Source organism: Alloacidobacterium sp., assembly GCF_035631355.1.
Classification (GTDB): Bacteria; Acidobacteriota; Terriglobia; order Terriglobales; family Acidobacteriaceae; genus Alloacidobacterium.
The window spans coordinates 1-53,451 of sequence record NZ_DASQIX010000024.1; the positions used below are offsets into that span (position 1 = coordinate 1).

The following is a 53,451-nucleotide window of genomic DNA, read 5'->3' on the forward strand; positions in this document are numbered from 1 at the left end:
GCCAATTATCGGCTATGGTCCCGGAACGCAGATGGGTCTGCGTCACATCGATCACAGCGCCTGCGGTCGGATTCGAGCTTTGTGCTGACGCGCCAAATACCAACCCGCAACCGGTGAGGACGAGGCTGCACAGCTTGCGTGGCATCATGCGCTTAACGCTGTTCATCGCCTGTGTTGACGGGTATCTCGCCCAGGGTCCCGCGGTCCAGACCGCTGCTGTCAATAAGGTGGATGGCAATTCGCGCAATGGCGGGCGTTGCCGGAATGGTTTGGTGGATCTCGATTGCATCCTGTGGGCTGACCGTTTGAAGCAGTACTTCGTTTTTCTCTGAGCCGTCGGTATCGTACAGATAGGCTCTGAGCTCTCCCGGAAAAAAGACACCAAAGCTGCCTGAGAGTTCGACATTTCCAGCAGCACTGGCAGCGGTCAGCGGTTTTATCACCACGCCTGCCTCCGTGACGGTGGCGATTGAATCGTGGCTTGCACGCGTTGGGAACCACTGCGAGTCCATCGTATACGTCTGGCCGGGAGCCAACACCGCCATGGGACTATTCATCTCGGCCTCCATGTAATAGGGCGTTTCGTCTAGCTTGCTTGATGTTAAGAAAGGCATTCCGTCCTTATTCATCCGAACAGACGGGCCATTTTTGTAAAAAATTACCGTCGCTTTTCCGGGATAGTTCACCCCGGCAAAGTATTTTGTCTTTTCCACCATGGCATAGTGAGTTGCGCCATCGACGAGAGCAACCCAGCCTGCGGTGGAATCCAGCCACACTTCATTTTCCAGATACTTCCAATTCAAGCGGAACAAACCGCCGCTCGGCTTGAAGGACGGATCGGTCGCGAAACCATCATAGACATGGTATCCATTCAGATACGCCGAACTGGGATTAAGAACAGCGAATGCCCAGAAGTCGTGATTGTACCGCTTCGGATCGTTGGGGTCCGAGAGATCATATTGCGAAACAGACTGCACTGCCCACGCGATGGAATGACCTGAGATGTTCTTCGTGATGGCGTGGAAAAAAATCTCAGGAGAATCGCTGCCAAGGGTGATTTCACGCGTGTACTGCAGACCGGTCGGCTTATCAGGTGACCCCTCAAGACGCACAGTGCATTTGGGACTCTGCGAAAGGATGGTGAAGGTGTACATCCCATCATCGAGCGCGGTGGACGCCCCGTTCCAGTGTTGCTCGTCATCATTGCCTTCGGGCAAAGGCCAGATTTTATCGCCGCCATAGTTGATCCAGCGGCCATCTGCCTCGTCCGGTGAAATGTATTTTCCCTTGTAAACCGGATTTACGAATAGATAGTTATGCCCATTGAACGCGACCTGCATGAGCCGTCCACCAAGCTGGGGAACAAACGTCAGACGAACCCAGTTATTCGCGACTTCTTCGCCGTGCCAACCGTCAAACTCCACCGCCCGAATGGTGCATGGAGACGCGGTATGGGAAGCACTTTGCTGGGCGAGCAAAGGCGAGAAGGTCATGACTGTAGCCATCAACCACTTTCCGATGGGTTGTTTCATTTGCAAGGCCTTCATGTGCAGCATGAGATTAAAATCAAGATCTTCATAGGGTCTGCCACCGCCCATTCATCCCGCCTCCGGTTTCGACTTCGCCTTTCCACTAGCCGCAGACAGCAATTGCCGCAGCCGTTTGCCCACGATGATCTCTTCGCCCGGCTTCAGCGTCATGGAAACAATCTCAAGCTTGTTTGGCTGCGATCCTTTGGTGATTTTGCTGGGGATGTTTTTTCGAGATAGCACATCGCTTGGATTATCGTCCGTAAGGACTGCAATGCTTGGCGTTCCATCCAGAAGATCGCGAGCGCAGTCGGCAACGGTATAGTCCCATACAGGCTCGTTCCAGGAAACCGTGAGGGTCGGATATTGATTTGTTTCCGGCGTATAGATTTTAGTTTCAACTCCCGGAACGGTGCCAACCAAAGACGCGATGCGCTGCACTCGAGTGGACCATTCTTTGTTGAGAGCATTTAAATCCATGTGAAACCAGGCTTCCACTGCGGCAAGACAGCCGATGATTTCTTCCTTGCCAACCTTCATGGGACGGCACACGGCACCTTCCCACGGGCTGGTGTTGGCAAGGGCGGCATCGATCAGATCTTTGCGGCCAAGCAGCACTCCGCTGCACTGCGGACCGCAAAGACCCTTGCCGCCGCTCACGGTGTAAAGATCGCACCCCATCTTGGCAAAGAGCCGCAGCTTCTCTATCGGAGGGATACCGTCGGCGGCGTCCATGAGGATGGGTACGTTGTGACTCTTTGCAATCGCGATCTCTTTAGCGAGTTGCTCTGGAGACGAGGTGGTATAGATCATCGCGGTATTCGCGCTGATTGCATTCGGAAGCTGCTCGGCAGAATCGGCAAGGACGAGCTTGCCGCCAGCCAAACGAATCGCGCTGTCGAATGGGCTTCTTCCACCCACCATGACTACTTCGTGCTTGAGGCCTGTCGTGTCGGGAAGTTGCCAGACTTTGTCTGGGTCTGCTCCGGCGATACATCCTGCGGTTGCGGAAGCCATGGCGCCTGCCGCACCCGAGGTGATCATCCCTGATTCAGCGCCCGTGAGCGCCGCCAGGCGGCGTCCTACGGCAACCTGGAGTTCGAAGATATTGACGTAGTGTTGCGCTGCTGCTTCCTGAGCGGCTTTCACCTCGGGCAATTCGAGGGTCGCACTCAGGTAAGTCCAGGTCCCGCGGCCGTTGATGATTGGCTTGACGCCCAGCCGAGTGTAGACATTGTCGGTGGAATTTTTCGCTACCTCAGCCCAGCCTGATCCCATTGCCTGCTGAATACTGACCTGCGCAAGAAGGGGAAATGCCGCGACCCATTTTACAAATGTTCTGCGCTTCAGTTGGATGTCAGCCACGATTTCTCTTCTCTTCTCTCATTATTTTTGCTTTCTTACCGCAATAAACGAAATTTGCTCGGCCGCTTCATCATCCGTCTCACGATTCTGCTGTAGCACCGTTTGCACGGGATATTTCCCTTTGAAAAATTTTCCATACAGCGCGTTCATGCGATCTTCATCCTGCATCTGCCGAAGGTAGACCGTGCTGAAAACAACGTCGGAAAAATCCATGTCGGCTTCTTCGAGGCCATCGAGAAGGTTGCGCATCGACTGGCGAAGCTGCAAATCTAAGTCAGGCGTAACGATGCCCTGGCCCGGGATGAAGCCATCTTTCGCAGAGAGATAAAGCGTATCACCGTACAGCACGCCCGGACTGGCCGTGGGGCTGGGGGGCATATTTCTCGGCCGCACAGCTTTGCGCTTGCTCAGGTCTGCGCCGGCGATGCAACTGAAGACAATGTGGTTCCCTTTCGGAAGACCCATGACCTGGATGGTTCCGCGCCCAGGCGTATTGCCGAATTCAAAGTACGTCGCATAAATCTTGCCCATCGCATCGTACTTGCCTCCAACGCTCATATATGGATTCACCCACACCACATTTTTCGTGGTCATATGAGCAGCCTGCAGAACAGTGTTTACATTGTCGAGTGCCTGTTTCACTTCACCAGAAAAATCAGACGCCAACCTTCCGCTGCGTGGATCCGCTCCGCCTTGCGCTGACAGATACAAAACGTCTCCGGCCTGGATGGCAGGTGGGTCTGAATGCGGTTCTTTCGGCCATCCCTGCGGCCAGACAGCGTGGCGATGCGCTTTGTCCTGAACGGCGATGCAATTGATTTCGATACGGTCTCCGTCGGGAAGGGCGGCAACGGTCAGAACGGTGCGGGCAGGAGGATTGCTGCCAATTTCCTTCCAATAAACATCGTCCATGGCGGCGATGTCCGTTGTGGAAGTCAGATAGATATTCATCCACACGACATTGTCGAAGTCCATCCCCGCACCTTGAAGAATCGCTTGTACATTATGTAAAGCCTGGGCTACCTGCTCCGGAAATTCCTGTGGACGACTTCCATCGGACCTGCGGCTTCCCTGGCCGGATACATAGAGCGTTCCATTTGCCAGGACGCTAGGGCTGGCAGGCGCGCCATCCGACAGTGGCGCAGCTTGAGCCAAAACATGGATAAAAAGTGCGCCAAAGAGTAGGGCGCAGAAAGTCAAAGCAGGAAGCTGCCGGGCATTGATCATTTTCCGCTCCATGAGGAGTTCAGATATTGAGTCAGGCGTCCCTCTATTCGTCATCATCATCGGAGGAATCATCATTGGGTCTAGCGGATTGAGAGCCAATGCGGATCAGATAACTCACCAGATCATTCACTTCTGTGTCGCTCAGTCTTGATCGGTAATTATCCGGCATGAGTGAGCGAGAGCCGACGTCCACGGAAGTGAGCCGTGAGTTGGGAAAGTAATGAAAGGCTCCATCGAGGCTTTGAATCGTGATTGAAAAGTTGTCCTGTGCTCTGAGCGCGCCCGTAAACTTCTGCCCGGTGATGGTTGTGAGCGTGACAGCCCTCTTTTGCGCTGGCAGGGCCTTCTCCGGTTCCAGTATGACCTGACGAAGATGGCTCGCGTTGGTGTTTGCATCAGAATACGAAAGATCGGCGGCAATGAATCCGCCTTTGCCCTGCGCCATGTGGCACTCCGAGCATTGCGCCTTTCCAAAGAAGAGAGCTTCTCCATGCTCCGGATTTCCGGGAAGGGTAACTGTGCTGTTCTTGCCCTGCAATGTCCGAAGGTAGCTGACGAGCGCGAGTATCTGGTTCTGCCCAAGCTCACTGAATCCGGGCATGCCTGTCCCAGTGATTCCATTCTTAACGATGTCGATGAGGTTTTTGTCCGTCAGGCGCTGCACGTCAGACGCCGTTGCGATGTCCGGAGCGTGCTCACCGCCGCGGCCATCAGCCCCGTGACACACGGCGCAGTTTGAAGAGAATAAAGCCGAGCCCTGCGATTCTCCTGGAAGACTGGCGCTTGTCTTGTCTTGTGCCAACAAGGTTCCGGGCGTGCCTAGCGCCAGCAAAATACAGAGAGGGGCAATCACTTCACACCTATGCCACATTGAGACGATTTCTCCCTTATGGGACATGCCCCCTTCGTTTTCCAGCACCTTAGAAGAGGAACTTCAACGCAACTTGCATAATACGAGGATCATTGGCGCCGGTTACATAACCGAAACCGCCCTGGCCGGTATTGTTGACGAGCCCATTTGGATTCGTAAACTGCGCGTGATTGAAAACATTGAATGCTTCTGCACGAAACTGCAGCTTAGTGCCCTCGGTAATGTCAGTGCTCTTTAGCAGGGCCATATCAAAATTGTTGATGCCGGGACCGGAGAAGTATCGCCGCATTGCGTTGCCTACTTGCCCTATTGGTTCCGGGACGAAGTAGTCTGGGTTGAAATAGGGCAGCCCTTTTCGCGGGTTCCGATTTACATAAAGAGAGCTGCCATTGTTCGCGTAGCTCGGCACATCGACGTTTGCATTAAAGGCGCCCAGCAGTGAATTATCGTCATCCTCATTGAGAGTGACCGGCTCTCCCTTGGCAAACGTTGCTACGCCGGAAAGCTCCCAACCGGCGGTGAACCGCTTCACAATATTCCCTCCGCCGAAATGATCGAAGGGCAACTGAACGGTGTAGCTGGCAACCAGGTTATGAGGAACATCAAAGCTCGATAGTGCATAGGTTTGGGACGGATTCAACGGATTGGTCGCGTCAAAGGAGTCTGAACCGTTATCGAGCGACTTCTCAAAGGTATATCCAATGAGGAAGTTTACGTATTTTTCGTTGTGCTCCAGACTGATCTGCAACGAGTTGAAACTGGAACCGACTGCCGTCTTCATGTAAGGATTGCTGTTGAAGTTAATCCCGAAGGTCGGCCTCGTTCCTTCCACGGTCTGGCCGCTCGCCGTGGTATAAACCGTGTCTTCGCCATACGGGCCGCAAGTTGTCGTACCGGGCGCCACATTAGCGGGATTACTTAGTTGTAGACAGAGCGCCTGGTCGCCAGGATTCGATTCCTCAAACGTCAGCAACTGCCTTCCCACAGTGCCGACATAGCTGACGCCGAGCACGGTTGCCGTCCCTAATTGGCGCTGGATAGAGAGTTCCCATTCCTGAACATAGGGAACCTTGTTTTTGTAGTAGTAATAGTCAGACCCGCCGATGGGTGTGGCTGCCGCCCAGTTAAACGTTGTATCAGGATTTTTAGGCGATACATTAGTGGGTGGAAAGACGAAGGGAAACTTCTGTCCCGCCGGAGTTCCCGACGGCCGATCAACAAACGGGGTGGCCAGCTCAGTGGATGACACAGAGTAGTAGTTGCCGTAGGGAGCGTCCCCTACTTCGACAAAGCCAGTAGCGTCTTCAATAGAGCTATAGAAGATGCCGTAACCCGCGCGTACACTGAATTTTCCAGAGCCGCCCAGTACTTTGCTAAGAAGACCGTCGCTCACGTCCGGCGCCCAGGCAAAACCAATCCTAGGACCAAAGTTGGTGTACTTGGTGGGTCCGAGCGTGCGAGGAATTCCCGGATCCAGTGGAACAACCAGACCAAGGGGAGCACCCGGAAACGATAGCGATTGCTCCCCGGGAACGACCGTTTCCAGCTTGTTCTGGGTGTCGTACCAGGGAGTAGCGGCTTCCCAGCGGAGACCGTAGTTGAGGGTGAGATTGCGGGTCGCACGCCAGCTATCCTGACCATAGAATCCGTAATACTTACTCCGCGAATCGAGAAGCTGCTGGCTGGCCTGCACAAAGCTGTCCGGCGCCCCGATCAGGAAATCAGCAAAATCCAGGCCAGTCTCTGAACCATTAAAACCATAACACCCATCGTAGCAGTCGTAGTTACGCTCGTTGATCTGGTTGTAGTGGAGGTTAGTGCCAAACTGCAGCGTGTGCGTCCCAATGATCCTGGTGAAGTTATCGATGATCTGAAAGGTGTTGTTATATTGCCTCAGTGCGTCGGGCGGAACACCAAGGCTGAAGTTGTTGAACATGAGGTTCGCAACACCCTCGTATGCAGGGTTGATAGGGGAGATGCCGCCCGCGGGACCCCACGGGGTAACATACCCCTGCTCGGCAAGGGTGACACCCAAACCCTGGCCTGAAGTGGGTTGGCCGGTCAGGTTTACATCGCGGAGATATACGAGACGAACATCATTAACAGTCGATGAGCTAAACGTGGTCGTCAACCCTAAATTGACCATTTGTGTTTGACCGTGATTGGTTGCAGCAAAGCCCGGGACATTTACCTGGCTGTACGGATTCACGGTCTGGAACCGGTCAATGAAGTAGTAGCCAAACACCGCGCCAATCCGCGTAGGAATGTCTATTCGGCCACTCCCCTTATCGTCGCTCAACGTCCCGTTGTAGGCAGAGGTGGAGAAGTTAGGAGTATTGTTGATAACTCCATTGGCCGCAGGGAGAAACTTCAGCGAGTTCACCGCAACCGGCGACCACGCGTTCTGCGGAATGACTGCATTGGGAAAGACGCAAGTTCCGGGATCTGCGCAGCCTGGAGTGTAATAATTTTCCCCCTGCTGTACGGGATATCCCAATGTCTGCGAAAGAGTGTTGGCCCAGCCGGCGCCGACAACTGTACCAGTGAGCGAGGCCGCCTGGTCCGTCAGATCGCCTGTACGGTCGGAGTCTGAAGGCACGGGATAGCTCTGGGTCTGTCCCAAAATCTGCCGCGTTCCCTGGTAGTCGCCAAACCAGAAAATCTTGTTCCTCCGGATCGGTCCTCCGACCGTTCCGCCGAATTGGTTCTGGATAAAAACACCGCGCGTCGGAGCATAGTAGTTTCGGGCATCCAGAGCTGTGTTGCGAAGGAAGTCGAAGACTGTGCCGTGATACTGATTGGTTCCTGACTTGGTGACTACATTGATCTGGCCACCGCTGTAGTTTCCATACTCCGCATCGAAGTTGTTCGTGATGATACGGAACTGCGCGATGGAGTCGAGATTGGGGATCATGGCGGCACCGTTGTGGACGCCTTCTTCTGCATTTGCCCCATTCACCATGAATGCGTTGGAGGCGGTGCGGCCTCCATTAACGGATTGTTGACCGTTGTCCAGGTCTCCCGAGACCTGCGTCGCTCCCACCCCCGATGTGCTGCTGTCCTGGCTATGGGAATAAGGCGACACGCCTGGTTGCAACTTCAACAGGTCGATGTAAGAACGTCCATTCAACGGCACAGAAGTAATTTTCTGGCCGTCGATGACTACGCCCATCTGCGTGCTCTGTGTTTCCACCTGTAACGCGTCGCTCTTGACACTTACGGTGTTGGTGACAGCTCCAATTTCCATCTGAAGATCAATGCGAATGGCGGAGTTTGCATCGACCTTTACTCCAGTCTGCAAATAATCGCGAAAGCCGGGCTGTTTAACGCTTACGTCATAGATGCCGACATTAAGGATCGGAAAGTTGTAAAACCCTTTGGAGTCGGTCACGGCTGTCGTGGCCACATTTGTCGACTCATTCGTCGCGACGATGGTGAGTCCTGGCATGACCGCGCCGGTCGGATCGGTAACAACTCCAGAAATGGAACCCGTGATTGCGGCCCAAGCCGCCGTTATGCAGAAGAGGGTGATGGCGCATACGCTGAGTACAAATCGAAACCTTTTGCACGAAGTCACAGTACCGCCTCCTTGAGTGGAACGGGGATCGCGCTGATTAGTTTGGCATTGGTAACATCTTGCCTTCGATAGTTGCCGGAGTATGAATCATGGCCAAGCACAAAGTCAAGACAATATTGGCTTTGTGGCTCCAGCAGCGTTCGAGCGCGCGTGCAGTGTACCCGCGCCGGCGCGGTGGGTATGCCACTGTTTTCTTTCAGTTCTCCATCACATGCGGATCAAACAGCAGCGGAAAGAATCGCCCCTCTATCTTTTGTCCTTTCGAAACCACCGGCACGCCGGTCAGTAGCGGCTCGTCGCTTGCTGAACGCACTCCGTCGCGGAACACATTTACCAGCGTCGCCCGCCGCGGACGGTCAGAGCGGTTCTCATACGACCCATGCACCATCAACGGATGGTGGAACGAGCACTGTCCGCGCTTCAACTCGATCGGCACTGGCCGGAACGCCTGCTTCTGCTCCTCATCCAGCACCGTCATGATCTCGTTCATGTCGCCCGCAAGCCCTGTAATTGGCAACAGGTCCCATTTGTGGCTCCCAGGGACGTAGTACAAGCAGCCATTGTCGCGGGTACTGTCGTCGAGCGCCATCCAGCACGTCAAGTGCGCCATGGGCTGCGTCCGCGTCCAGTACGAGTAGTCCTGGTGCCATGCCACCACGCCGCCGTGATGCGCGGGCTTGCAGAAGAGCTGGTCGTGCCAGAACCGGACCGCCCCATCCAGCAGTTGCGACGCTGCTACCAAAAACGCCGGACTCCACAGCACATCGTGAAATGCTGGCCCGGTCCGCCAGGCACCCAGGGCGTGAAATAGGATCGTATCCGGGTCGCTGGACTCGTTCGAGTGATACTCGTGGAACAGCTGATGCGAGGGATGCGATGGCTCCATCAGCTTCGCCAGTTCGATGCAGAGCGCCTCAATCTGGCGGTCGTTGAGCATCTGCACTCCGGCCAGATATCCGTCGCGGTGAAACGCCTCCACTTTGTCCTGGCTGAGGCGATATTGCTGCCAGTCGTGTTTATGCGCGGGTAGCGAACCCAGCGCCCCGGTAGGTGTATGCAACTCCGAGAAATCCCGCATCATGAGACATCATCCATAAAATGTGGATCGGGCTTGAGCAAACCCTCGCTGCCTTTCTACATCACCACGGCCAGGACTGACAAAGCCATTACAGTTATCGGAACAGTTTCGGAGAGTGAGTGTTCGAGGAACCGGCTTTGCTGACAGAGACGTTCGTATGTCGGCGGCAACCCGGAAACAATGGCCATGAATTAATTACACTCAACACAAGCTCGCAGACCCTCTTTCTCAATCTGGAACTGAACATGGCTTATCGCAGATCAAAAACGATAACCAGGTTTAAGTTCGCAACGATAAATCATAGTCTTCTCCTTTTCCGCATCCGTCCGGACGGAGCAAGTGGCCCAGCTCAAGTTGAGGTCCGGACTCAGAGGAAATACGATGGGAAGCCCATCAATTTCGGCCTGCAGGCTGACGCCTTCCTCAGATGGGGGCAGGGTAAAGTTGAGCGTCCGGCCGAAGATGACAGGATACAATTCACGAACATTGGAAATAATTGTGTCGTGAAAGACTTCAGCCTGCATCAGGAACGTGGTCGAGTCAGACCAATCCAAAGCTGCAATGTGGATGTTGCGCCCACCGCGGACAAAACCACTTGAATCAATACGCGTAAACGGGCAGGGCCCCGCAATGCAGGAGGCTCTTACATTGCCAAACATATTGCCCGCGCCAGCATCCAGGGACGCGGACGCAAACGATGCCTTCCACTTTCCATCCGGTGAACATGGAGCCTGGTGATTGCAGGGCACGTTTCCCTTATTGACCACCTGAAAAGTTTTGACTGCGCTGCCCACATTCGTCTCCATTCGGGAGTTGATCGTATATCTCACTCGTACATTGGAGACCACCTTGTCCGGGCGATTGGATCCAGCCATCCTCTTCTCAGGGATGGGATTCATCGCCGCAATATATAGCAGAGGCTTCGTCTTCAATCTTCCGGTCTGCACCGTCAAATCGAGCGGTTCGTAGCTCGGATCTCGAAAACTGACGATCAGGGGCTCTTCAGATAAGACTCCTTTTTGCCAGACAAGCTTGAAGTATCCTGAAGCTTCGGACCGGGTCGTGATCGTTTTCACTCCATCCGAAACAGTGATTGCAACATCCGCTATCGGGAGTTCTTTCTCAGCATCAGCATCGTGCCGGATCACTGCGCCTTCAATCGGAATTGTCCGCCGCACAGCGATCGATTTCCTCCAGTACGCGCGCAGCAGGAGCAGCGCGACTATGACCGAGACAATTGCGATGATCGTCCAAAGAGTTTTCTTTCCCATCAGTCCATACCATAGACGATGGGACGCAAGCGCCGTCAGTGGACGGCTCTTGCAATTGCGTCCCTGCATCTATTATTCAATGATTTGCTTAGTGCTACCTGAATTAGTTGCCGGCGAACTCCGGATGGGTTGAATGAGCATGGATGAAAGCGCCGATGAAATTCGATGGAAAGAGTGAAGCGCACATTCGCAAGATAGTCGATTCACAAGGGAATGGCATTTCCCGACGCCAGTTGCTGCGTCAACTGGCCAGTGTCTCCCTTGTTCTGCCGCTCGCCGAGTGGAAGTCTCTACCCGTGTCAGCACAAATACCAATACAACATCGAACCGCGAGCCAGTTTGGAGAAACGGCGCCTGCGCCTCCGCCGACCGCACTTTCGCCTGAGGATGATCAGTTCTTGGACGATCTTGAACGAAGCAATTTCCTCTTCTTCTGGGAGCAGGCAAATCCAGAGACTGGATTGATCAAAGACCGGTGCAACGTGCGTACAGCGGACACCAGTGTGGCCGCAAGCATCGCGTCAACCGGATTTGGTTTGACAGCCATCTGCATTGCTGAAAAGCGCGGCTTCATCTCCCATCAGGACGCCCGTTTGCGCGTCATCGCGACACTTTCATTTGTTTGGAAGAAGCTGCCGACGCATCGCGGGTTCTTCTATCACTTTGCCAACATGAATACGGGGGAAAGGATTTGGGATTCCGAAGTCTCTTCTGTCGACACAGCAATCCTTCTCTGCGGCATTCTTACCTGCCGCCAGCACTTCAAGGATCGTGACATTGTTCAACTTTCACGTGCAATATTCGACCGCGTAGATTGGAAGTGGCTATCGCAGGACATCACATTATTGCCCATGGGATGGACTCCTGAGTTCGGCTTCCTGCCTTCCAAGTGGGACTACTATAGCGAATTGATGATGATCTACCTGCTCGGGATGGGTTCCTCCTCTCATCCCCTGCCGCCTGAAGCGTGGTCCGCGTGGAAACGGATGACCTTCGAGTATGACGGACTGCGTTATATCGGCTCGTTTGCTCCTCTCTTTGTGCATCAGTACTCGCAAGCATGGTTCGACTTCCGCCACAAGCGCGATGAGTATGCGAACTACTTTCAGAACTCGGCCACTGCTACAGAGGTTCACCGTCGCTTCTGCGTGGAACTGGCAAAAACCTTTCCCGATTACAGCGATGATCTCTGGGGTATCACCGCCTCCGACTCCCTCAATGGCTACGTAGTCTGGGGTGGACCGCCGGCAACGGGCCCGATCGATGGGACCGTCGTTCCGGCAGCGACTGGAGGCTCACTGCCTTTTTTGACAGATGCTACGTTGCTCGTTCTGAAAAACATCAAAGCTCGTTACCCTCAGGCCTGGTGCCGCTACGGCTTCGTTGACGCCTTCAATCCGTTAAAAAAATGGTATGACAATGACGTCGTCGGTATCGACACCGGCATTACCATGCTAATGGCGGAGAATGTGCGCACGTCCTTTGTGTGGGACACGTTCATGAAGAACCCCGAGGCTCAACGTGGAATGGCCACTGCGGGCTTTAAACTCGACAATCCTGCTGCTCCAAAAAGCTAACCGGGTGCAAGGGCTGTATTAAATACCGCAGTCATCATTAAGAGCGAAAGCGGGCCACCCCCCATTTTCTTGAACGATGTAGCGATTAGAATGGAAGTTCATCCTCATTCCAATCTTTGAGAAAGCACAAAGCAAGCATGCATCGTTGGTCTAAGCTCTTCATCCCCACTCTTCGCGAGGCTCCGGCAGATGCCGAAGTCGCCAGCCACAAGTTCCTCGTCCGCTCCGGATATATCCGGCAACTGAGCGCCGGCATCTACTCCTACCTGTTTCTCGGGCAGCGCGCCATCAACAAAATTACAGGCATTGTGCGCGAAGAGATGGACAAGATCGGGCAGGAATTCCTGCTGCCCACCCTTCATCCGGCAGAGCTCTGGCAGGAGAGCGGCCGCTGGTCCGTCATGGGCCAGAACATGTTCCGCTTGCAGGACCGCAAAGGCGCATGGCTCTGCCTGGGCTTTACACACGAAGAGGTGATGACCAGCATTGCTCGCAACGAGATTCGCAGCTACAAGCAGTTGCCGCAGATCTGGTACCAGATTCAGACCAAGTTCCGCGATGAACCAAGACCGAAATCCGGGCTGCTGCGCGTACGCCAGTTCATCATGAAGGACAGCTACTCCTTCGATCTGGACGCGGCCGGTCTCGACAAAAGCTTTGACCTGCACGACCAGGTCTACCGCGCCATCTTTACGCGTTGCGGACTGAACTTTGTCGCTGTCGAAGCTGACTCCGGCGCGATGGGCGGCACGCAGTCGCAGGAATTCATGGTCTACACCGAAGCGGGCGAAGACCTGATCGTCAGTTGTCCCAAATGCGACTATGCGGCGAACCTGGAGAAGGCCGTGTCTAAGCTCGCTCCGGTCACAGAGCTCGCCCCGACAGGTGACGGCACTCCGGAACTGGTTTCCACGCCAGGAATTGCGGCTGTAGCCGATGTTGCGAAGTTCTTCAACATCTCCGAGGCGCAGGACATCAAGTGCGTCGCTTATATGGCAGAAACCAAGAATGCTAAAGGCGAGTCTGTCTGGAGTCCGGTAGTCATCTTCCTGCGCGGCGATCATCAGGTGAACGAGACGAAGCTGCTCGGACTCATCAAGTCCAGCGAATTGCGCCCGATGCAGGCCGAAGAGCTGGAGCGCTACATCCATGGCCCGGCAGGGTTTCTCGGGCCAACCGGCCTCGCTCCGGCCAAAGCTTTGGGCGACGAAGGCGTGCCCGTCATTCTCGACCGCGCTCTTGAAGGCCGCGAAAACATGGTCTGCGGAGCGAACAAGCTCGACTATCACTACCGCAACGTAGTACCGGGCCGAGACTTCTCGTGGACCATCGCTGCCGATATTCGCAACGTGGTTGAAGGCGAAGGCTGCCCCCAGTGCGGATCGCCGCTGAAAGTCGCAAAGGCTGTTGAAGTAGGCCACATTTTCAAGCTGGGCTACAAATATTCTGAGAGCATGGGCGCGCGCGTGCTCGATCCAAACGGCAAGGAGGTAACGCCGATTATGGGCAGCTACGGCATCGGCATCGAGCGTATCCTGACCGCGGCGATTGAGCAGAGCAATGACGCTAACGGCTTCTGGCTGCCCCGCTCCATCGCTCCGTTTGAAGTTGTGGTGACCATCACAAATGCGACCGACACAACCCTGCTCGCAACCGGCGAGCGCATTGCCGCAGATCTTGAGGCCGCTGGCTTCGACGTCCTGCTCGATGATCGAGAAGAGCGCGCCGGGGTCAAATTCAAGGACGCCGACCTAATTGGAATTCCCTACCGCATCAACGTCGGGAAAAAAGCCGCGGAGGGCAAGGTGGAGATCGTGACGCGCGCCACCGCCTCCAGCCAAGACATAGCCATTTCTGAAGTTGTGACAGCATTTCAGAACGCCGTCTAGTCCATTCTGGGGCGTTCCGTACTTCGGAACGCCCGTCCTTCAAAACCCCTTCAGCGGACAAGCCTGCTGTCCCTGATGTATCGTTTCTAAGAGGTCAGACCACTTAGGAGAGGCACCCTATGCAGCAGCAGCGCCGTGATTTCCTGAAATACACCACCATAGGCGCGGCGGCGCTCGCCCCGATGGGCATTGGCGCACAGACTACCTCGCACCAGCCGAGCGGCAGCATTTATGACGTTCGTTTATTCGGCGCCACAGGTGACGGCAAAACCATCGACTCGCCTGTCATTAATCGCGCTATTGAAGCCGCGGCAAACGCGGGCGGCGGCACAGTGCTCTTCCCCGCGGGGATCTACAATTCGTTCTCCATCCGTTTAAAGAGCAACGTTGCGTTACAAATCATGCGGGGCGCGACCATTCTCGCCGCGGAAACTCCTGCCGATCACGGCGATGGATATGATCCCGCCGAATCGAACGCTCCGTGGGAAGCCTATCAGGACTTCGGGCACAACCACTGGCACAACAGCCTGATCTGGGGAGAAAACCTGCATGATGTATCCATCTTTGGGCCGGGACTCATCTTGGGCAAGGGCCTGAGCCGGGGCACACGGGAAGAACCGCGCGCGGAAGAGCCGCGCATCGGCAACAAGGCCATCGGCCTGAAGAATTGTCGCAATATCACGCTGGCCGGCTTCTCAATCATCAAAGGCGGGCACTTCGGAATTCTTGCGACTGGTGTCGACAATCTCATCATCGACAACCTGAAGATCGACACCAACCGCGACGGCATGGACATTGACTGCTGCAAGAATGTCCGCGTCTCAAACTGCGCCGTCAATTCGCCTTGGGATGACGGTATCTGCCCGAAAAGCTCCTATGCGCTTGGTTATGCGCGCGCGACTGAGAATGTGACGATCACCAACTGCTATGTCACTGGATGTTATGAGCTCGGAACGCTGCTGGACGGCACATTTAAGAAGTTCCCTTCCGATCAGCGAGTGCCGCGCACTGGACGGATCAAGTTTGGAACAGAATCAAATGGCGGGTTCAAGAACATTACTGTCTCCAACTGTGTCTTTGAGGGCTGCAACGGCATCGCTCTGGAAAGCGTGGACGGAGCGCTGCTTGAAGACGTGGCTTTCACCAACATCACTATGCGCGATATTTCCGGTGCGCCCATCTTTATTCGCCTTGGCAGCCGCATGCGTGGCCCCGCGGGAGTTCCGGTTGGCGACAATCGCCGGGTCATTCTCAGCAACATCGTCAGCTACAATTCCGCATCGAAGTACGCAGCAATCATCAGCGGGATTCCCGGCCATCCAATCGCAGACCTGAAGATTCATGACATTTATCTTCATCACCAGGGCGGAGGAACAGCCGAAATGGCGGCGCTTCAGCCTCCGGAAAATGAAGCCGGCTACCCTGACCCGCATATGTTCGGCCCGATGCCCGGGCATGGCTTCTACATTCGACATGTGAATAACATTGAGCTGACCAATGTTGAGATCGCTTATGCTTCGCCGGATGCGCGTCCTGCTTTTGTACTCGATACGGTTACAGATGCCGACCTTTTCCGCATCAAGCTACCCGGCGACAATTACCAACCCGCGTTCCATCTGCGCAACGTGTCCGGCTTTCGCATCTTCGGCAGCCCGAAAATCAAAGACAAGGAAGTTGCATCCACTGAATCAGAAGAGTTCTGAGAGCCGTGACGATTCCGACACTCACGCAGCCTGCATGAGCATTGCTGCGCGTCTGTTCTCTCTCGCGCGTAGCTAAAGCACCACAACCAGGCTCATTGCGACCAACGCCGCATCGGTCAACAAACTAGCAGCGGCGGCTCCACGCCAGGACCATCGCGCGATCAATGCGATATCCAGCAGCACGTTGAGTCCAGCCGCTGTCAACTGCGTCGTCGTGCGGTACCACTGCGATGACGAACCTGTAATCGCGGTTCCCCACGCATAGTGCAGACCGCGCATGAGCGGAAGCAGGCACAACCAACGCAGAGCCTCAACTGAGCCGCGGAATGAAGCGCCAAAAAGATTGGGCAGTAATGGCGCAGCGATGCATAGCAAAAGCGCAATGCCCATTCCGTATGGAACAGTCCGTCGAAGTAACCGGTTCGCTAATGCCAATGCTTCTTTGACGCTGCGCTCGCCGTCTCGAAAAAAGCGTGGCGCTGCAGCAGCGTAGATGGCATAGATGGGAACGCTGGCAACATCGATAATGCGATAAGCCGCAGAATAGATTCCTGCGGCGTATAGCTGGCCCGCGCTGACAAGAAAAGTCTTGTCAATGTCGTTATAGACAGAAATCGAAGAACTGGACAACGCAAAGCTGAACCCTTCTGTCAGGTCACGCAATCTGATACTGCTGAATCTCGGCCACCCCTGTAGCTTCGTGACTGCCCCAAAAGCGATGGTTGCAGTTACGAGTGACGACAGCCAATAGATTCTTGTCCATAAGAGCGCGTTTGCATGAAGATGTACAAACTTCGCAAAAAAGAAGAGCCCCAGCGCTGCCACAGCGCGGATGATATTCGTGAACGCGGCCAGTCTTGCTGTCCAGTTCAGCATGTCCGCACCCTGAAAAGCACGGCTTGCAAGCTGGACAATTTTCCCCAGCAAAGCATCCGACAAGGCGATGTATGGAACCAGACGCAGCAACTCCGGTTTGAGCGTGAAATGGCCAATCAGCATCGCCAGAATGAGCAGGGCTGCAAAGCCATATACGCTGATCTGCAACGCGTTTCCCCAAGTGCAGGCAAAGGAATCGCGCGCGCGGCTGATATTGCGCACGAGAATCATTTCCATGCCCACACTACTGAACTGGCTGAGCACATTCACCAGTGCGACAACACCGACGAATGCGCCGTATTCATGGCTTCCAAGTGTCCGGCCAATCAAGATGAAATACGCCGCCTGGAATGCCAACGACACACCGTTTCCGGAGATCATCCAGAGCGTATTGCGGCGTAGGCTGCCAGGTTCAGGCACGAGACCTCACAAGGACCTCATCGTACTTCTCTTCGAGCAGCTGTGACTGCGCGGCGAGATCGAAATGTGCCTTCACATGACGCATTCCTGCATCGCTCGCCCGGCGCCAAGCCTTGTCGTCCTTCAAAAAATGAACAATCTCCTTCGCCAATGCAGCAACGTCTTCTGCTTTCGCCAGAGAACTTCGCCGCTCCGGGAAAAGGGCTTCTATAACTCCCTCTGTGTCGAATGCAACAACCGGCAGCCCTTCCGCCTGAGCCTCGCAGAGCACAGTTGGCAGCCCCTCGGAATCGCCATTGCGCGCCCGAACACTTGGAGCAACGAGCACGCGTGCTCGCCGCATCCACTGGCGCACAGCGGCATGGGGTTGGTGGCCTAGAAAGATTGCATTGCGGCAGCACGATGCAGCCTCCCTTTCAAGCATTGCGCGCTGAGGACCATCACCGGAGATCACGAGCTGAGCCTCTGGAATGTCTTCTAGTACACGCGCCATCGCGCGGATGAGATAGATGCAGCCCTTCTTCTCGACTAATCTGCCGGCAAAGAGCACGATTGTTTTGTCACGATCGCGCTCTAGCGTGCTGTCCCTGGAAAGCTGAATGCCGAGGTGATGGACGCGGAGTTTATGCGCGGGGAACCCGCGGAATAATGCGCGCTGCCGCACATGTTCTGATACGCAAAGGAAAGTATCCACATATCTCCACAACTCCTCTTTTCGCCGAAAATACGCTTTGTTCGTCGGCCAGCGTTCGAGTGCCGCTTCATGGCATGACACATCGTATCCGTGCAACGTAACAATCAACGGAATGCGCAACCTTCTCGCAATCGGCAACACGGCACAGGCATCAACGGCAAAATGCGCATGTATGATTTGAGGCTCCTGTTCTGCTATTGCGCGCGAAAACAGGCGACCGCTTCCAGTCCGCAGGAAGAGTCGCCGTTTTGCTTTTTCAGCCAGTGACTCCTCCCCGCAAAACGTAAGAACAGTCTCGCGAGCTAAATCCAAGCCATTATTCACTCGCATTAGTCCAGCAAACACCGGCTCAAATCTGCGAAGTGCGCCGGCCTGCGAAAGAATAAATGTCTCGGAGAGCGGCAAAAGCTCATTGCGATAAATAAGCACCTTACCACTCCTCATCTAATTGCTCCTCGACTGAATCGGATAAACTCGCTTGAGGCGCTGACAGCATGGCCTTGCAGTAAGGGAGCGAAAGGCATCGCAGGTGCTCTGGATATTCGGCACGATTTTGTGAAGGTTTTGCTGCTGCCATTCCGCGTCATGCCGTGGCGTGCTCGGGCACGCATCCAGACATATTCAATTCAAATAGTTGTCGATGACGCTTACATTCGAGCGCCATGATTTCGATGTCGGCAACCGCCGCGACGTAGAGAACCCAATAAAGCCCATTGAAGATAATCAGCGTATTTTCATCCAGGTCATAGACTGTAATTAGAAACAGAACAAATACCATCCAACATGCGCTGCCGATTTCCGCAGAGCGCAGAGACGGCCAAAGCTTCCTCGATGCGCGCATGTAACTTAGGAGGAATACCAGCAACCCGAACGCTCCAAGTTCAAGCCAGATTTCCAGGAACCCGTTGTGCGCGTGCATAACTACAAAATGCAACGTGAGACTTATGTTGTAAGACTCGCCTTTCATTCCCTGCCAGAAAGCCGCAAAACCATAGCCAACAAAAGGATGCTTAAGGATTGCCTCCCAGACCTGCTGCCAGATCGCCGTTCTCCCAGTCAGCGTTGCATCTCTGCCCACAAACCCAGCGAGCAACGGGAAATATATCCATGCGGCCACAGCTGTGCAGGCCATTATCATGATCGAACCGAACAGCAGCAACATCCTGCCAGACGAGTTGAAGCGTTCCAGCAAGCGCAACATCCCATAGCAGACAAGCAGCATCCCCTCGATCAACCAAGCGCCGCGCGAGCCGCTCATCACCAGGACGAACAAGAACAGCGCGAAGCAGCACAGGCGGACAAGAGGCTTTCCTCGCAGTGACAAGACTGCCGCTGTGGCAAAAACCATCGCCCTGCCGCAGGCGTTTTTTTGTGTGAATGCGCCCTGCCAATTGCCGAAATGCCCTGTTGACGCTTCCAGTCCAATGGATGGAACAAACAGAGCAAGCAAAATGCTTGCGAGGGCAAGAACGACCATTGTGGCTGTGAGTGTGAGAAGTTGCTGACGAATCTTAAATCTCGATGCAAGATAAAGTCCGAACAGCGTAGCCAGCGCAAACGGGACCGACCTCCGCGCAGTTGTCGTAGCGTCCTGCGACCAAAGCGTGGAGCAAACAGCGAATGCGGCCAGCACGGCAGTCCACTGCAACGCGAAGGCAAAGCGCCACAGCCGACTCGAATGGAGTAATACAAGAATGCAGATCGCTCCGTTGACGATGACCTGCGATCCAATGCCGGCCATCTTCATCAGGCCAGTGTCAGCTATATTTGTCATCTCGCTTGACTGGTGCGGGGCAATGCCGGGAATTGCACCTTGCATGGCAAAAAACGCGAGTAGACAAACGCATAGAACATCCTCGATTCCGACTTGATGCAGCCATGATGTGCCGATGGCGGCAGGCATTCTATCGCGCCGCATAGATGGCTGCCGAACTAGTTGATGACAGAATGTTGGAGGTACCGAGCACTACATCCTTCGCCATGCTGAAGGGCACATAGAGCACATCATCTGCCTCGAGCTGCATGTCCGGCTTTTTGCCCTTCTCTATATCGCGCAGTGGCACCGCGCTTTCCTGATAACTGCCATTAACTTTGCGAATGAGCCGGGCAGCATCTTCTTTGGCAGTTCTGTTTGCACCAGCAGCCAGAGCAACGGCCTGCATCACCGTCAAATTTGAGTCGTCCTGCATGATATAACCGCCTGGGCGACCAACATCACCAAGCACATAAACGATTCCGGCCTTTGGTACAAGCACCGTATCTCCCGGATAGACCATTTCTGCAGCCCGAGCGTTGACAGGCGGGTTGTTTGGCAGGAACACGACAATGTTCCCGCTATGATCAGCTCGCTGGATGGTGATATGTCTGTCAGCCATCTCCGTCAGCCCTCCGGACATGGCCAACACATCAAGCAGGCTGCGCATTGTCGTCACAGTGAAAGCGCCTGGTTTGTTCACCTGTCCTAACACTGAAATACTCTGCGTAGCGTATTCTTCGATGAAGACCGACACCTGAGGATGGTTAAGAAAGTGGTTTTGCATATAAAGCTGCGCGATCGCTTTGGCTGCATCGTGCGGAGTCAGTCCTGACAATTTCACAGTTCCGGCAAGGTCTAAATCAATCTCACCCGAATCTTTCACTCGCACCTTTTGCTCCAGATCCGGCTCGCGAAAAACTGTAATGTGCAGCAGATCGCCGGGGCCTATCAGCAGGCTCTCCCGAGTATTCGTGGGCTTAGCGACAATGTCTTCCGCCGGTTTCACTTGAGCCGACCCGAGGCACGTCGACGCGCAAAGCAGAAAAAGAATATAGAGGCTATGCCTTCGCTTCATTCACCGTTCCCTCAGCGCTATAGGTGTGGCTCCGGTAGCCGTAATACTCGTAAAAATCGGAAGAGCGTCCCGGTACAGCGTTGAGAACGATCCCCAGAACAACATGCTGCGGCAGTTGGCGTATTAGCGCACGATAGCTTCGGTTAACCACCTTCTTTTCTGTTACACCGTGACGGGCTACCAACAATACCGCGTCGCATAGCTGCTCCAACACAATTGCGTCTGTCACGGGTAAAGCTGGAGGGCCATCCATCACTATGAAGTCATACTCACTCCGCCATTGGGCTAAGAGAGCTTGCATTCTTTTCGAACCCAGCAGTTCCGCGGGGAATGGGGGAGTTGGCCCGCCGCATAATGCGAACAGGTTCGGGATGCTCTCGACTGGAAGCGCCTGAGGATCAGTCTGGTCGCTCGAAAGAGCAATGCTCAGGCCCACAGGCGCATGTACGCCTATTCGTTCATGCAGCACAGGACGCCGTAAGTCCGCATCTACCAGCAGAACCCGTACTCCTTGCTGCGCCAGAACCGTTGCCAGATTGAGCGAAATTGTGCTCTTGCCTTCCCCTGCATTGGAACTGGTTACAAGCAGCACTTGTGGAGCACCGCTGCTGCGCGACAGCATGAGCGATGTGCGTAATGAGCGCAGCGATTCGGCAAATGGGCTGTCGCTATAAGTGGAAGTTGCGATCCGAAATCCGTACCTTCCGAGTCCTTTTAAGTTTTTCTGGCTTCCACCTGGAGAGAGGCCTTTATTTCGTTCAATGGCGGGTATCAATCCCAGAAGCGGCGCGCCGGTCAGTTGTTCGAGTTCGTCCAACGATCTAATCCTGGCGTCTGTAATGTCCCTCAACCAAGCCGCTGCAATGCCGCAGATAAGGCCCACCACAATCGCGGCCACGTAATAGAACAAAATGTTTGGACTCCTAGGTCTGTTCGGTGGCGGCACACGCGCCGGGTTCACAACCGTGATGTTGGTAGAGCGCAGCCCCTCAAGCACACCTGCTTGTTTCAGCTTTGCGAGTAAGCCTTCATAAACCTCGCGGCTGCCATCGGCTTCCTGCTTCGCGAGTCCATAAGCAATTGCCTTATCGTTTAAGTCATTGACGACTTTCTTCTGCTGCTCAAGCGCGGTCCGAGCTGAAGTCTCGGTCCTTGCGGCGATCTCATAGTCTGTTCGCGCCCGCTCACCGATGCGGTGCACCTCATCCTGTATGGATTTATCAATTCCGGCAACTTCCGCCTGCAGTTCTGCAATACGCGGATACGCGCTTCCATATCTGACCCGGTCTTCATCCAGCTCTGCCTTCGCCGCGGCCTCCTGGGCGCGCAGGTTTTGAATCAGACCAAGAGAATTCGCCATCGATGCAACTGCGCCGGCACCGGAGTTTCCGCTCAGGCCAGAAATCAGCTCGGGGTCGCCGCTGCTGGCCACGCGATAGACTGCCTCCTTCAGGATGCGATTCGACTCCGCTGCCGCCAATGCTTCATTCAGGCTTTCAAGCCGCGCCAGCACAACATTATGCGACTCGTCATCGCCAAACATTCCGGTTTCACGCTGAAGAGTAATCGCCTTTGTCTGCAAATCCTGCGTCTGTTTCCGCAGATCATCGAGCTGTGCTGTGAGCCAGTTCGACGCCTGCGCTGTAGCGGTAAACCGCGCCTGAAACGTGTAGTCCATCAAGGCGCTGATGAGATGATTCACAATATCTGCAGCCATTTGCGGGTCGGGACTTGAATAGCTGACATTGATGAGTCGCGTCCCTGTGACGGGCTCGACCTTCAGATGGCTGGCGAATATCTTGAGCACCACATAACGGCGACTTGGTGCACTCTCAAGAGGCACGCTCAATGGTTCGACCGGCTTCCTCCCAAAAAAGAACCATGAAGGAAACGCCGCATGCCTGCCCGCTTTAGCCGGCGGATAATAGTCCTCCGTCGTCTCCAGATGAAGTTCATGGATAACGCGTAATGCCAGCGTATCGGAGCTCAGGATATTCGCTTCAGTTTGTAGAGTGATGTTGTAGTCCAGGGCGTCTGAGGCAGAGTCGACAGCATCACCCATTACGCTGCTCTCCAGTCCAAAAGCACCGGTACTGTCTTTCTGTATCTGGATTTGGCCGGTTGCCTGATACCGCCGTGTCGCCACCAGGCAATACATCGTGACTGCGATAAGGCAACCGATGAGGATGCAGAAGAAAATCGCGCGACGACGATTAAACGCCATGAGTAATGACCCCAGTGATACTTCGTCATCGCGCATGGCACGGAGATCCTCACTGTCTCCAATCCTCAATGGTGCAACTGCCATCTTGCCCTCGTATTTTCACGTGTTGCGCATCATCACAACAGAGCCATCAAAGTCAAAGTCGAATTCCATTTCTTTGGCTCCAGCCTGCGTCATCGCTCCGCGCAAGCGCTTTCGGTCCGCGGTATGCAGCAGCAGGAACCCGCTGCCGCCAGCCCCGACGAGCTTGCCACCGGTCGCGCCACCGTGATTGCGCGCGACTTCGTACAACGCATCCACCCTGTCATTTGTCATTCCACGGGAGCGCCCACGTTTCCGCAGCCAATGCTCGTGCATAAGCCTTCCGAATTCATTCAGGGCTCCGGACTCGAGAACGCGCCGTATTTCCTCTCCAAGCTGTTTTACAAAATGCAGGCCTTCCAGCATTGCCTTGTCGCGCTGCTCTGAACGCTTTCTTTGGTCATCCAGCAGCGCCGAAGCCTTGCGTGTCTGTCCCACGAAAAAGAGCATCAGCGAGTCCCGAAGCTCACGCAAAGTCGTCTCGCTGACGCTCAGAGTCGTCACATCGACAGAATCATCCTGTCGATATTCCTGGCATAGCAGCCCGCCATAGGCCGCAATGTACTGGTCTTGTTTACCAACAGGCTCGTTCAAACGGCTCATTTCGATTTCGACTGCTTCCTGCGCCAACATTTCAGCAGTGACACGCTTGCGCTCGTAGGCATGGAGCGCATGCACCAGGCCAACAAGAAATGACCCGGACGATCCCAACCCCGTTCCCGCCGGAACATCGGCAATGCTGACAATCTCAAGCGGAGAAGGGGCTTCATGCAGCTTTAACGTCTCGCGAAGAAGTGGGTGAAGAATGTCCTGATACTTCTCCGCATGTTCCATCTCTGAATATCTGAGGAAATAGCCGGGCAGAAACCCTTTATTGATGGTGATGTAAACGTATTTGTTGATGGCTGCTGAAATCACAAAGCCGCCGAATTCCCGGTAATACGACGGCAAGTCTGTGCCGCCGCCTCCAAATGAAATGCGCAAAGGAGTACGCGTCATAATCACCGCCCGCACCCCACTGGTTCCAACAATTCGCTTTCCATCGATTTACGAAGTGAGCGAAGCATTTTCTCTGTCGCGTTAAAGCCTTCCGGCGAGCCTATTTCGTAGAAGCGCCCATACACTTCATGTGCGGCCAGTTTTCCTTCGACTGTCAGCCCGGTCATCACATCGGCCAAATCAAACCTTTCGCCATCCGGCCATCCTGCGAGCACGCTGGCCTGTATCACGCTGAAGCCATAGTCGATGTAACGCATATCCGGCGAATGTCTATGCTTGTCGTAGCTGATGACTATGCCGTTTCGCATGACGACATTGCTCGCCTCCCATTGGTCATCATTGCGTAGCACAGTCATTAATGCGGGCTTTCCACACGCCAGAAATGCCTTCCATGCGCGCATCGGGTCCGCAAGCAGATAGCTGTCGCCATACATCACGAAGAAGGACCCGCCAAGAAGGGCCAGCGCGCGTCGAAGAGTTCCTCCAGTTCCCAGCAAAGTGTCTCCGTCATATGAGTAGCGGATACGGCATCCAAATCTCGAACCGTCGCCCGCAAAAGTTTCGATCTGCTCTCCCAAATGTCCGCAGCAAATGACGACGTCCTTAATTCCCTGTTCGACAAGTAGCCACAGCTGGTGCGCCAGAAAAGGTTCTCCATCGACACTTAGCAGCGATTTCGGCACGCTCTCCGTTAGCGGGCGCATGCGCGTAGCCAGTCCACCCGCCAGCAGCGCCAGTGTCGGCAGTGCACTACGCATAGCACACTCTCTCGTCTACGATCATTGCCACCAACGCCGCACGCATCGCTTCGCGGCTGTTGTAACGTGATGTCCACCCCAGCTTTCTGATCTTGTCCGTGTTCAGCCGAACAACTGGAACATCTCCCTTCCAGCCTCGATCGCTGCCGGTAAATTCCAGCTCCGGCATTGCATCCAGTTGTAGGCACTCGGCCACAAGCTCTGCGATCTGCTTAACCGTGATCACATCTCTCGTAGCGACGTTGAAGACGGCGAAATCTTCAGCGCAATACTGCTTAACATGAAGAACAGCGCTCACTACGTCAGAAATGTGAATATAAGACTTGCTCTGTCTGCCGTCACCCAGCACTCGCAGCCGTCTTGGATTAGCCATCAGGCGCCGAACAAAATCAAACCCCACTCCATGCGTCTGCCGCGCACCCACCACATTTGCAAACCGGAACACACAGGCCCTTAGATCAAACATCTCACAATAGCTGGCAATCAGCGCTTCGCCGGCCAGCTTGCTTGCGCCGTAGGTTGAAATCGGGACCAGTGGCCCATAGTCTTCGCAGACTTCCCGCTCACCTACATCCCCATAGACCCCGCTCCCGGATGCATACAGCAGCCTCTTCACTCCGGAACGCCGCATCGCCTCAACGACATTGTTTGTCAGGTAGGTGCCTTGCTGGAAATCAATCTCAGGCTCAGATATCGCGCGAGCAATATCGGGATTTGACGCCAGATGGATCACTACGTCATGACCGCTCATCGCCTCGGTCAGCGTGGAAATGTCACGCAAATCAGCGCGCAGCACTTGGAGCCGGTCATCCCTTAGATGTGCTTCATAGTGCCACTCGCGGCCTGAAGAGAAATTATCGTAAAGGGTAACAGCCTCAATGCGGCTATCGGAGAGTAGCGCATCTGCAAAGTGGCTGCCAATAAAGCCTGCTCCGCCAGTCAGGAAATATTGGCATCCGTGGCAATCAGCAGATGAACTCTTGAACATAGGCAGCCAGCAAGTCGCCCTCTTACAATGAGGGCCTTTGTCACACTTTGCTCTGTGGTTAATAAGGACGTTATCAGAGACGCTCTAAAATGCAAACGTTACCATAGTTTCCACAAGTTACTGGCTTCAGCTTGACTTGGCACCTATAACTTGCAATATATATTCATAACTAAATCAATAACTACGTCTTTTGTCACTTATTGCCGTACTTAGCTGGTTCTTTCGTGCTCAACCATAACTGGTCGCACACTCGCCCATTTAAGGAGTGGCCGTGCAGCAATGCTCAATTACTGTTGGTCTGCCTGTCTACAACGCGATGCCCTTCCTGCCGGAAGCAATTGAAAGCCTCTACAATCAGAGAGCGCGCAACTTCACTGTCCTTGTCATTGTTGACGGGGACAATGATGGGAGCCTCAAATATCTGGAGACCATCCAGGACGAACGTTTTCGCATTGTTTCACAGCCAAACCACGGACTTGCCGCGACGCTGAACCGAATGTTGCGCGAAGCAGGCACGGGCTGGCTCCTGCGGCAGGACGCGGACGATGTCTCCTACCCAACGCGGATCGAGCGCCTCCAGGAATACATCTTGCAATTTCCCGACGCGGGCATGTTTTATTCGTTGGCCGAATACTATCCGCCAAAACGCAGCCTCGGGCGCTTCCGCAGTACCCGCGGCACGCCCCACGAACTTCGCAAACTCGTGCAGTCCGGATACTTGCTCTCCATCTGCCACCCTTCAGTGGCGCTTAATGTTGAGAAGACGATGGCCATTGGCGGATACCGCAATCTTCTCCACGCCGAGGATGCCGATCTATGGTGGCGCATGGCCCTCTCCTATGACATTCATTTGTTGCCTGAGGTTCTTATTGGCTTCCGCCAAAATTCGACCAGCATCAGCTCTCGCAATTCCCGCACGCAGGAGTTACACGGACTCTATGCCCAATATCTTCTACTATCGCACTTATCTGGATGTAGACCACTGCCGCTATCAGAGATATCTCAGTTGCTTGAATCGAATATCTCCGCAAATCGAACGCAGGCAAAGCAGCAGCTTAGACACATGAATATGCACCTTGCTGCAAAACAGTATGGAAGCGCTTTGACCGCGTTTATCCGCTCTCTGCTTGCTTCACCTGCTTATCTCATTCGGCGGATGATTGATGAACTTCTGCCTTTGAGCAATATTGCTAATGGCATTTCTCCAGACCTGTTTTATCGCAGAAAGGAAGCCTTTTGGCCGTGAGTCTGACTATGTTTTCCACTCGTGAATCGACCCAGCCCCCAGAAGTGTCCAAGCCATTTAAGACACTGCGGCGATGCACGATCTCCGAAGTCCCTGTAGATTGTATTACGCTCGAAAACGCCGCAAAGCATATCATCACCGCGCTACGTCAGCCTTCTATCATAGCGCCGTTTCTTATCATGGGACCTAATGCGCAACTTATTACGCTGGCCCAGAAAGATCCTCGTCTCTACAATGCCTTGCTCGCCGCAGCGTTGAATGTTCCAGATGGCATTTCAGTTGTGCTCGCCTCACGGCTATTAGGAAATAAAATAGACGCACGCGCGCCGGGCGGCGAACTTATGGAATTACTCTGCCGCGATGCCGCGATGCATGGCCTGAGCGCTTTCTTTCTCGGCGGATTGCCGGAAGCGGCATCGGGTGCGGCGCTTCAATTACAGCGTCGCTATCCAGGACTGTATGTAGCGGGCGCATATTGCCCTCCTCTCGGGTTCGAGAACGACCCAATCGAGTCCGTTCACGTCCGGGAGGTGATCGCCGAAGCCGCGCCAGATCTGCTGTTCGTGGCATTAGGAGCGCCAAAACAAGAAATATGGATGCACGAAAACTGCCCCACTCTACCCATCGGGGCCGCTATGTCAGTAGGGGCAGCCTTCGACACGCAAGCTGGCCTGCGCAAACGCGCACCCGGCTGGACGCATAAAGTTGGACTTGAGTGGCTATATCGTTTTGCAGTGGAACCACGCCGTCTGTGGCGCAGATACCTTATCGGCAACGCACAATTCATCTACTTAGTTCTTAGACAACGGTTTCTTTGGTCCGTAGAACGAGAAGACCCATCAACATTACCTCCTAAAATCGTTCACGAGCCTCTCAGCATAGAGCCCTGAATCCTGACCAAAACATGCCAGATATCAACCAATTACGCATTAAGCTCTTTTGCGACGGAGCCGATTTCAGCAGTCTTCTCACATGGGCAGCCGACCCGCGCATTAAAGGATTTACGACGAACCCCACGCTCATGCGCAAGGCGCGCGTCGTCGATTATGAAGCCTTCGCCAGAGATCTTATCAAGGTAATTCCAGACCGCCCCATTTCCTTTGAGGTGTTGGCTGACAACCCTGATGCAATGGAAGAACAGGCGCTTGCTATCTCTTCCTGGGGCGCTAATGTAAATGTAAAAGTGCCGGTTACAAATACCTGGGGCGCATTCACCGGCCCTGCTCTTCGACGTTTGTCGCGCATAGGGGTTGTACTCAACGTTACCGCGTTGTTTACCTTGGATCAAGTTGAGCGCGTCGCCGCCTGTCTTGACTCCGATACACCTGCCATCATTTCTGTCTTTGCCGGGCGCATCGCTGATACAGGAATTGATCCGACACCAGTCATGTGCCGCGCAGCTCGGATATTGGAGCCGCTGCCGAATGTCGAACTCCTATGGGCGAGCCCTCGTGAAATGCTCAATATCTTTCAGGCGGAAGATGCCGGCTGCCATATCATTACTATGCTTCCAGATATGCTCAATAAGCTCGATCTCGCAGGCAAAGATCTCGACGCTTTTTCACTGGAGACAGTCAAAATGTTTTATCGGGATGCCTGTGCCGCTGGCTATCAAATAATTACACGAAAAGAGCTCGCAGCGCTCTCAACCTGATCAGACACGATGATCTGTGATGCCGACCATAGATCCGGAGCGATTCGGTCTGCCCCCGATGTCGATGCGGTCCTATCGCTTATCTCCACGGTCCTGGCGCCAGCGGTACGTCCACACTGAAGATCGCTTGGGCGGTCACCTACCATCCACGACTGGGTCAGTTCCACCCCAAAAGTATCGCGTGCTCTGAGCAGAAAGTAAGGTAAAGGCTTGCGGCAAATACACTCCCCGGTAAATGTGGGATGATGGAAACAATAGTAGTAAGCTGCAAATTGAACATTCGAGTCAGTCAGCGCCGCCTCAAGCTTCGCATGAATAGCATCGAGTGTGCTTATGCTGGCTTTGCCTTTAGCATAGTTCGGCTGATTTGAAACCAGAAACAGTAAGAAACCCGCATCTCGCAGCAATGTGAGCGCAGGAATGACGTTCGGCAGTAATTCAAACTGCTCAGGTGTAAGCGGCGACTCATAGGCAGACGTTGCAGGGTTCCAGATATTGCGATTCAACACCCCATCACGGTCAAGAAATACGGCGCGATTCATGCCAGCGCTGGTACCGATTCCCACTTCGTCTTGTTCATTTTCAGCCTGGGATGGGAGACAATCAGGTGCCACACCACTGCCTGAAACGCCTCAACTATGGGCGTAACCATGTCCTCCAGAATGGTCGGAATAACAATGCACGCATCGGCGACCTGCGCAGTATGCCCTCCGTCCCGGCCAACTACTCCGAAAATCTTCGCACCTACCTGCGTTGCCAGCTCCAGGCTATGGACGATATTCATGCTGACGCCCTGCGCAATGCTGCCTCCGCCCACGGAAAATACAAACACGGCATCCTGCGCATTCAAGCGGCTGACGCGCAGCCAGTTCGAATAGCAAGTCTCCCATCCATCGTCATTTGTGCGTGCGGTCAGCTCCGAGATGTTATCGCATGGCGCATAACACTCAATCCCGGCAATTTTGCGGAAATCGTTCACGGCATGACTGGCGTTAGCTGCGCCACCTCCCACACCTAGAAAAAAGACGCGGCCACCATTATCCCTAACCGCAGCCAGCATCTCCGCCATTCGGTCCAGGCAAGCTGGGTCGAGCCGCGTTGCAACTTCTTGAGTGGCTTGCAGAAACAGCACAGTATGGTCACTCATGTCCGCTTGATCTCCCTCCATTGGTTGATTGAGATCAATTGTTGCGAAGCTTGTTGCGCAAGCCCTCCGGAAACAGGCAGAAGGCAAGGAAGAGCGCGCACTGCTTCAAACCCATGCGCCCATTCCAGATGAATTCCCGGAACAACAGCATCTGCGCACCTAACCCCGCGCGACATTTCTGCGCCCGCGGAACACATTCAGTTGCTATAAAAAAGGCGTAAACGCGAGCGCTCATCAGGGGACGAACCTCATTTACCCATCTGAGCGAGGTCTGCCAGTCCAGAGACTGACTGACGCTGTTGCCCGGACCAGTAACACGCATCCGGACCAGTACTTCCGGCAGCATTACTGTTTGCACATCAGGACGCGAGGCCGCTCGCAGCAGCCAATCCCAGTCCTGGTGCTGTTTTAGCCCCTTTTGAAAAGGAGTTTCCAACAGCAGTTCCCGCTTCGTCAGCAGTGTTGAAGTCTGCAGCATCCCATCGCCATAGGAAAATCCATCGCGGCAGAAAAGATAGTCCGCCACATCCTCGCCAGTTGCATAAATACGTCGCGGCAGGATTTGGTTTCCATTCGCCCTCTCTGCGCATAGTCTCGTGCTGATGATCGGATAATCAGCCTGTACACCTGCAGCAGCAGCTATCTGCCTCTCCAGTTTTTCTGGGACCCACTGGTCGTCATCGTCCAAAAATGCAATCCATTCGCCGCGCGCCGCGCGTATGCCAATGTTTCGTGCCTCAGAACCGCCTACATTCTCTTCAAGCGCGATAAAGCTCAATCGGTTGTCGCTGATAGTCTGCAATGCGCGCATAGTTTCAGGATCAGCGCCATCAATTACAATGATGACCTCCAGCGGAGCATACGTCTGCTGCAAAGCGCTTTCAACTGCGCAAACGACAAGTTGAGGCCGCCCGCGTGTCGGAATCACAACACTTACCAACACCCATCCGCGCAAGGTTAGATCCTGATTTTTTGGTTATTACATAGAGAATATAAATGCACTCATAAGAAAGATAGGCCGAACTTACAAATCAATAGAACCAAAGTAACCGGCAAGCACCTTCTTTCTTTGCTCAACAGGAAAATGCTCAATCGCATAGCGCAGCGCCGTTCGCGGCAGCCGATCATAGTGCGTTTTCAAAAACAGGACGAGACGCACTCTGTCTTTAACCCCGGCTTCGCGCAGCACCCAGCCTACTGCTTTGTGAATCAGGTCATGTTCGTCGTCGAGCAGCATCTCCGCAATCTCCATCGCGTCGTCCAGTTCTCCGGCCCACACCAGCGTCATGGTTGAGACGATTGCAATCCGTCGTTCCCACACGCTCTTCGATATCGCCAGTCTCCGCAGCACCACGCGTGAGCGCGTCTTTAGGTGTTCCCCGAGAATCGGCCGGCAGGACGCATCGACAAGATCCCAGTTATTAATGCGGCGTGTATTTTTCAAATAAAAGCTGACAATGGCATTCCGCTGCCGCTCATTCCCTCGCGCATACTGCGCCGCAAGTATCTCGAGTGCCGCCGCGCGGAATTCGTGGATCTTCGAATCAAGCAGCTTTTGCAAATCAGCCAAAGAAAAAGTGCGATATCTGAGCGCAATTTTCCGCATCACAGGGACTGGCATCCCTAGAAAAACATCGCCCTCGCCATATTCACCTTTGCCGGTCTTAAAGTAGGCGGCTACTTGCTTGGCGCGTGCTGCATCACCTGCAGCTCTCAGTTCGTGTTCAAGACCTGCCCGCATCTGCTTCTTTTCCATAATTAGACCCCGGTCAGCCTCTAACTCTGCGCACATAGCATCCCCGAAACGGCTATCATATCCAACATCTATGGCGATGGGGACTTCTGTCCTGCAAAGGATATTTGGCCCGGAGAAGGGATCGGGCGATTTAAACAGCTCGCGCAGCCATCTTATCCCGCGCTGGATCTTCCTTCGCGCCCTCGGATTCATTTACTTTTCCGCTTTTTACTCGCTGCTCTTTCAAATTCGCGGACTCGTTGGACCTGACGGGATTTTGCCGGCACATCAATATCTGCAGGCGGTCGAGCGTTCCATTCCGGGACTCACACGTTTCTGGTTCGCGCCAAGCCTCTTTTGGTTTTCGACCAGCAACCACGCGCTCATGACTGTTACGCTCATCGGACTGATCGCCTCTCTGCTTGTCATAGCCAACGTCTGGCCGCGGTTGACCCTCTTCATCTGCCTCGTCAGCTTTCTTTCTTTTGTCAGCGCCGCCGGCGATTTCTCCAACTACCAGTCCGATGGAATGCTGCTTGAAGCAGGCTTCATCTCGCTCTTCTTCGCACCGCGCGGCATCTGGCCGGGACTGGGCACATCATTCCCGCCTTCGCCTGCCAGCCGGTTTCTGCTGCTCTGGGAGTGGTTCCGCATCTACTTTGAATCAGGTCTGGTAAAGCTCCTCAGCGGCGACCAGGAATGGCGCCACTTTACCGCCATGGACGAGTACTACCAGAACGGCCCGTTGCCCACATGGATCGGCTGGTACATGCAGCATCTGCCGCATTGGTTCCACGCCTTCACCGTCGGGGCCACGCTCACCATGGAACTTGTGCTCGTTCTGATGCTCTTCATGCCGCGCCGTTTCCGGCTTGTCTGCTTCTTCATCGTTACTCCCTGGCAAATCGTCGTTATCGCTACAGCAAATTACACATTCCTGAACTACCTTGTGCTGTCGCAGGGCTTCTTGTTGCTCAATGACAAGTTCCTCATGCGTCTTGCACCAAAACGCTTTTGGCCTCCGATTCTTCCTTCGGTTTGTCATCCTGAGCGGAGCACCGAAGGTGCGGAGTCGAAGGATCTGCAATTTGTTCCGCAATCTAGTGACACCACACAAGAGCCAGAGTCCCAACCAGCCGTATTTAAGAAAAACTGGCGGCTGCACGCATCCGCCATCCGCCTCGCGATCAGCGCAGTTTTGCTCTCATGGATCTTCTACGTCACAACTGCCGAGCTCATCCACATGCTATGGCGCGAAGCGCCCTTGCCGTCATCGCCAATTGCCGCACTTGAGCCGTTCCGCATAGCAAATCAATACGGCCTCTTCGCCGTCATGACGCGAGGCCGCTACGAAATTGAATTCCAGGGATCCAATGACGGCGAAAACTGGACGGCCTACCCCTTCCGCTACAAACCTCAGGCGCTCAACCAGCCTCCCGGCATCTACGCCCCTTATCAGCCACGTTTCGATTGGAACCTCTGGTTTGCGTCTCTCGGCAGCTGGCGGCAGAATTCCATCGTGCCGCTCGCCGAAGAACGCCTACTAACCTCCAACCCTGACGTGCTTACGCTCTTCGCCGGCAACCCATTCCCGCAATCGCCGCCGAAATATGTTCGAGCTATGCTATGGCAGTACTGGTTTACCTCCATGGCGCAAAAAAGCGAGACAGGCATCTGGTGGCGACGCGAGTTACTGGGCCTCTACGCACCTGAACTCACTCTGAGACCCGACGGCACCTTCGACGTTGTTCAATGGCCGGAGATCCTTCCAACTCATGAGTGACTGCACCAGTCTTCTTCTCGACCGACGTCCTTTCCACGGCCGTCACGCCGTCATCATCGGTTCAGGCCCGAACGGCCTCGCTGCTGCCATCGTTCTCGCCGAGGCGGGGTATGGAGTTGAAGTACATGAGGCCCAGCCAACGATTGGCGGAGGCGCGCGCACTCTGCCGCTCACCCTTCCCGGCTTTTTCCACGACTTCGGCTCGACCATTCATGCCATGGCCGCCGGATCGCCATTCTTCTCCTGCCTTAAGCTCGAACAGCACGGAGTGGAATGGATTCATCCTCCCGCGCCGCTCGCTCATCCACTCGACGATGGCACAGCCGTCATGCTGGAGCGTGATCTGGACGATGCTGCGCGTGCTCTTGGCCCGGACGGCAAACGCTGGCGGCACATTTTCGGGTCGCTGGCGGAAAACTGGCCGCAGCTTGCCGAGGAAATCTTCCAGCCTGTAGTTCATGTGCCGCGCCATCCCTTCCTAATCGCGCGCTTCGGCATTCGCGCCCTGACGCCCGCAACTCTGTTTGCCCGAAGATCCTTCAAAGATGCAAGAACACGCGCTCTCTTTTCGGGAATCGCCGCGCACTCGTTTCTCCCGCTCGAAGCGCCGCTAAGCTCTTCCGGCGGAATTATGCTTGCCGTCGCTGCTCATGCAGTCGGATGGCCTATGGCGCGCGGAGGAGCGCAGTCCATTACTAACGCCCTTGCCTCGATCCTGAGTGAGTTGGGTGGCTGTATCTACACCAACTCCCCCATTATCTCGCTCGACTCCTTCTCACGCGATACGCTCTTCCTATGCGACGTAAGCCCGCGTCAGTTACTTGCGATCACCAGCCACCGCTTCGAACCGGGATTTCGGCAGAACTTGCAAGAATTCAAGCCGGGACCGGGAGCTTTCAAAATCGACTACGCGCTCTCCGATCCGATTCCCTGGAAAGCGGCGGATTGCCTTCGCGCCGGGACCGTCCATCTCGGCGGCACATTTGAAGAAATTGCGGCCGGCGAACGCGCCGTCGCCAAAGGAGAACACCCCGAACGCCCATTCGTGCTGCTTGCTCAACCAACGCTCTTCGACACGACCCGCGCGCCCGCAGGCAAACATATTGCCTGGGCCTATTGCCACGTTCCCAACGGTTCTACATTCGACATGACCGAACGCATCGAAGCGCAGATCGAGCACTTTGCTTCCGGCTTTCGCGACTGCATTCTCGCCCGCCACATCTCCTCGCCTGCCACCCTCGAATCGATGGACGCAAACCTTCTTGGGGGCGATATCAGTGGCGGGGCTATGACGCTGCGACAAACCCTCTTCCGCCCAACGCGCCGAAATTACGCCACCTCCGACCCCAACATCTTCCTCTGCTCGGCATCCACTCCCGGCGTAGGCGGAGTTCATGGAATGTGCGGCTACAATGCCGCGCGTGCTGCATTAAGAGACGCGCGAATCTAGTGCCTGCTAATCCTATTAGGCGAGCAGGGCCTAAACAAGGGCTTTATCTTTTCTATCAACCTTCTTTATGCTGGAATTTTTAGAGCCGAATATAAGCTCTAATCAACAACAGCAATCGCAATCCCAACCCAACCATCACACGGGGATATATCTGTAAATGGATTTCGAGCAGCTCAGAACCTTCCTGGAAGTAAGCCGGCTGAAAAGCTTTTCCCGCGCCGCCGAGAAACTGGGAGTAACTCAGCCCGCAATCTCCGCGCAGATACGCTCACTCGAAAACGAAGCTGGCGCACGTCTCTTTGACCGTGACGGCGGCAAAGTCACATTTACCGCCGCTGGCCGTCTATTTGAGCCTTTCGCCGAGCACTGCCTCCAGGTCCACAACCACATCATGGTGGCTATCGGCGAACTGCACCGCTCGCCCCGCGGAGAAATCTCCATCAGCGCCAATGAGGCCACCAGTCTGTACGTTCTCCCGGCTGTCTTCGCTCAATTCAAGAAGCAGTACACCCGCGTCAATCTTTCCATTGTGCGTGCCGACCGCGCCCGTTCGCTCGAAGCGGTCCTGAATCGCGAAGTCGATTTCGGCATTGTCTCCCAGCCCGTCAAAGACCCACGCCTCACCGTCGACGTGATCCATAAAGATGATCTCGTCCTGGTCGTCCCTCGAAACCATCCTCTCGCCGCCCGCGATCAAGTCAAGTTCGCGGAAATCCTGCAGTATCCACTGCTGCTGCCCAAGCATGGCCGCCAACGTGAGCAGATCAACGACATCTTCCGCGCTAACGACGTCCAGCCGCGCGTAGCTATGGAAGTCGACTCAAGCGAACTGCTCAAGCGGCTCATCGGCGCGGGACTTGGAATGGGCTTCCTGCCGCGTTCCAATGTCCGCGACGACGAGCGCAATGGCCTGCTGAAGACGCTCAGGATAGAAGGTGTGCGCCTCAGCCGCGAGCTGGCGCTGGTCTACCGCAAAGACAAGACCCTCACCCGCGCCGCGATCGCATTTCTTGAAATCGCTACCGGACGCGCCCGACCTGTTCTGCTGCCAACAAATCCTAAATCCCGCTAAGTCTCGCTCACGCCTCCTGCCGCGGATTTATAGTGTTGCGCATGGCTCATATTGGCTTGGGGCGACTCGATCCGGAAAACAGCTCCACGAAAACGAAATTTCAGAAATTCACAAATCGCCTTTTTAGGCAGGCGGCTCTTGCCTGCTTCCTTGCTTTCGGCATTCACTTGGCGCACGCGGCAGAGATGCCAAAGCTCGTGCAGGAGGATGGCCGTTACGCCCTCATAGTTGACGGAAAGCCCTACCTCATCCTCGGCGGCCAGATCAATAATTCAAGCGCATGGCCCGCTGTGCTGCCCGAGGTCTGGCCGCTCCTCGAAAAGATGCACGCCAACACCGTCGAAGCGCCTGTCTATTGGGAGCAGCTCGAACCCAAGCCCGGCCAGTTCGACTTCTCCATCGTCGATACGCTCGTCAACCAGGCGCGCCAGCACAATATGCACCTAGTCATCCTCTGGTTCGGCACCTGGAAAAACGGCCGGATGCACTATGTCCCCGAATGGGTCAAGACTGACACGGCCCACTATCCGCGCATGATCGACGCACGCGGCGAGCCTATCGATGTGCTCTCACCTAATGCTCCATCGAATCTCGAAGCCGATAAGCATGCCTTCGTTGCCCTCATGCGTCATTTGCGCGAGATCGACGGCGACCAGCACACCATCCTTCTCACTCAGGTTGAAAATGAGTCCGGCTCACTCGGAACTGTGCGCGACTTCTCCGCCGCAGCTGACAAGCAATTCTCCGGCCCCGTTCCTGATGAGCTAGTGAAAGCGCTGCATAAACATCCAGGCTCGTGGAAAGAAGTCTTCGGGCCTGACGCCGACGAAACCTTCGCAGCCTGGTCTGTCTCGCACTACATCGATCAGATAGCACAGGCCGGCAAGGCCGAGTTTCCACTGCCGATGTACTGCAATGTCTGGCTCGGCTCGCGCTCGCAAATCCCCGGCGTAAATTACCCAAGCGGCGGCGCCGTGGCTCACATGCTCGACGTCTGGAAGGCCGCCGCACACTCCATCGACATGATCGGGCCCGACATCTACATCGACGACTCCGATCTGTACCGCCAGGTGCTCGACGCCTACCACCGGCCAGACAACGCCATGTGGATTCCCGAAACCGGAGGCAGCGATGACTACGGGCGATATTTCTTCTATGCGCTCGCCCACGGAGCCATCGGTTTTTCGCCCTTCGGCATGGACCAGACAGGATGGACTTTCTCCGAAGACGAGTATCCAAAGCTGCACAGTCAGAACTATGCCCTGATCGAGCCAATGGACCGCGAAATTGCCCAGTGGAATTTTGAAGGCAAGCTCAAAACCGCCGTCGAAGAGCCCGGCGAGCCGCGTACGACTCTCGACTTCGGCAAATGGAAAGCCAACGTAACCTTCGGGCTTCCTCAATATGGCGACGCGCGTGTAACCGGCAGCAAAGAGCATGACGGCCGCGCCTTGATTGTGCAAATTTCAGAAGACGAATTCCTTGTCACCGGCTTCGACGCGCGTGTGCAGTTCCAGCTAGCTGAACAGCAAAGCAATCAGCACATGCAGTTTTTGCGCGTGGAAGAAGGCGGCTATCAGAATGGCGTCTGGAAAATGTCCCGCCTCTGGAACGGCGACCAGACCGACTACGGCCTGAACTTCAATCGCCAGCAGGGCAAAGTGGTACGCGCATCCCTCGGAACATATTAGTGCCTATGGGCAAGCTGGCCCGCCCGCTCTGCACGCCCAAACGGCAAGCGTATGCGCAGTACCTGCTCCCTCGCGCGCTCATCTTCAAGGTTTCTCGACCGCGCCCGCAGCAGATCGGTCAGTGACACCATGCCGACAATCTTCCCCGTTTCCGGCGAAAGCACCGGGAAGCGCGTAAAGCTTGTTTCCGCCATGCGATGCACCACGGCGCGAAGAGGCTCGTCGTCAAATGCCGTGATCGGGTCTTTATGCGCGATATCGCCCAGCCGTATTGTCCCCGCCTCGTTCCGCCTTTCCTGGAAGAGACTAAGCAACTGATTTCTCGTGACCACTCCAAGCAGATTATTCTCGCCATCGATCACCGGGAAGAGATGCTGGCCTTGCGGATGCTGGTCAAGCGGATGCGGAACCGGACGAATCAGTTCCCGTGCCTGCTCCAGCGTCCCGCTGCCGGGCAGCGCAACAATTTTCGTCCGCATCACTTCCCGCACAAACAGAATCTCCAGCGGATCCGTCCCATATTCGCGGCTCAGGTGATAGCCTCTGCGCGAAATTTTCTCCGTCAGAATCGACCGCCGCAACGTCAGCACAGTAAAAGCATGAGCCAGGAAACATGCCACGAGCAGCGGCAGCAGCATGTTCACGTCATGCGTCAGCTCAATTGCAAAAACAATCCCGGTAAACGGCGACCGCATCGTGCCGCCGAGAATCGCACCCATGCTCACCAGCGGCCAGAACCCCAGTCCAAAGTCCGGCAGAAAAGTGCTCTCGATGCCACCCAGCGCCGCGCCCATCATCAGCAATGGCGCAAGCACGCCGCCCGAGGTGCCCGACCCTAGCGAGATCATCCAGATAGCTGACTTCACCAGAAGCACCCCGGCAAAAATCTTGAGCGGAACATTGCCCGCCAACAGCGTCCTGATCGTGTCATAACCCACGCCCAGGGCCTGCGGAAAGATCAGTCCGCCGATGCCCACAAACACGCCACCAATAGCAGGCCACCACATCCAGTGAATGGGCAGCTTGCGGAAAAGGTCTTCACAGGCATAAACGCCGAGCGTCAGCAGCGCTGAGAGAATTCCGGCGGCGACTCCGGCAAGTGCACATGCAGCAATCCCCTGCGGGCCAATAAAGACTGGGTGTCCTGAAACCGGAAAAAGAGGCCCCACTCCAAGCAGATAGCGTCTCACCACGCACGCCGTAGCGCTCGCCAGCGCTACGGGAATCGCGCTGCGCGGCTTCCACTCAAACAGCAGCAGTTCTACACCGATCAACACGGAAGCGAGCGGCGCCGCGAATGTTGCCGACATGCCCGCCGATGCGCCCGCCACCAGCAGCGTGCGCCGTTCCATGCTCGTAAGGTGAAAGAACTGGCTGATCAGCGAGCCAAAAGCGCCACCCGTCATGATGATCGGGCCTTCAGCGCCGAACGGCCCGCCTGAGCCAATCGATATCGCCGCCGACAGCGGCTTCAGAATCGCCAGCCGTGGCCGCACTTTGCTGCCGTTGATCAGGATCGACTCTATCGCTTCAGGAATGCCGTGTCCGCGAATCCGCTCCGCGCCATAGCGCGCCATGAATCCCACAATCAGCGACCCCACCACCGGCACGAGTATCGCGTAAGCTCCAAGCTGATTGTTCGCGGGTGAAATAAACGCGGTGCTGAAGCGCTGGTAGTAGAAAGCGTTTGTGAATATGCCAATCAGCTTAATCAGGAACCAGGCCACATATGCACCCAGCACGCCGATGACAATCGCAAGAAGAGAAATAGGCAGAACCCGTATGTCGGTCGTGAAGTCGCCTAGCTCCTCAAGACTGGCTTTGTGCAGTCTCGCATCAGTTGGCTGTCTGCTCATGCAGCCTCCTGTGTGGCCGAACCTGATGCTGCGCCACGTCCAGCAGCGCTTCAGACAAAGCAGGGCCAGAAACGCGCAACTCCTGCCAGTGCAGAACTGAAAGCTGATGCAGCAGGTCTTCTCCGCGCTGAGTAAGCTCCACCAGAACTTCGCGCCGGTCAAGTTCGCTGTGCCGCCGCATCACCGCTCCATGTTCCACGAGCCGGTCTACCAGCTCCACTGTACTGTGATGCCGCAGGCAGAGCCTCTGCGAAAGCACCGTCACCGTCGGACGCAAATCTTCCGGAAGGCCCTTGATGGCCAGAAGCAGTTGGTGCTGTTGCGGTTCTATGCCCTGCGAACGAGCGGCTTCTTCACTGAAATGGAGGAACTGGCGGATGGAGTAACGGAACGCAGCTAGCTTCCGATAACCCGCAATGGATACATCTTTGTGGGGCGTTTCCGGGCGGACATCATGGCCTTGGAAAACCATTGACAAGCCCTGCCTGAGGTATATCGTATCACGATATGACGGCAGGCGGCAGACGTAACGAACATATAGTTTTGAAGGGGTACGGCTTCAGGCGTGCCGTCAGTGCCATGTTTTGAAGCGGCTTCAGCCGGTGAGGGATTGAATTTCTTTTAAAACATGCCGATCAATCAGCCCGTCCTACTTCACCCCCAAACCGTCCTGTGTGTGATAGTTCGGATAAGGCGGCTTCCGGTAAGCCGGCAGCGGATGCTCTTTCAACTCATCCATCACTTCCTGGACCGCCCGCTCCAGCTGTGGATCGCGCCCTGCTGCCACTGATTTCGGATCGTATTCCACTTCAATGTCCGGCTGGATGCCATGGTTCTCCACCTCAAATTCTCCAGCCAGCCCATAGATCGCGGTCCGCGGGGCTGTCACTCTGCCCCCGTCGAGCAGCACCGGATAGCCGCCGATGCCAACCAGCCCTCCCCACGTCCGCACACCGACCAGTTTGCCCAGTCCTGCCTTGCGGAAATACCACGGCATCAAATCGCCTCCCGATCCAGCTGATTGATTAATGATCATCACCTTCGGCCCGAAGATCGCACCCGCAGGGTCAGTCACGTCTTCGCCCTCGCGGGTTTCGTAGCGGCTCATCGGTACGCGGCGAAGCGTGTCAATCACATAGTCTGCAATGTCGCCACCCTCGTTGTAGCGCTCGTCAATCACCGCCGTCGGTTTGTCAACCTGCGAGAAGAAGTAACGGTTGAAGCTGGTGAATCCCGCACCGGCCGTGTTCGGCATGTAAATGTAGGCCGCGCGTCCTCCTGAAAGCTGCTCCACCTTGCGCCGGTTGCTCTCGATCCATGCAATATTGCGCAGGTTGTGCTCTGAAGGAATCGTAATCACCGTTACATCGCGAGCATCGTTTCCATCCGGTTTGGCGCCAACACGCAGCACTACCTGCTTGCCGGCCAGCCCGTCAAAAAAACTGTAGACATTGTCGGTCGCATGCAGCTCCCGCCCATTCACCGCCAGCAGATACTCGCCTTCCTTCACATTCACGCCCGGCTGCGTGAGCGGAGCCTGCATCGCGGGGTTCCAGTTTTCCCCGTTAAAGATTTTCTGGAAGCGATAGCGTCCGTTGTCGATCGTGTAGTCCGCTCCAAGTAGTCCGGTCTTTAGAGGATTCTCCGGTGGCCTCGGCCCGCCCACAAACATGTGCCCGATGGTGATCTCACCCAACATCTCCTCGAACAGATAGTTCAGATCGCTGCGCGACCCCAGCCCGGCCAGATACGGCTCATATTTCTTCGAAGCTTTCTCAATATCCAGGCCATGATGGTTCGGGTCGTAGAGGAAGTCGCGCTCGATGCGCCACGTCTCAAAATACATCTGCCGCCATTCCGCGCGCGGATCCACCGTGGCCTGCAGGGCGCCCAGGTTCAGGCTCTTCCCGACTGGTGAATCTCCGCCGCCAGGCTTCAAATCGTCCGTGTCGGCAATGAGCCAGCCCTCGCCCTTTTGGTAGAGCATCCGGTTGCCGTCATAGGAAACGACAAACGACCCGATATTCTCAAGCACCTGATCGGTCGAGCGCTTCTCCAGATTGAAGCGCCACAGAGCGCGCACATACGGCCCATCACCTTCATGCGACGACTGCGCCACCGGCAGCCCCTCACCCAGATACAGCACACCTTCCTTGCCCGCAGCAAGCGCGACATAATTGCGCGCCGGAATCGGCAGCGGCAGCGTGCGCCGGTCGATCCCGTCCAGATCAATCTTCACCACCGGCAGCTTTGTTTCATCTTTCTTGTCGCCCTCTTTGTTGTCTTTCTTGTCCTTGTCGGCATCGGGCTTCGCGTCTTTGTCTTTCTCCTTGCTCTTGTCTGCGGCTGCCTTCTCGTCATCGCTCTCCGGAGGCAGCGGCGAAGGCAAATCTTTTGACAGAACCACCACATACGCGCTGTTCGTTGTCGCCCGGTCCAGACTCGAAAGGTCGAATCCCGCCGCCGAAGGTCCTATGTCCGTGCTCGCCGTGAAATAAAGATATTTCCCATTGCGATCGAAGACCGCATTCTCCACATCGCTCATGCCATCGGTAATTTGCGTCGATGTATGCGTGTCCACTGAGTACAGATAAACCGTGTGAAGAAAGTTATGCAGCGTCTTCAGATACACAACCCACTTGCCGTCCGGAGACCAGCTCGCATGTTGCGACGGCCCGAAATCCTCATAATTGTCCGTATCAATCTTGACGGGCCGCCCGCCATCCACATCCACATACCAGAGGTTGATTTTCTTGTCGCCATAGAGAATGCGCTTCGAGTCCGGCGACCACTTCGGCGCATAGAAGAACGTCGGTGAAGGCCCCAGGTCGATGACCTTCTTCGCTCCAATGCCTTCCTGCGGAATGATGTAGAGCTGGTACTCACCCGATGCGTCGCTGAAATAGGCAATCGATTTCCCGTCCGGCGACCATGCAGGATCGCGCTCCGCCGCTGACGAGGTGTCTGTCAGATTGCGCGCGTCTCCCTTCTCGCGCGGAACCGTAAATATATCGCCATGCGCTTCAAAAACAGCGCGCGCGCCTGTCGGCGAAATCTCCGCATTCTGAATTTCCTTCGCCGCAATGGTTGCAACATGCGGCTCCAGTGCCGGAAGGTCGCCATGCAGCGTGATATTCACCGCATGTTCCGATTTGCTCGCCAGGTCGTAAAGATGAATGCTGCCGAACTGCTCATACACAATCCCGCCCGGCCCCGCATTCGCGGCCTTCAGATCGAAGCTTTGGTTTTCCACCGTCTGCTCGACCGCCTTGTTCTGCGTGTCGTACGAAAAAAGCGTGACCGGCCCGTTCCTGTCAGAAAGGAAATAAACCTTGTCCCCCACCCACATTGGATTCTTGTCGTTTGAATTTTCCCGCGGTACCTTCACCAGGTCGAGCGTCGACAGATTCACCAGCCATACCGGCTCCGTCTGCCCGCCGTGATATCGCTTCCATGCCCTCTGCCACTGATTAAAAGGCGTATAAGCGATCCACTTACCATCTTCGGAAATGGTCCCGCTGTCCGCTGAAGGCAGCGGCATCTCAATCGGAAGCCCCGAGCCGTCAGCCGAAATCTTGAACAACTGGGCAAAATCATTGAACGCGCTGCGCCCGCTAAGGAACAGAAGCTGCGATCCATCCGGCGTCCAGCCAACTACCGTGTCCCCGCCCGGATGAAACGTGATGCGCTTCGGCACTCCGCCGTCGGCGGAAATTACATACACATCATCATTGCCGTTAATCTCCGCCGAATATGCAATCCTGCTCCCATCTGGCGAAAAGAACGGCCCGGCGGTCAGCGCCGCCGTCGATGTCAGCCGCTGTGCCTCGCCACCATCGCGCGAGACGATCCACACATCGTCAGCGTAGCGAAAGGCAATTTTGTCTTTGCTCAAAGACGGATTGTGCAGCAGGAGTGGAGAAGCAAAAGCGGAAGCGGAAAACACAAGAGCAGTGCAAAGCCACAGGGGTCGAAACACTTGGCCTCCAAAAGCGGTCAAATCGTGGCGCAAGTCTACTATAGGCACCCCGCCACGCTGTACTACTTTCATTTCAACTCGGGTGCTATTCGGGTGCCCCACTCAAGCCCTCTTTTGGCTTGAGTGGGGTAGTTCGATTGGACCTGCACGATAGCGGGTGCCGGGTGCCCCACATCTTGAAAAGATGTGGGCTTTACAGGATATCTGGTGCCCCATCCTATCGCGCCTTTTGGATAGGGTGGGAGAGCACGGACCCTATTCGGCCTTGGCCGTCTTGCGAGACGTCCTTAATCCAGCCTTCGGAGGATAGCCAGTCGATTGCCTGACCGTAAGTTTCGTCTGAATGTGCCACGACTTCCGGGCATGGCTATGCGCGGGCTCCACATGAGAACGCAATGCGCTGAATGCTGCCCGTGCCAGATCGTTGCGCGCCATCCGGACCGTAGTCAGCGGAGGATACACAAACTCGGCAAGATGAATATCGTCAAACCCAATCACCGATATGTCATCGGGGACCCGCAGCCCCCTGTTCGCCAGCACCCGCAGTGCGCCTATTGCGGTCATATCATTGGAACACATCACCGCGGTAGGCAATTCCCTGCCGCGCAGGATCTGCCCCATCGCTTCCATGCCGCCTTCGAGCGTATGGTCGCCTTCCACCAGCCATTCCGGCATGGGCTGCACGCCAATCTCCGCCGCCGAACTCAGAAACGCCTCCTTGCGAAGCTGGCAGCTTCTCTGCTGTATCGGCCCGCTGATGAACCCCAGTCTGCGGTGGCCCAGCGCGCCCAGGTGCTGCACGCCCTCCCGAATCCCGTGATGGTAATCCACCGCCAGTGTGCTCACGTTCTCGCTCGGTGGCGCGGCATCCACAAATACCATTGGGATATTCCGCGAAACCAGTTCCTCCAGCAGCGGCCCTTCAATGCCGAACGTCATCACCGCCACGCCTTCCACGTTTCGCTCGATCATGCGACGGATACAGATCTCCATGCGCTCCGGATCGTAGTTCGTCGAGCCGATGAGGATTTCGTAGTTATTCTCAATCGCGATGTCCTCAAATCCCTGAATCAATTCCGGGAAAAAGGGGTTCGTGATCTCCGAAATCAGCAGCCCGAAGAGCCGGCTGCGCCCTGAAACCAGCGCCCGCGCCTGCGTGTTCGGAAAATAATTCAGCTCCTCAATCGACTTCCAGACACGCTTGGCCAGTTCCTTATCCACCGTCGGCACACGGTTGATGGTGCGGGAAACCGTAGCGATGGACACACGCGCGTGCTTGGCGACATCGCGTATGTCCAGCCGCTTCTTGTCGCCTTTCTTTTGTCTCGGTCTTTTCTTAACCATGGATAAAGCGGCCATCCGCTTGACTTGGCAAGTGTAAATTGCGTAAGGTCAAAGCGCTAGTAAACGTTTGCTAGAAAATCCATTTACTAAGAAAATATCGGAAAGAGCTATTTCATAAATCGCTTTAGTAAGATATCGGAAGCATACTTTTCCCCATTTCCGCGATAAGGCAGAATACCCATGCTTGACGATCTCCGCGCCCAGGTTCTTGAGGCCAACCTCGAATTGGTCCGCCGCGGCCTGGTTCTCTTCACCTTCGGAAACGTCAGCGGCATCGACCGCCAGACCGGCCTCGTCGCCATCAAGCCCAGCGGCGTCCCCTATGAGTCCATGCAGACAGAACACATGGTCATCACCGATCTCGATGGCAAAATCGTCGAAGGTGATCTCCGCCCGTCATCCGACCTCGCCACGCATCTGCTCCTCTACCGCGAGTTCCCGACCATCGGCGCAGTCGTGCATACGCATTCTGAATACGCCACCGCCTGGGCCCAGGCCGGACGCAGCATTCCCGCCTACGGTACCACCCACGCCGACTATTTCTACGGCCCCGTTCCTGTCACAGAAGAACTCTCCGCCGACGACATCAACGGCGACTACGTCCACAACACCGGTCTGGCCATCGTCCGCCGATTCCATAATCTCGACCCCGATGCCGTGCCCGCTGTGCTCGTAGCCGGACACGCTCCATTCTGCTGGGGCAAAACACCGGCAGACGCTGCGCACAACGCCGTTGTCCTCGAATCCGTCGCCCGCATGGCCTTTTACACCACAACCCTCAACCCCGAATGCAAAGGCGTGTCCCAGACGCTGCTCGATCGCCACTATTTCCGCAAACATGGCGCTCGTGCAACCTACGGACAAAAAAGTTGAAGACTTTCACGCATCGCAGGCCGCACAATTTGAATTTCGCGCAAGCGTATATGAGCAATCACCGTCACCCTAGCCGAGGCAATCAAGATCATGCCCTTTGAACACGCCCACCGACTCTTCAACCATCCCCCGGCTCTCGCCTTTTTTCAGACCCCGGGCAAGTCGCTCGCCCATCTCAACGGGGTCGACATCCTTGTCATCGCGGTCTACTTCGCCATCGTCATCTTCATCGGCTTCTACCTGAAAGGCTCTACCAACACCAGCGAAGAGTTCTTCATGGCCGGGCGCGAAATGACCGCATGGATCGCTGGCCTCAGCTTCGTCTCTGCCAACCTCGGCTCGCTTGAGTTGATGGGCTGGGCCGGCTCCGCCTACCAGTACGGCATCCTCGCCACGCACTGGTATTGGATCGGCGCCATCCCCGCCATGCTCTTCCTAGGCATCGTCATGATGCCCTTCTACTACATCTCAAAGACCCACTCCGTCCCCGGCTATCTGCATCTGCGCTACGGCGACGGCGCACGCGCTCTCTCAGCCATCAGTTTCGCTTTCATGACTGTGCTCATGAGCGGCATAAATATGTATTCGATGGCCATCGTCATGAAGGTCGTCCTCGGCTGGAACCTCAATTTCAGCATCTGGGTCTCATCTATCACTGTTGCTTTATATGTTGCTCTTGGTGGGCTTCGTTCAGCGATCTTCAACGAAGTCCTGCAGTTCCTTCTCATCTGGCTTGGCGCGCTGCTCGTGCCTATCCTCGGACTCGTCGAAGTCGGCGGCTGGACCAACCTACGCGAACAAATTCTGCATCGACTCGGTTCCGCTGAATACGTTCACATGTGGAGCACGCTCGGCCATTTCCACGACAACCCCATGGGTATCCACTGGACGGGCATTGTCTTCGGCCTCGGCCTTGTCATCAGCTTCGGGTACTGGACGACCGACTTCCTCGTCGTCCAGCGCGTACTCTCCGCGCACAATCTGCGCGCCGCCCGCATGGCCCCCATCATCGGCGCTGGATTCAAAATGGCCGTGCCCTTCATCGTCATCCTGCCCGGCCTGCTTGCTCTCTCCGTCCTGCCTTTCCACCTTGTTGGAGCACCCGAGGCGCTTGCCACCGGACAGCACAGCTATAACGAAGTCCTTCCGCTCATGCTCGTCCGCTACTGCAGCCCTGGACTCCTCGGCCTCGGCGTCACCGCGCTCATCGCCGGCTTCATGTCCGGCATGGCAGGCAACGTCAGCGCCTTTTCCACGGTATGGACCTACGACATCTACGGCGCATTCCTCAATAAGAAGGCCACCGACCAGCACTACGTCTCCATGGGCCGCTGGTGCACCTTTATCGGCGTGCTCATCTCCGTCGGCACCGCGTATCTGGTACAGCACGCGGCCAGCATCATGGACTACGTGCAGGCACTCTTCAGCTTCTTCATCGCGCCGCTCTTCGGCACCGTCATTCTCGGTATGTTATGGAAGCGCGCCACCAAAGCCGCCGGATTCTGGGGTCTGCTGGCGGGGACGTGTACCGCCATCGGCCTCTGGGCATGGGTGCATCACGATCCGTCGGCCCTGCGCTACGTCGCGCTTTCGCCGGATGCCAAAACCATGGCCGAAGACATGTACCGCGCCCTCTGGTCGTGGCTTGTCTGCGTCATTGTGACCGTGATTGTCAGCTACGCGACCAAGCCCAAGCCCGAAGCCGAGCTAGAAGGTCTGGTCTACGGTGCATCGAAAATTCCCGAAGAGCACGACGACCACTGGTATCAGAAGCCGATTATCTGGGCCAGCGTCATCGCTGTCATCTTCGTCATCCTCAACGTCATATTCTGGTAAGGAGAGATCACAACAATGCGCGAAGCAATGTCGATCTGGTTTTTCGCGGGCGTCCTCTTCCTCATCTACGGCGTCATCATTACAGCGGAAGGCTTCTGGGAGCTCGCTCATCCGCCTCTGCATCCGCCGGTCTTGTTCAATTTGCACGCATCATTATGGTGGGGCGGCATGATGGCCATTGCCGGCCTGGTCTACACAATCCACTTCTGGCCGCGTGTCCGAAAATAACGGGTGCGGGTGCCCCACATCTCGAAGAGATGTGGGTTTTGCAGCAAAGAATTAAGGAAAACTTAAAGGAACGAGATGAAAAAGCAACTCACATTCGGAGTCATCGTAGGCAGCCGCGGATTCTTCCCTCATCACCTCGCAAAAGAAGGCCGCGAAGAGATGATCAAGGCCCTCGACGCCGACGGCTACAAGAGCATCGTGCTGTCGCCCGAGCAAACGCAGCACGGAGCCGTCCAGACACCCGACGACGCCCGCCACTGCGCCGAGCTGTTCAAGAAACATCGCGAAGAAATCGACGGCATCATCGTTACGCTGCCCAACTTCGGCGAAGAGCGCGCCATCGTCGACGCCATCCGTCTCTCCGGGCTTAAAGTCCCGGTGCTCGTGCAGGCCACGCCCGACCGCGCCGACATCATGAAGATCGCCAACCGCCGCGACAGCTTCTGCGGCAAGATGTCCGCCTGCAACAACCTCATGCAGTACGGCATCCCCTACTCGCTGACAGCGCTGCACACCGTCTCGCCCAGCTCCGAGGCCTTCAGGAAAGACCTAGCCTGGTTCGCCGCCGTCTGCCGTGTCGTCAACGGCTTTCACAATCTCCGCATCGGCGCCATCGGCGCGCGTCCCGCGGCCTTCAATACCGTCCGCTACAGTGAAAAGCTTCTCGAACTCAACGGCATCTCCGTCGAAACCCTCGATCTCTCCGAAATCATGGGCCGCATCAACCGCATGAAGGACACTGACGATGCTGCGCAATCCAAGCTCTCGGCCATCAAGTCCTATGTGTCTACAACCGGTATCCCAAATGAAGCCCTTCTAAAGATGGCCAAACTCGGCGCGGTCATCGATGGCTGGATGAAGGAAACCTACTGCACCATCAGCGCCATCCAGTGCTGGACATCGCTCGAAGAATACTTCGGCGTCGTGCCCTGCACCGTCATGAGCATGATGAGCGAGAACCTGTTCTCCAGCGCCTGCGAAACCGACGTGGTCGGCGTCCTCAGCATGTATGGCCTCGCGCTCGCGTCGCAGACCCCAAGCGCATTGCTCGACTGGAACAACAACTACGGCGACGATCCCAATAAGGCCGTCTGCTTCCACTGCTCTAACCTGCCCAAACACTTCTTCGCCGACGTCAGGATGGATTTCCAGGAGATCATCGCCGGGACCGTCGGCAAGGAGAACACTTTCGGCACCTGCGTTGGCCGCGTCAAAGCCGGAGCCATGAGCTATCTCCGCTTCTCAACCGATGATTTCCACGGAAAAATCCGCGGCTATGTCGGCGAAGGCGAATTCACCAACGATCCTCTTGAAACCTTCGGGGGCGCGGGCGTCGTAAAAATTCCCAACATGCAGAGGCTCCTGCGCTTCATCTGCGAAAAGGGATTCGAGCACCACGTCGCCGGCAACTTCTCAACCGTCGCCAGCCCGGTTTACGAAGCCGCCACGCGCTACCTTAACTGGGACATGCACTACCACGACAACCCCAACGCTTAACTTCTCCCTGCTGTCATCCTGAGGAGCAAAGCGTCGAAGGATCTGCTTTTTTGCTGACGAGCCTCACAACTACGGGTGCCCCATCCTATCGCGCATTTTGCGTTAGGGTGGGAAGCCATCAACTTTATGATCAGCGGCTCATCTCACCCTCACGCCCCGAGCACCGTGATAAAAAGGGATTTCAACCCCTGAGGTAACAATGCCCACAGTAGCAGGCGTAGATTTCGGAACACTCAGCGTTCGCGTCACCCTCCTCGACAGCGAAAAAGGCCGCCTCTCAACCGCCAGCGCCGAATACCCGCTTCACCGCAAGCGCGAAGACCCCGACTACGCCACGCAGTCCCATGAGGACCAGATGGACGCACTCGTCAAAGCCAAGCGCCAGGCCATCAAAGACGCGGGCATCGACGGCAACCAGATCGAAGCCATGGCGCTCGACACCACCGGCTCCAGCGTCATCCCCGTCGGAGAAAACCTCCAGCCGCTCGATGACTACTACCTCTGGTGCGATCACCGCGCCAAAGAAGAAGCGCAGCAGATCACCGAACTCGCCCACCGCGAGCACCTCGAAGCCATCGAATGGTGCGGCGGCGTGTACTCCCACGAATGGGGCTTCGCCAAGCTCCTCCACTGGCTCCGCCACAATCCCGACAAGCGCAGCCGCTTCGTCACCGCCTTCGAACACTGTGACATGGTCGCCGCCACTCTCTGCGGCATCGCCGACGCAGCGCAGGTCAAGCGCAGCGTCTGCGCCATGGGTCACAAGTGGATGTGGAACCCCAAGTGGGACGGCCTGCCCGCACAAGCCTTCCTCTCCAAGCTCGACCCGCTCTTCGACGGCATCCGCGCCAAGCTCTCAGGCAGCTACGAAACCTCGGACAACCTCGCCGGACACCTCGCACCCAAATGGGCCGAGGCCCTGGGTCTCCGCGCCGGAATTCCCATCCCCGTCGGCGCATTCGACGCGCACTGGGACGCCATCGGCGCAGGCTGCCGCGAAGGCGACGTCGTAAATGTCGTCGGCACATCCACCTGCATCATCGCCATACAAAAGAAACCAACCCTCGTCCCCGGCGTCTGCGGAGTCGTCCCCGGCAGCGTCCACCCCACCTACACCGGTGTCGAAGCCGGCCTCTCCGCAACCGGAGACATCTTCGAAGCCATAGCCCGCCGCGCCGGACACAAAGTGTCGGAATTATCGAAAGGCTTGGAAACCTACCGCGCCGGACAAACCGGCCTCCTCCGCCTCAGTTGGGACAACGGCGACCGCACCGTCCTCGTCAATTCCGAGCTCGGCGGCGTCACCCTCGGCTGGAACCTCATCCACACCGCGCAGGATGAGCTCTTCGCCGCCATCGAAGGCACAGCCTTCCACACCCGCATCATCCTCGAGCGCATGGCCGAATACGGCGTCCCCGTCGACCGCGTCATCAACGCCGGAGGCATCCCACAGAACAACCAGGTCCTCAATCAGGTCTACGCCGACGTCCTCGGCAAACCCGTCCTCGTCCCCGCCGGAATCCCCACCAGCCTCGGCTCCGGCATCTTCGCCCTGCTGGCGGCAAAGACATTTGCCTCAGTCGAAGAAGCACAGGACAAAATGTGCCTCAAATACAAAACTTTTGCACCAAATCCGGCAGCAAATGCGACATATAACCGCCTTTTTGCGCACAATAAGCGGCTTTATTTTGCACTTGGAAAGCGCAATTCCGACCCCGCCGCCCTCGGCGACGTCCTCCCCGACCTTCGCAAAATCGCGGCTGAAGCCATGAGCAAGGCTTGACTGGCTTCTGCCTATTTAGGCTGCTTTCGAGTCGCAGCTAGGCCAGCGATGATGATTCTGAGGCCATCCATAAAGCGGCGATCATACTGAGTGAAAATATATTTGCCAGCTTCGCGGGCCAAAGGCTGCGCAGGATCAATTCGAGCATTCCGCGCTTCAAGCTCAAAGAATGCGTCTCCAGCGGCAGCCTGTTCTTCAATGACAAACCCAACCACATAACTGTAGATCGTGGAAAGAGCAACCACAGCCTGATAGTTTGAATAACCCATTTCGGCAAGCCTGCCTAGGGCCCCCTCCATGGGCTTGTAAAGTGAAGTGTCTGTCAGGCGCGTGCCGCTAATCATACGTGCGCCATCTCGATAAGTAAGAAAGATACGTCGCAGATTCCGGCCGTACGCTAGGCCCCATTTCTCCCATCTCGTCCGCGTAGACCATGACATCTCCTTCAGGCCCCGCATGAGTGCCGTGGTGGCCATTTCGTCCAGCAGTTCCTGCTTGTTTTTGAAATGCCAATAGATAGCTGGAGCCTGTACGTCCAAGACGGCAGCCAGACGGCGTAGCGTGAGACCTTCAAGCCCCACTTCATCGAGCAACTTCAGGGCGGAATCAATCACAATGGTTCGGTCTAGTGGCATGCAAAATTCTTTTTGACAATTTTTCCTTAACAATGTTAAGTTATTTAACGATGTTAAGGAGAATTTAATGAATGCAGCCGTTATTAGGTCCTTCTCCACGCCACCCAGCTACTCTACCTTCGCCGACCCACAGCCATCCGAAGGCGAGCTGATCGCAAAAGTCGCCGCTGCCGGATTGCACCCCATTGTACGAGCGTTGGCGAGCGGGAAGCATTACGCAAGCGCGGAAGCACTGCCCTTCATCCCCGGCGTCGATGGAGCGGGACGCCTCGAAGACGGCACGCGCATCTTCTTCGGAACAGCCCGGCCGCCCTACGGCACCTTCGCCGAAAAAGCCGTCACCACCAAAGGCATGTACATAAAAATTCCTGACGGCCTCGACGAAGTCACTGCGGCTGGAATCGCGAATCCCGGCATGTCCTCCTGGGCCGCGCTCAAAGCGCGAGCAAAATTCGCAGCGGGAGAAAGCGTCCTGATTTTGGGCGCGACAGGAATTGCTGGCAAGCTCTCCGTCCAGATCGCCAAATGCCTCGGAGCGCGTCGCATAGTAGCCGCCGGACGCAATCCGCAAGCCCTCGAAAAGCTGCAAAGCCTGGGCGCAGACGCAACCATCTCTCTCACCCAGGATCACGACGCGCTCGTCTCCGCTTTCCGCGACGAAATCGCCGAGAATGGTGTGGATGTGGTGCTTGATTATGTGTGGGGCGCTCCGGCTGAAGCCGTGCTTGCAGCCATCGCGCAGAAAGGACTAAAGCACGCCTCGGCGCGTATCCGCTTTATTCAAATTGGAAACAGCGCCGCGTCGACCATCACTCTGCCTGCTGCGACGCTGCGCAGTTCGGGGTTGGAGCTATTGGGAAGCGGCTTCGGCAGCGCATCCCTGGACGAAATTTTCCAAGCAGTACGCGAATTCTTTGAAGTCGCTGCAAAAAGTCCGTTCCAGGTGAATTTGAAGACGGTACCGCTTTGCGATATCGAATCCGCCTGGAACAACCCGGAGCGGGACACGCGGATCGTCTTCCAACCGTAAGGTTCTATAAATAAGGCACCATTTTTCGTACGTCTACTAAAGAGAATGGGCCTCGCTCCGCAAGGCAAAAGGCGCACGCATTTGATGCGTGCGGGTCCTTCCGCTTCGCTTAGGATGACAATTCTTGGAGTGTATCAGTCGCCTTCGGAGGCTTGCATCTGAATTTTGGCGGTTTCTCTTCCGACTGAACGCAACATCATGGCCGCGACATAAGCCGCGCCAAAACCATTGTCGATGTTCACCACGGCAACATTGGGAGCGCAGGAATTGAGCATGCCCAGCAGCGCGGTAAGGCCGCCAAACGCGGCACCGTAGCCAACACTTGTGGGCACGGCAATCACCGGAGCGGCAACGAGACCGCCGACAACGCTAGGCAATGCTCCTTCCATGCCTGCGCAAACGATGACAGCGCGGGATGCTCTGAGCGTTTCACTTTGCGCGAGCAGACGGTGCAACCCGGCGACGCCAACATCGTAGACACGCTCGACTTTGACGCCGAGATACTCGGCAGCGACCGCAGCCTCCTCAGCAACAGGAATATCGCTGGTGCCCGCGCATAATACAGCAAGCGGCCCTGCGCTGGGTGATGCACCGGTCTGACGAAGTCCAATGACTCGAGCTTCGGTATGATATTCAGCTTCCGGAACCATCTGC

At 55.8% G+C, this 53,451-nt stretch carries 41 protein-coding genes; 16 read left to right on the forward strand and 25 right to left on the reverse strand.

What is annotated here, in order from left to right:
- Positions 1 to 152: 152 nt before the first annotated feature.
- The 7 genes from VEV40_RS05115 to VEV40_RS05145 form a co-directional block, all read right to left on the reverse strand.
- Positions 153 to 1,532: a hypothetical protein gene (locus VEV40_RS05115; protein WP_324830636.1), complete on the reverse strand. Its 1,380-nt coding sequence runs from the start codon at positions 1,530 to 1,532 to the stop codon at positions 153 to 155.
- 66 nt (positions 1,533 to 1,598) lie between these two features.
- Positions 1,599 to 2,894 (reverse strand): aminotransferase class V-fold PLP-dependent enzyme, encoded by a 1,296-nt coding sequence (locus VEV40_RS05120; protein WP_324830637.1) that lies wholly within the window; start codon positions 2,892 to 2,894, stop codon positions 1,599 to 1,601.
- Positions 2,895 to 2,915: 21 nt separating this feature from the next.
- A complete protein-coding gene (locus VEV40_RS05125; protein WP_324830638.1) occupies positions 2,916 to 4,121 on the reverse strand; it encodes a RidA family protein in 1,206 nt (401 codons plus the stop codon).
- A gap of 43 nt (positions 4,122 to 4,164) precedes the next feature.
- Positions 4,165 to 5,019, reverse strand: a complete 855-nt coding sequence (locus VEV40_RS05130) for a c-type cytochrome (protein ID WP_324830639.1) — start codon at positions 5,017 to 5,019, stop codon at positions 4,165 to 4,167.
- A gap of 22 nt (positions 5,020 to 5,041) precedes the next feature.
- A complete protein-coding gene (locus VEV40_RS05135) occupies positions 5,042 to 8,569 on the reverse strand; it encodes a carboxypeptidase regulatory-like domain-containing protein (RefSeq protein ID WP_324830640.1) in 3,528 nt (1,175 codons plus the stop codon).
- Between the two features lie 196 nt (positions 8,570 to 8,765).
- The gene (locus VEV40_RS05140) at positions 8,766 to 9,650 is read right to left on the reverse strand and encodes a phytanoyl-CoA dioxygenase family protein (RefSeq protein ID WP_324830641.1); all 885 of its coding nucleotides are present in this window, start codon (positions 9,648 to 9,650) and stop codon (positions 8,766 to 8,768) included.
- Between the two features lie 257 nt (positions 9,651 to 9,907).
- Positions 9,908 to 10,987, reverse strand: coding sequence for a hypothetical protein (locus tag VEV40_RS05145; protein ID WP_324830642.1), 1,080 nt, complete (start codon positions 10,985 to 10,987; stop codon positions 9,908 to 9,910).
- Positions 10,988 to 11,073: 86 nt separating this feature from the next.
- On the opposite strand from VEV40_RS05145, the gene VEV40_RS05150 reads away from it, so the two are divergent.
- The 3 genes from VEV40_RS05150 (at position 11,074) to VEV40_RS05160 (ending at position 16,087) form a co-directional block, all read left to right on the forward strand.
- Positions 11,074 to 12,495: a glucoamylase family protein gene (locus tag VEV40_RS05150; protein ID WP_324830643.1), complete on the forward strand. Its 1,422-nt coding sequence runs from the start codon at positions 11,074 to 11,076 to the stop codon at positions 12,493 to 12,495.
- A 137-nt stretch (positions 12,496 to 12,632) separates the two neighbouring features.
- Positions 12,633 to 14,384 carry a proline--tRNA ligase gene (locus tag VEV40_RS05155; RefSeq protein ID WP_324830644.1) on the forward strand — a complete coding sequence of 584 codons (1,752 nt, stop codon included), beginning with the start codon at positions 12,633 to 12,635 and terminating at the stop codon, positions 14,382 to 14,384.
- Positions 14,385 to 14,503: 119 nt separating this feature from the next.
- Positions 14,504 to 16,087, forward strand: coding sequence for a rhamnogalacturonidase (locus VEV40_RS05160; RefSeq protein WP_324830646.1), 1,584 nt, complete (start codon positions 14,504 to 14,506; stop codon positions 16,085 to 16,087).
- A gap of 72 nt (positions 16,088 to 16,159) precedes the next feature.
- Here VEV40_RS05160 and VEV40_RS05165 read toward each other — a convergent pair whose 3' ends face one another.
- The 8 genes from VEV40_RS05165 to VEV40_RS05200 form a co-directional block, all read right to left on the reverse strand.
- Positions 16,160 to 17,383: an oligosaccharide flippase family protein gene (locus VEV40_RS05165; protein WP_324830647.1), complete on the reverse strand. Its 1,224-nt coding sequence runs from the start codon at positions 17,381 to 17,383 to the stop codon at positions 16,160 to 16,162.
- Positions 17,376 to 18,521 carry a glycosyltransferase gene (locus VEV40_RS05170; protein WP_324830648.1) on the reverse strand — a complete coding sequence of 382 codons (1,146 nt, stop codon included), beginning with the start codon at positions 18,519 to 18,521 and terminating at the stop codon, positions 17,376 to 17,378. Before VEV40_RS05170 ends, VEV40_RS05165 begins: the two co-directional genes overlap by 8 nt.
- 139 nt (positions 18,522 to 18,660) lie before the next feature.
- Positions 18,661 to 19,995 (reverse strand): O-antigen ligase, encoded by a 1,335-nt coding sequence (locus tag VEV40_RS05175; RefSeq protein ID WP_324830649.1) that lies wholly within the window; start codon positions 19,993 to 19,995, stop codon positions 18,661 to 18,663.
- Positions 19,982 to 20,908, reverse strand: a complete 927-nt coding sequence (locus tag VEV40_RS05180) for a polysaccharide biosynthesis/export family protein (RefSeq protein ID WP_324830650.1) — start codon at positions 20,906 to 20,908, stop codon at positions 19,982 to 19,984. The genes VEV40_RS05175 and VEV40_RS05180 overlap by 14 nt, the downstream gene beginning before the upstream one ends.
- Entirely contained in the window at positions 20,892 to 23,216 is a 2,325-nt protein-coding gene (locus VEV40_RS05185) for a GumC family protein (protein ID WP_324830651.1), read from the reverse strand. The genes VEV40_RS05180 and VEV40_RS05185 overlap by 17 nt, the downstream gene beginning before the upstream one ends.
- 15 nt (positions 23,217 to 23,231) lie before the next feature.
- Positions 23,232 to 24,212, reverse strand: a complete 981-nt coding sequence (locus VEV40_RS05190) for a galactokinase (protein ID WP_324830653.1) — start codon at positions 24,210 to 24,212, stop codon at positions 23,232 to 23,234.
- Positions 24,213 to 24,214: 2 nt separating this feature from the next.
- Complete coding sequence (locus VEV40_RS05195; protein ID WP_324830654.1) at positions 24,215 to 24,970, reverse strand: sugar phosphate nucleotidyltransferase; 756 nt, start codon at positions 24,968 to 24,970, stop codon at positions 24,215 to 24,217.
- The gene (locus VEV40_RS05200; protein ID WP_324830655.1) at positions 24,963 to 25,958 is read right to left on the reverse strand and encodes an NAD-dependent epimerase/dehydratase family protein; all 996 of its coding nucleotides are present in this window, start codon (positions 25,956 to 25,958) and stop codon (positions 24,963 to 24,965) included. The genes VEV40_RS05195 and VEV40_RS05200 overlap by 8 nt, the downstream gene beginning before the upstream one ends.
- 271 nt (positions 25,959 to 26,229) lie before the next feature.
- Here VEV40_RS05200 and VEV40_RS05205 point away from each other — a divergent pair, with 271 nt between their 5' ends.
- The 3 genes from VEV40_RS05205 to VEV40_RS05215 are packed head-to-tail and all read left to right on the forward strand — an operon-like array spanning position 26,230 to position 28,858.
- Complete coding sequence (locus VEV40_RS05205) at positions 26,230 to 27,204, forward strand: glycosyltransferase family A protein (protein ID WP_324830656.1); 975 nt, start codon at positions 26,230 to 26,232, stop codon at positions 27,202 to 27,204.
- An 8-nt stretch (positions 27,205 to 27,212) separates the two neighbouring features.
- Positions 27,213 to 28,094: a WecB/TagA/CpsF family glycosyltransferase gene (locus VEV40_RS05210; protein ID WP_324830657.1), complete on the forward strand. Its 882-nt coding sequence runs from the start codon at positions 27,213 to 27,215 to the stop codon at positions 28,092 to 28,094.
- A gap of 14 nt (positions 28,095 to 28,108) precedes the next feature.
- A complete protein-coding gene (locus VEV40_RS05215) occupies positions 28,109 to 28,858 on the forward strand; it encodes a transaldolase (RefSeq protein ID WP_324830658.1) in 750 nt (249 codons plus the stop codon).
- Here VEV40_RS05215 and VEV40_RS05220 read toward each other — a convergent pair.
- The 4 genes from VEV40_RS05220 to VEV40_RS05235 all read right to left on the reverse strand — a co-directional run bounded on the left by VEV40_RS05220 (position 28,816) and on the right by VEV40_RS05235 (position 31,761).
- Positions 28,816 to 29,400, reverse strand: coding sequence for an HAD family hydrolase (locus VEV40_RS05220; RefSeq protein WP_324830659.1), 585 nt, complete (start codon positions 29,398 to 29,400; stop codon positions 28,816 to 28,818). The two genes, VEV40_RS05215 and VEV40_RS05220, sit on opposite strands and share 43 nt — an antisense overlap.
- On the reverse strand, positions 29,397 to 30,005 hold the full coding sequence (locus tag VEV40_RS05225; RefSeq protein ID WP_324830660.1) for an SIS domain-containing protein: 609 nt from the start codon (positions 30,003 to 30,005) through the stop codon (positions 29,397 to 29,399). The genes VEV40_RS05220 and VEV40_RS05225 overlap by 4 nt, the downstream gene beginning before the upstream one ends.
- A 34-nt stretch (positions 30,006 to 30,039) precedes the next feature.
- Complete coding sequence (locus tag VEV40_RS05230) at positions 30,040 to 30,933, reverse strand: glycosyltransferase family 2 protein (RefSeq protein WP_324830661.1); 894 nt, start codon at positions 30,931 to 30,933, stop codon at positions 30,040 to 30,042.
- 96 nt (positions 30,934 to 31,029) lie between these two features.
- Positions 31,030 to 31,761 carry a DNA alkylation repair protein gene (locus VEV40_RS05235; RefSeq protein WP_324830662.1) on the reverse strand — a complete coding sequence of 244 codons (732 nt, stop codon included), beginning with the start codon at positions 31,759 to 31,761 and terminating at the stop codon, positions 31,030 to 31,032.
- 76 nt (positions 31,762 to 31,837) lie between these two features.
- Between VEV40_RS05235 and VEV40_RS05240 the strand changes: the two genes are divergently transcribed.
- From VEV40_RS05240 to VEV40_RS05255, 4 genes are all read left to right on the forward strand, one after another.
- Positions 31,838 to 33,523, forward strand: a complete 1,686-nt coding sequence (locus VEV40_RS05240; protein WP_324830663.1) for a lipase maturation factor family protein — start codon at positions 31,838 to 31,840, stop codon at positions 33,521 to 33,523.
- A complete protein-coding gene (locus VEV40_RS05245) occupies positions 33,516 to 34,973 on the forward strand; it encodes an NAD(P)/FAD-dependent oxidoreductase (protein ID WP_324830664.1) in 1,458 nt (485 codons plus the stop codon). Before VEV40_RS05240 ends, VEV40_RS05245 begins: the two co-directional genes overlap by 8 nt.
- Before the next feature lie 157 nt (positions 34,974 to 35,130).
- Entirely contained in the window at positions 35,131 to 36,045 is a 915-nt protein-coding gene (locus VEV40_RS05250) for a LysR family transcriptional regulator (RefSeq protein WP_324830665.1), read from the forward strand.
- Between the two features lie 41 nt (positions 36,046 to 36,086).
- Positions 36,087 to 37,736 carry a DUF5597 domain-containing protein gene (locus VEV40_RS05255; RefSeq protein ID WP_324830667.1) on the forward strand — a complete coding sequence of 550 codons (1,650 nt, stop codon included), beginning with the start codon at positions 36,087 to 36,089 and terminating at the stop codon, positions 37,734 to 37,736.
- Here VEV40_RS05255 and VEV40_RS05260 read toward each other — a convergent pair.
- The 4 genes from VEV40_RS05260 to VEV40_RS05275 form a co-directional block, all read right to left on the reverse strand.
- Positions 37,733 to 39,592, reverse strand: coding sequence for a chloride channel protein (locus VEV40_RS05260; protein ID WP_324830668.1), 1,860 nt, complete (start codon positions 39,590 to 39,592; stop codon positions 37,733 to 37,735). The two genes, VEV40_RS05255 and VEV40_RS05260, sit on opposite strands and share 4 nt — an antisense overlap.
- Positions 39,573 to 40,064 carry a MarR family winged helix-turn-helix transcriptional regulator gene (locus VEV40_RS05265; RefSeq protein WP_324830669.1) on the reverse strand — a complete coding sequence of 164 codons (492 nt, stop codon included), beginning with the start codon at positions 40,062 to 40,064 and terminating at the stop codon, positions 39,573 to 39,575. Before VEV40_RS05265 ends, VEV40_RS05260 begins: the two co-directional genes overlap by 20 nt.
- A gap of 177 nt (positions 40,065 to 40,241) precedes the next feature.
- Positions 40,242 to 43,571 carry a S41 family peptidase gene (locus VEV40_RS05270; protein WP_324830670.1) on the reverse strand — a complete coding sequence of 1,110 codons (3,330 nt, stop codon included), beginning with the start codon at positions 43,569 to 43,571 and terminating at the stop codon, positions 40,242 to 40,244.
- Positions 43,572 to 43,826: 255 nt separating this feature from the next.
- On the reverse strand, positions 43,827 to 44,915 hold the full coding sequence (locus VEV40_RS05275; RefSeq protein ID WP_324830671.1) for a LacI family DNA-binding transcriptional regulator: 1,089 nt from the start codon (positions 44,913 to 44,915) through the stop codon (positions 43,827 to 43,829).
- 180 nt (positions 44,916 to 45,095) lie between these two features.
- Between VEV40_RS05275 and VEV40_RS05280 the strand changes: the two genes are divergently transcribed.
- From VEV40_RS05280 to VEV40_RS05300, 5 genes are all read left to right on the forward strand, one after another.
- Complete coding sequence (locus VEV40_RS05280; protein WP_324830672.1) at positions 45,096 to 45,788, forward strand: L-ribulose-5-phosphate 4-epimerase; 693 nt, start codon at positions 45,096 to 45,098, stop codon at positions 45,786 to 45,788.
- Positions 45,789 to 45,878: 90 nt separating this feature from the next.
- Complete coding sequence (locus VEV40_RS05285) at positions 45,879 to 47,624, forward strand: sodium:solute symporter family protein (RefSeq protein ID WP_324830673.1); 1,746 nt, start codon at positions 45,879 to 45,881, stop codon at positions 47,622 to 47,624.
- A 15-nt stretch (positions 47,625 to 47,639) separates the two neighbouring features.
- On the forward strand, positions 47,640 to 47,852 hold the full coding sequence (locus VEV40_RS05290; RefSeq protein WP_324830674.1) for a hypothetical protein: 213 nt from the start codon (positions 47,640 to 47,642) through the stop codon (positions 47,850 to 47,852).
- 75 nt (positions 47,853 to 47,927) lie between these two features.
- The gene (locus VEV40_RS05295; protein WP_324830676.1) at positions 47,928 to 49,349 is read left to right on the forward strand and encodes an L-fucose/L-arabinose isomerase family protein; all 1,422 of its coding nucleotides are present in this window, start codon (positions 47,928 to 47,930) and stop codon (positions 49,347 to 49,349) included.
- A 199-nt stretch (positions 49,350 to 49,548) separates the two neighbouring features.
- On the forward strand, positions 49,549 to 51,132 hold the full coding sequence (locus VEV40_RS05300) for a ribulokinase (protein WP_324830677.1): 1,584 nt from the start codon (positions 49,549 to 49,551) through the stop codon (positions 51,130 to 51,132).
- 11 nt (positions 51,133 to 51,143) lie between these two features.
- Here VEV40_RS05300 and VEV40_RS05305 read toward each other — a convergent pair whose 3' ends face one another.
- Positions 51,144 to 51,767, reverse strand: coding sequence for a TetR/AcrR family transcriptional regulator C-terminal domain-containing protein (locus VEV40_RS05305; protein ID WP_324830679.1), 624 nt, complete (start codon positions 51,765 to 51,767; stop codon positions 51,144 to 51,146).
- Between the two features lie 67 nt (positions 51,768 to 51,834).
- Between VEV40_RS05305 and VEV40_RS05310 the strand changes: the two genes are divergently transcribed.
- Entirely contained in the window at positions 51,835 to 52,797 is a 963-nt protein-coding gene (locus VEV40_RS05310) for a zinc-binding alcohol dehydrogenase family protein (RefSeq protein ID WP_324830680.1), read from the forward strand.
- Between the two features lie 134 nt (positions 52,798 to 52,931).
- Here the strand turns inward: VEV40_RS05310 and larB are convergent.
- On the reverse strand, positions 52,932 to 53,451 hold a 520-nt coding region (larB, locus tag VEV40_RS05315), incomplete at its 5' end, for a nickel pincer cofactor biosynthesis protein LarB (protein WP_324830681.1).

Coding starts and splice junctions, on each gene's coding strand:
- VEV40_RS05115 (WP_324830636.1), bottom strand. CDS start 1,532: ATGAAACAACCCATCGGAAAGTGGTTGATGGCTACAGTCATGACCTTC.
- VEV40_RS05125 (WP_324830638.1), bottom strand. CDS start 4,121: ATGATCAATGCCCGGCAGCTTCCTGCTTTGACTTTCTGCGCCCTACTC.
- VEV40_RS05130 (WP_324830639.1), bottom strand. CDS start 5,019: ATGTCCCATAAGGGAGAAATCGTCTCAATGTGGCATAGGTGTGAAGTG.
- VEV40_RS05140 (WP_324830641.1), bottom strand. CDS start 9,650: ATGATGCGGGATTTCTCGGAGTTGCATACACCTACCGGGGCGCTGGGT.
- VEV40_RS05145 (WP_324830642.1), bottom strand. CDS start 10,987: ATGCAGGGACGCAATTGCAAGAGCCGTCCACTGACGGCGCTTGCGTCC.
- VEV40_RS05150 (WP_324830643.1), top strand. CDS start 11,074: ATGAAATTCGATGGAAAGAGTGAAGCGCACATTCGCAAGATAGTCGAT.
- VEV40_RS05155 (WP_324830644.1), top strand. CDS start 12,633: ATGCATCGTTGGTCTAAGCTCTTCATCCCCACTCTTCGCGAGGCTCCG.
- VEV40_RS05160 (WP_324830646.1), top strand. CDS start 14,504: ATGCAGCAGCAGCGCCGTGATTTCCTGAAATACACCACCATAGGCGCG.
- VEV40_RS05170 (WP_324830648.1), bottom strand. CDS start 18,521: ATGAGGAGTGGTAAGGTGCTTATTTATCGCAATGAGCTTTTGCCGCTC.
- VEV40_RS05175 (WP_324830649.1), bottom strand. CDS start 19,995: ATGCGGCGCGATAGAATGCCTGCCGCCATCGGCACATCATGGCTGCAT.
- VEV40_RS05180 (WP_324830650.1), bottom strand. CDS start 20,908: ATGAAGCGAAGGCATAGCCTCTATATTCTTTTTCTGCTTTGCGCGTCG.
- VEV40_RS05185 (WP_324830651.1), bottom strand. CDS start 23,216: ATGGCAGTTGCACCATTGAGGATTGGAGACAGTGAGGATCTCCGTGCC.
- VEV40_RS05190 (WP_324830653.1), bottom strand. CDS start 24,212: ATGACGCGTACTCCTTTGCGCATTTCATTTGGAGGCGGCGGCACAGAC.
- VEV40_RS05195 (WP_324830654.1), bottom strand. CDS start 24,970: ATGCGTAGTGCACTGCCGACACTGGCGCTGCTGGCGGGTGGACTGGCT.
- VEV40_RS05200 (WP_324830655.1), bottom strand. CDS start 25,958: ATGTTCAAGAGTTCATCTGCTGATTGCCACGGATGCCAATATTTCCTG.
- VEV40_RS05210 (WP_324830657.1), top strand. CDS start 27,213: ATGTTTTCCACTCGTGAATCGACCCAGCCCCCAGAAGTGTCCAAGCCA.
- VEV40_RS05215 (WP_324830658.1), top strand. CDS start 28,109: ATGCCAGATATCAACCAATTACGCATTAAGCTCTTTTGCGACGGAGCC.
- VEV40_RS05220 (WP_324830659.1), bottom strand. CDS start 29,400: ATGAATCGCGCCGTATTTCTTGACCGTGATGGGGTGTTGAATCGCAAT.
- VEV40_RS05225 (WP_324830660.1), bottom strand. CDS start 30,005: ATGAGTGACCATACTGTGCTGTTTCTGCAAGCCACTCAAGAAGTTGCA.
- VEV40_RS05235 (WP_324830662.1), bottom strand. CDS start 31,761: ATGGAAAAGAAGCAGATGCGGGCAGGTCTTGAACACGAACTGAGAGCT.
- VEV40_RS05240 (WP_324830663.1), top strand. CDS start 31,838: ATGGGGACTTCTGTCCTGCAAAGGATATTTGGCCCGGAGAAGGGATCG.
- VEV40_RS05245 (WP_324830664.1), top strand. CDS start 33,516: ATGAGTGACTGCACCAGTCTTCTTCTCGACCGACGTCCTTTCCACGGC.
- VEV40_RS05250 (WP_324830665.1), top strand. CDS start 35,131: ATGGATTTCGAGCAGCTCAGAACCTTCCTGGAAGTAAGCCGGCTGAAA.
- VEV40_RS05255 (WP_324830667.1), top strand. CDS start 36,087: ATGGCTCATATTGGCTTGGGGCGACTCGATCCGGAAAACAGCTCCACG.
- VEV40_RS05260 (WP_324830668.1), bottom strand. CDS start 39,592: ATGAGCAGACAGCCAACTGATGCGAGACTGCACAAAGCCAGTCTTGAG.
- VEV40_RS05265 (WP_324830669.1), bottom strand. CDS start 40,064: ATGGTTTTCCAAGGCCATGATGTCCGCCCGGAAACGCCCCACAAAGAT.
- VEV40_RS05275 (WP_324830671.1), bottom strand. CDS start 44,915: ATGGTTAAGAAAAGACCGAGACAAAAGAAAGGCGACAAGAAGCGGCTG.
- VEV40_RS05280 (WP_324830672.1), top strand. CDS start 45,096: ATGCTTGACGATCTCCGCGCCCAGGTTCTTGAGGCCAACCTCGAATTG.
- VEV40_RS05285 (WP_324830673.1), top strand. CDS start 45,879: ATGCCCTTTGAACACGCCCACCGACTCTTCAACCATCCCCCGGCTCTC.
- VEV40_RS05290 (WP_324830674.1), top strand. CDS start 47,640: ATGCGCGAAGCAATGTCGATCTGGTTTTTCGCGGGCGTCCTCTTCCTC.
- VEV40_RS05295 (WP_324830676.1), top strand. CDS start 47,928: ATGAAAAAGCAACTCACATTCGGAGTCATCGTAGGCAGCCGCGGATTC.
- VEV40_RS05300 (WP_324830677.1), top strand. CDS start 49,549: ATGCCCACAGTAGCAGGCGTAGATTTCGGAACACTCAGCGTTCGCGTC.
- VEV40_RS05305 (WP_324830679.1), bottom strand. CDS start 51,767: ATGCCACTAGACCGAACCATTGTGATTGATTCCGCCCTGAAGTTGCTC.
- VEV40_RS05310 (WP_324830680.1), top strand. CDS start 51,835: ATGAATGCAGCCGTTATTAGGTCCTTCTCCACGCCACCCAGCTACTCT.